Origin of the sequence: Plantactinospora sp. B5E13, from assembly GCF_039871775.1 — a bacterium.
GTDB lineage: Bacteria > Actinomycetota > Actinomycetes > Mycobacteriales > Micromonosporaceae > Plantactinospora.
Genome location: NZ_JBDPLT010000061.1, coordinates 1 through 48,575, shown reverse-complemented (window position 1 = coordinate 48,575; position 48,575 = coordinate 1). Strand labels below are relative to the sequence as shown.

Sequence of the window (48,575 nt, the reverse complement as noted above, 5' to 3'; positions counted from 1 at the left end):
GCTGGCGGACCCTTCGTCACACCACCGCCAGCCCACGGCAGATCGGCGACATCGTCCGCGCCGCTCTCCACCTCACCCACTTCGAATACCGATACCTACCGAATCCATGCTGAGATCACGTCATTGAGATGAACGGCATGACGAAAGCATTCTTGGCGGCTTCTTCCGTCTGGATCGCGTCCCGCTGATTCCGGACCTTCGTGGCGAGCGCGGCGACCCGTTCGCTGAATTCCATCAAGCGGACTCCCTCTTCTGGATTGGCAAAATGCGCCAGATGTTGTTCGTATGCTCTGCTGCTGGCGAGTCGGAAATCCAGGGCAACGACCGGATGCTACCGGGCGGCCGTGTAGCGCGAAGCCGCGAAAAAGATTGATTAATCCCTCCTTTCGCTGGTTCGATACGACGGAAAGGGCAGGTTTGCAGGGTCTCGGCCGTGAGTAAGATGCGCTGCCGACTGGGGGGCGCGGGCGGCTGTACTCCCTGCAGCGTTGATCGACGCATATCGCACTGCTGAGCTGGGCGGCGAGGGCGCCGCCGACCAGCTCGTCATCGACATCATCAGGACCGGCGAGACGCGGGAGCGATTCGTCGCTGGACGCCTCGTCGCGCTCTGCCCATCGAATCCTCGACTGGCCCCAGGAGATTGGGCCGAATCCCGTGGGAAGCGGCATTCCATCATCCATACAGGTTGCCGAAAGACGGCGATCGGCCGATGCTGCGCTCGTACGAGCATCCGAGGAGACGAGGCATCCGACCGCCTGGTCATTACCGGTCGGGGAATCCTCGAACGATCAGAGGTCGGCGAGGACGAGGAGACGTTCCATCTCCGACACCGGCAGGGATGGCGAGGCGGCGGCCGCCCGGGTGACTGATTCGCTCTCATCGGCCAGCAGGGCGATCAGCGTACGTGTCGGCAGGCTCGGGTGCGGGGCGATGGCGCGGCGTACCGAGAGCTCGGGGTCGGCCGCCAGTCGTTCGGCCAGCTCGGCGGGCAGGGCAGGGTCGCGGGGGGCGAGGACCCGCATCCTCGGGTCGGGATCGGTGGCGAATCGGCGGAGCATCTCCGGCGGGAAGGTGAAGACGTCGGCGGGACGCCACCGGTCCTTCTTCTCCGACCGGTGGTCACGTTCTATCCGTTCGGCGGTCGCCAGGTCGACCAGGTGGGAAAAGGTCCGGGCCGCGGTCGCGCGAACGAGACTCTCCTCGTCGTCGAGCAGCCGCAGCACCGCGTCCGGGGGAAGTCGCTGACTGTACGCCGCGGAGTTGCGGAAACAGACATAGGGCGAGGACACGTGTGGCAGGGGATCGGCGGTCACCCAGGGCAGGTGCAGGCACCTCAGTTCGGTGACGGCGAATCTGTTCTGGACCGTGCGGACGAAGGTCGCCTCGTCCAGGTCCTCGGTCTGCAGCGCCGTCAGCAGCTCGGTACCACCCTGCTGCACCTCGGCGTAGATCCGCTGGCGTAGTGGCTCGGGGGTGTCGGGTCGGGCGAAGACGCGGATCCGTACCAACAGGCTGGGATCCTCGGCGAGTCGGTCCCGCAGGTCCGGGGGAAGCTGCGGATGTTCGGCCACCTCCTGGCGTACCCGGTCGTCCGGGTCCTCGGCCAACCGCAGCGCCGTTTCGGCGGTGAGACTCAGATGCCGCACCACACCGGCCCGGGTGACCGGGTCGTCGAGCAGGTCGGGCATCAGGTCGGCGGGCGGGACAGGGTGGGGCAGCCGGCGGTAGTAGGTGGCGCAGGCGGCTGCCCTGACCCGGTCGACCGGATCGGTCAGCAGGATCCGCCGTACCTCCTCCGGAGCCTGCGGCCACCACTCGGCGAGGGTCGCACGTATCTCCGGATCGGGGTCACCCGCGAGCCGGGCACGAAGATCCGGGGGTACGTGATCCTTCTCCGCGAGGCACTCACGCACCCGCTTGTCCGGGTCGTCGATCAGCCGGGCGAACAGCTCCCGGGGCGCGTCCTCGGCGCCCACGACCAGGGCGGCACGGACGCCGGGATCCCGATGCTCGGCGAGCCGGAGTCGGGCGTCGTTCGGAAGGTGACGATTGAGCGCCAGCGAGTGCAGCAGCCAGTGGTAGTCCGTGGCGAGAATCTCGGCGATCAGGTCGGCGGTCAGATCCGCCCGCTTGGCCACGTCGCCGAAGCCCCGGCGGTGGGCGAGCAGACGGCGGATCAGCGTCGCCGGCAACGCCGGATTCTCGGCAAGACCCTCCAGCGCCGCAGCGAGGTGAACCGGCACCGGTGCAGCGTCAGACATACCAGAACACTCTCAGCCGAGCCGGCCGCTACACCAGCCGATGGTGTCCGGCCCGGCCGGCGGTCCGGTTCCGAGTCACGCGTCTCCCAGAACTCTGGGATACCGGGGACGTGTTGATCTACCGAAGAATCCACGCATGCAGACCAAACGATCTTTGTTGGCGGCGTTGCTGTTCGGCGCGACCGTGCTGGTACCGGTGGCGGTGACCCCCTCGCCGGCCCTGGCCTACGAGGTGGACTGCGGGGCCAACGGTGGTCCCGGGCCCCGGCCGGGGCTACCGGGAGATGAGGAGCCCGAGCAGCAGGGACAGCAGATGACGCCGGAGGAGATGCGCGCCTTCGTGGCCAGCCACGAGAGCCCGAACGGCCTCGCCGGTGACCCACACGTCTACATCGACACCATGGGGCACCCGACCGTCGGTGTCGGCTTCAACCTCGACCGGGCCGACGCCCGCGCCCTGCTCACCAAGGTCGGGGCGAACTACGATGCGGTCCGCGCCGGCACCCAGAATCTCACCCCGGCCCAGATCGCGACCCTGTTCGAGGCCGACTTCATCGCCGCGTCGGCGACCGTGGCCCGCTACATCTACAACTTCGACTCGCTGACCACGTCCCGGCAGGCCGTGCTCATCGACATGGCGTTCAACCTCGGACCGGCCGGGTTCAAGGGGTTCCGCAACATGATCAACGCGGTCAACGTCGGCAACTGGGAGGCGGCGGCCCGGGCGATGAGCCAGTCGTTGTGGGCCACCCAGGTCGGCACCCGGGCCGTCCAGGACATCAAGCTCATGCGTCAGGGGGCGCTGTGCCAGCCCGGTGACGCGCCGGCCGCGCCGCCGCCGGGCGGCAACCACGTCAACTACCCCGGCAACGTCTGGGCCATGCCGGACACGAGTGGTGCCACCATCGGCGGCGGCTCGCCCGCGCCCATCGCCTGCCGCCTCGACCACATCGAGGTGTACTACGAGGGCAGCTGGATCGACATCGTTGTCGTCGACTGTTACTGACCGCCACTGACAGCCGGGCGGACGACCGCAGCACTCGCGGCGGCGTCCGCCCGGTTGGCGGTGAGCAGCATCGCCACGAACTCGCGCCGGCTCCGCACGCCGGCTTTGTCGAACACCGCCTTGAGGTGGTCCTGCACCGTGTACGGCGAGACCAGCAGGGCGGCGGCGATCTCGGCGGTGTTCAGGCCCCGGGCAGCGTACAACGCGACCTGCGCCTCGCGCTCGGTGAAGCCGTACGCGGCGAAGGTCACCGGGATCAGTTCGGCCGGGCCGGCCGGGGTGACCACCACGGCGACGGGTGACCGGGGCGACCGGCCGAGCAGCGAGGCGTGCAGCACGTGCCACCGGCCGTCCGTGGTCCGGACCCGCAGCGGCGGCTCCGGAACGGGCCGGCCGGCGGCGACCGCGCGGGCGTGCTCGGCCGCCATCACAAACGGCAGCGGCACACCGAAGAGCGCGGCGGTGTCGGCGGACAGCCGGCCGAGCAGCTCCTCGGCCCGCTCGTCGGCGTGCAGCACCCGGTTGTCCGGCCCGACGACGAGCACCGCCGGTGCGGGGGCGGCCGGTCCGTTCGAGGCGATCCGGCCAGCCGTACCCGACCCGGCGGTGCTGCGCCGGAGCGCGGCACCGATCAGCGGCGCCGCCGCATTCGCCAACGACAACTCCTCAGGCCGGTAGTGGCCCCGGTCCGGCGCCCGCATGAACGCCGCACAGCCCCACCGGCCGCCCCGGCTGTCGAAGACCGCCCGCAACTCGTCGCCGTACCCGGCCGGCCGGATCTGGTCGCGGTACCGCAGACTCTGCTCGGGCCGTCCGCCGGTGGCCCGGCTGAGGGTCTCCGCCGCCCGGCCACTGCGCCGGATCACCGGAAACGTCGCGATGTCGTCGCCCCACACCTCCAGCTCGACCGCCGCGTGGAAGTCCGACAGCCGTAGGTCCGGACTGACCACCGAGGTGACCAGCCCGGTGGCCGGGTCGCTGTCGTGCCAGCAGACGCCGTCGTAGCCGAGCACCGGGCGCAGCAGCGCGTCGGCGCGGCCGTACACCTCGGTCGAGGGCAGCGTGGCGACGCTGAGTTCGGTCAACTCGGCCAGGACCCGTCGATGCGTCCGACGCCACCGCTGTGCTGTCCCGCGAGCCGGCATGGCGGGCAGCCTAGCGCCCGACCCGGGGTTGACTTTGTCGCATGCTATGACTCAAGCTGTTGAGACAGAGCTTGCGACAGTCGGAGGTGGGTGGCATGCGACAGCCAGATCAGACGGATCCGAAGCGGTGGCTGGCCGGGGTGTGGCTGGAGCGGCACGGCCTGGCCGACGTCGAGCCGACCCCGCTGCTCGCGGCCCGGCTGGCGGTGCGGCGGCGGGTCAGGGTCGCCGACAGCCTGCTGCTGGCCGCGTTCATCGTCGGCGCGGCACTCACCCACGTGTCGGTGCTGGGCAGTGACGCCACCACCTCCTGGCTACCGACGCTGGCGCTCGTCGCGCTGGTGGTCGGGCTGCTGGTGGCCCAGTGGCTGCTCGGCTGGTGGGTGCGGCACGTCGACCGACGGGCCGGCGCGCGACTGCCCCGGCGGGTCGCCCACCCGGTCCAACTCGGCTGGTCGGCGGTGCTAGGCCGGCCGTACGCCGTCTTCACCGTCGTCACCTACACCGCCGCCCTGCTGCTCGCGGCGAGCGTGCTGGCGGTGCCGGATCCCGACCTGCGACGTGGGGCGACCGTCGTCCTGATCGGCCTCACCGGCGCCGCCGTCGGCGTCATCCTGCAGCTGCGTAACGTGCTGGCGAGCCCGGCCGTGGCCGAGGACGAGGCGTCGCTCACCGCCGACGTCATCATGCGGGTCGAGGACGTCCGTGCCCTCGTCACACCCAGCCTGGTCTGGACGCTGCCGGCCATCTTCCTGTACGGCGAATCGTTCGGCTGGTGGAACATCGCCTCGATCGGACTCGTGGTGGTGAGTGCCATCGTCTTCTGCCTGATCCACTTCCGGACCACGGGTGTCGGGACGACCGCCCGCCGTGCCATGGTCACCCGATGATCGTCATCGACGCGGCCTCGCCGACGCCGCCGTACGAGCAGCTCCGGGCCCAGCTCGCGAGACAGATCCAGGACCGCACGCTCGCCGTCGGCACGAGACTGCCGACGATCCGTCGACTCGCCGCCGACCTCAGCCTCGCCGTGAACACCGTCGGGCGGGCCTACCGGGAACTGGAGGAGGCCGGGCTGATCGAGACCCGGGGGCGGGCCGGCTCGTTCGTGACGGCCGCCGGCGAACAGGCCCTGGAGCAGGCCCGCCGCGCCGCCCACGACTACGCGGCGGTGATCACCAGCATCGGCATCGACCCCGTCGAGGCGATCCGGATCGTCGAGGCGGCACTCGGCCGGCCGGCGACACCCTGAACCGCCGGACTGACCGTGACGCCGAGCAGTATCCACGTCGTCCGAAGTGGACGGGGTGCCACGGAGACGGCCACCAGGACCATGATTGCGGCCCGCTGTTACGGTCGGGCGGTGACGAGGACTCGGGTTCTGCTCGGGTGCGGGGTCGTCGGCGCCCTGCTGTTCATCGCGGTCCTGCTGGTCAACGGCGTGGTGAAACCCGGGTACGACCCGGCGCGTGACTTCGTCAGCGAGGGCGCCATCGGTCGGGGTGGCTGGCTGCAGATCGCCGGTTTCGTGGCGAGCGGGACCCTGTTGACCGCCTTCTCGTTCGGCCTACGGCGGACCACGCCGAGATGGACGGCCTGGCTGGTTCGGACGATGGCGCTCTGCCTCGTCGGGGCCGGGATCTTCGTCTCCGACCCGGTTCCCGCCGACGCCGCGACCGTACCCGGCATCGTGCACAACGTCGTCTCGGTCGTGGTGTTCGCCGCGTTGGCCGCCGCGACCTTCACCGCGATCCGGTGGCGTCCGACCCGGCTCTGGCGCTGGTACTGCCTGCTCAGCGGGATCGGGATCATCGTGTTCTTCGTGGCGGCCGGCGGGGCCGACCCGGTCGCGGGTACGCCAGGGATCTTCCAACGACTCTCGATCGTCACCGGGTGGACCTGGCTGGCCGTCCTCGGCCTGCGGGCGCCGCGCACCGAGGCCACGACGGGTCGTACCGCGCGGACCTCGACCCAGCCCGTGACCTGAACCGGTGTCGGAGACGACCTCGAACAGTCAGTCGAGCTGTCCGCGATACCAGGCGATTTTGTCCTGCAGATGCGCGTACTGGTGGCGCAGCAGGTTCATCCGCTCCTCGACCGCCCGGGAGTGCTCCTCCAACAGGGCGAGACGTTCCGCCAGGGTGGTCTCGCCATCCCGGGCGAGTTCGGCGTACCGGCGCACCTGGGCGATCGGCATCCCGGTGTCCCGCAGACAGCGCAGCACGTCCAGCCAGCCCAGGTCGTCCTCGGTGAAGACCCGACGGCCGCCTGAGGTGCGGCTGATCTCGCTGAGCAGGCCGATCCGCTCGTAGTAGCGCAGGGTGTCCAGGCTGAACCCGGTGCGCTCGGCCGCCACCGACGGTGGGTAGGTATCCACATCCGGCAGCATAAGTCGCCTTGACCTGGAGCGCGCTCCAGGTTGCAGAGTAGTGCGCATGAAGCGACTTCTTGGCCGTAGCGGCATCGAGATCAGCGCACTGGGTGCGGGCTGCTGGGCGATCGGCGGCGCGTACGGGGACACCGAGAACCAGTACGGGTGGGGCGGCTCGCGCGACGACGACGAGTCGATCCGGGCCCTGCACCGGGCCCGGGACCTCGGCATCACGTTCTTCGACACCGCCAGCAGTTACGGCGCCGGACACAGCGAGACGCTGATCGGCTCCGCCTTCCACGACGTACGCGACCAGGTGGTCATCGCCAGCAAGTGGGGCTACACCTTCGACGAGGAACGCCGGCTCGCCCTCGGCGCCGACGACAGCCTGGCGTACGTCCGCAGCTGCCTGGAGGGTTCGCTGCGCCGGCTGCGCACCGACTACGTCGACCTCTACCAACTGCACCTCGGCGACCTGCCGATCCCACAGGCCCTGGAGATGGTCGGCGTCCTCGACGACCTCGTCACCGAAGGCAAGATCCGGTCCTACGGTTGGAGCACCGACGACGCCGCCCGGGCCGCCGCCTTCGCCGAGGCCGGAGCCGGCTGCACCGCGATCCAGCAGGACCTGTCGGTGCTCAACGGTTCCGCCGAGGTGCTGGCCGTCTGCGAGAAGTTCCAGCTGGCCAGCATCAACCGGGGACCGTTGGCGATGGGCCTGCTCTCCGGCAAGTACCACGACGGGCGGCAGGTGGCCGGCAACGACGTACGCAGCCAGGACCTGCCGTGGATGCGGTACTTCCGGGACGGGGCCGGCGCACCCGAGTGGCTCGCCGCGATCGACGCGATCCGGGAGGTGCTCACCAGCGGCGGCCGTACCCTCGCCCAGGGGGCGCTGGCCTGGCTCTGGGCGCGCAGCCCGGTCACCGTGCCGATCCCCGGGTTCCGCACCGTCGCCCAGATCGAGGAGAACGCCGGCGCGCTCGCTCACGGGCCGCTCAGCCCGGCCGACATCACCCGGATCGACGAGATCCTGGCCCCGCTTTCCCGCGACTGAGGACGCCCGGGCGGCGAACCGAGGGTGGGCTCGTCGTACCCGGGCAGGACCAGGGCGGTTCGGTAGCCTCCGGCAGGTGTCCGCTACTCGCGCGAGCATCGTCGCCGAACTGGCCGACGAACTGCTCGGCCGTACGGTGCCGTACACGTTGCGGGTGGCGGTCGACGGACCGGACGCGGCGGGCAAGACCACGCTCGCCGACGAGCTCGCGGCCCGGATCGGCACCACCCGGCCGGTGATCCGGCTCAGCATCGACCAGTTCCACAGGCCCGCCGCGGTACGGCGCCGACCGGGGGTGTTGTCCCCGGCGGGCTACTACCACGACTCGTTCGACCACGACGCCGTCATCGACAAGGTGTTACGCCCGCTCGGCCCCGGCGGGAACGGCCACTATCTGCCCGGCACGTTCGACCACCGGACCGACAGCGCCACGCGCGCCGCGACCGAGCGGGCCCCGGCCGACGCCCTGTTGCTCTTCGACGGCGTGTTCCTGCTCCGGCCCGAGCTGTCCGCCTTCTGGGACGTCTCGGTGTACCTGCACGTCGATCCCGAGGTGGCGCTGGCCCGGGCCCGGGTGCGCGACCTGGCGGTGTTCGGGTCGGTGGCCGAGGTAGAGCGGCGTTACCGGCTCCGGTATCTGCCGGGCCAGCGGCTGTACCGGTACGACGCCCGCCCGGCGGAACGCGCCGACGTCGTGCTCGACATGAACGACCCCCTCGTGCCGGTCGTCGTCCGCCGGTGACGTGACACCATCGTTCCCGGTCCGACCGGGGACCGCGACCGAACACCGCCGCGCGGCCGGAGACCCGACCACCGGGGGTGGGGCCTGCCCCACCGACAACCTTCCCGCTCACCGGCTGCCATCCGAACAGCCCGCTTCATAGGGTCGCAGGACAGTCATCACCAACGATTCCTGTCCGTACCGGAGGTAGTCACGTGAGCCACTCCATCAAGGACCCGCCGGTCGGAAACCGGGCGTCCTCCGGGACGCAACCGCGGATCGTCGACGTCGACGCGCTGCGCGCCGTGGCGCTGCTGCTCATCCTCATCGTCAACATCACCTTCTTCGCCTCCGGCTACTCCTTCCAGCTGGTGCCGGATCCCGCGTACGACTCGTGGGGCGACCAGGCGGTCCGGTGGCTGGTCGAGGCGCTCCTCGCGATGAAGGCGTACCTGCTCTTCTCGTTTCTGTTCGGCTACAGCTTCACGCTCCAACTCGACTCCGCCGCCCGGCGCGGCGTCGACGTCGTCCCACGGTTCCGGCGGCGGATGGCCGGGCTCTTCGGGCTCGGCATCCTGCACGCGGTGCTGCTGTTCCAGGGCGACATCCTGACCGCCTACGCACTGCTCGGCCTGGTCCTGCTCGCCATGCGCCGAGTCCGGGTCGGGACCGCGCTGCGGGTCGCCGTCCTGCTGACCGGCGGGATCGGCTTTGTCCTCGCCCTCGCCGCCACCGGTGGGATCCAGCTGGTCACCGATCCGGCGGCGGCACTCGCGGCCGGACAGCGGTCCACCGAGGCACTCCAGGGCGGGATCGGCTCCATCGTCGTCGAGCACGTACGTCAGCTGCCGGCGATGGTCGGCACGCTCCTCGTACAGGGGCCGCTCGCCCTCTCGGCCTTCCTCTTCGGCTACGCGGCCGGACGGCGCCGGCTGCTCACCGACGTCGCCGGAAACCGGCAGCTCCTGCGCCGGGTGCAACAGGTGGGCTATCCGGTCGGCCTGGCCGGTGCGGTGGTCTTCGCATCGGGTGGGGGCACCGCCAACCTGACCGGGCTGACGGCGGGCGTACTCACCGCGCCGCTGCTCGCGGCCGCGTACGCCGCCACCCTGCTCCAGTTCTTCCAGACCGACCGGGGGCGGCGGGTCGTCGCCGTCCTCGCGCCGGCCGGCCGGATGTCCCTGTCGAACTACCTGGGTCAGTCGCTGCTCTGCGTGCTGGTCTTCACCGGCGTCGGCCTGGGCCTCGCCGGCGCCGTCGCACCCCCGGTCGTCGTGCTCGTCGCGGTCGGAATCTACGGTGTGCAGCTCGTCGTCAGCGCGGCGTGGATGGCCCGGTTCCGGTACGGACCGCTGGAGTGGCTGTTGCGGGCCTGGACCGAGCAGCGGTGGCCACGGCTGCGGGTTGCGGACCCGGTATGACGGGTTCCGTTGGGGTGGGCATGTCACCCACCTCGCCGAACGCGGGCCGACCGGATCCCGCCGCCCGCCGACGGGTCGGTGGCGGCTGGCAGGATCGCCGCGTGGACGAGTACGGACCACGGTTCTGGGACGCGCACGCGGCCAGCTTCGACGACGAAGCCGACCACGGTCTATCCGATCCTGCCGTGCGCCGGGCCTGGCGGCAGCTGCTCCTGCCGGTGCTGCCCGCCGCACCGGCCACGATCGTCGACTTCGGCTGCGGCACGGGCAGCCTCTCGGTGCTGTTGGCCGAAGCCGGACACGACGTCCACGCGGTCGACAACGCTCCCCGAATGCTCGACCTCGCCCGGCAGAAGGCGACGAACACCGGCGTCGCGGTGACCTTCCTACACGCAGACGCCGCACACCCGCCGTTCGCGCCGTCATCGTTCGACGTCGTACTGGCCCGCCACGTGCTCTGGGCCCTGACCGAACCCGACGTGGTGCTGGCGCGATGGATCAGCCTGCTGCGGCCCCACGGACGTCTCGTATTCGTCGAGGGGCACTGGTCAACCGGTGCCGGACTGACCGCCGAGCACTGCCGGTCACTCGTGTCGCGTCACCGCCAGCAGGTCGACGTCCAGCTGCTCGACGACCCGGAACTGTGGGGCGCAAAGATCATCGATGAGCGGTACCTGCTCGTCAGCCAGCGCTGATCACCACCCCGACACACCCGGCCGATCCGTGCCACGTGCCCGTGTCCCGTTGTCCTCGGGTGTTACCGGGATCTATGGTTCGCGTAGCGTTGCCCATTACGTCGGACGGCGGCTGAACACGGGATGACGGTGCGGATCCAGGTGCTCGGGCCGATGCGGGCCTGGTACGACGACCAACCGGTCGAGTTGGGGCCGCCGGGCCGGCGCGCCGTACTCGGGCTGCTCGTGCTGGCCGGCGGACAACTGGTCACCCTCGCCTCTCTCGTCGACGCCATCTGGGGTGAGACACCCCCGGCCAGCGCGGTGAACATCCTGCAGACCCACGTGAAACACCTGCGCCGGCTGTTGGAGCCGAACCGGCCACCACATTCCCGCAGCGAACTGCTGCCGTACCAGGGGGAGGGCTACCGGCTCTGCGTACCCGCCGACCAGATCGACCTGCTCCGGTTCCGCAGACTGGTCCGGCTCGCCGCCGAACGGGAAACCGTCGACCCGCTCGTCGAGGCACTCGCCCTCTGGCAGGGGCCACCCTTCGCCGACCTGCCGCTGCTCGCCCGGCACCCCCGGACCACCGCCGTCCTGCGGGAACACCGGACCGCGCTGACCCGCTACGCCGGGATGATGCTCGCCGCCGGTGCGGCCGACCGGGCGATCACCGCCCTGGAGGAGGCGGTCGCCGCCGACCCGCTCGACGAGGCCGGACAGGCACTGCTCGTCCGGGCCTACGGGGCGGCCGGGCGGCGGGCCCAGGGCTTCGCCGCGTTCCACACGGCCCGCCGCCGACTCGCCGACGAACTCGGCGTCGACCCCGGACCGGAGCTGGCGGCGGCGTACACCGAACTCCTCGACGACAGCCCGCCGGGGCTGGACACCCCACCCCCGACCGCGGTCGCCGTACCCCGGCCGGTGCCGGCGGAACTGCCGGCCGACGTGGCCGGATTCACCGGACGCGGGTCGGAGCTCGCCGCACTCGACCGGCTGGCCGGCGGCGGAGGCGCCGACACCGCCGACACCGCCGACACCGCCGACACCGCCGACAGCGCCGACAGCACCGGCCACACCGACCCGGCGTCCACCGTCGTGGTCCTGACCATCTCGGGTACGGCCGGCGTCGGCAAGACCGCGCTCGCCACCCGCTGGGCGCACCGGGCCCGGAACCGGTTCCCGGACGGACAGCTCTACCTCGACCTGCGCGGCTACGACCCCGAGCAGCCGGTGACGCCCGGCGACGCCCTCGCCCGGTTCCTGCGCTCCCTCGGCCTGCCCGGCGAGCAGCTGCCGACCGACCTCGGCGAACGGGCCGCCCGATACCGCAGCCTGCTGGACGGCCGCCGGATGCTGATCCTGCTCGACAACGCCGCCTCGGTCGACCAGGTACGGCCGCTGCTGCCCGGCGCCTCGGCCGGCAGCGTGGTGCTGGTGACCAGCCGGGACAGCCTGCCCGGCCTGGTCGTCCGGCACGGCGCCCGACGCCTCGACCTGGACGTGCTCACCCCCGACAACGCCCTGGCCCTGCTCCGGCTCCTGCTCGGCGACACCGTGGTCGGCGGCGCCCCCGACGCCGCCGCCGCGCTCGTCGCGCACTGCGCCGGGCTGCCGCTCGCGCTGCGGATCGCCGCCGAACTGGTGCACCGGCGGGCGCCGACACCACTGGCCACGATCGCCGACGAGCTCGCCGACCATCGCCGCCGGCTCGACCTGCTCTCCGACGCCGGCGACTCGCACTCCGACATCGGGGCGGTCTTCTCCTGGTCGTACCGGGATCTGCCGACCGACGTCGCCCGCACCTTCCGGCTGCTCGGCACCCACCCCGGCCCCGAGTTCGAGGCGTACGCGGTGACCGCGCTGACCGGCGTCGACGCGCCGACCGCCCGGGCCCACCTGGAGCTGCTGGGCCGCAGCCACCTCGTCCAGCGCCGGGGCCCGGACCGGTACGGCATGCACGACCTGCTCCGGGCGTACGCGCGGGACCTGGCCGCCCGCGATCGCGAGGCCGAGCCGCCCCGCCGCCTGCTGGACCTCTACCTGCACACCGTGGCGACCGCGATCGACGTGCTGTACCCGGCGGAACGGCACCGCCGCCCGACCGTTCCGGCGCCGGCCGGACCGCTGCCCGCGCTGCCGGACCTGGCCGCCGCGGTCGCCTGGCTCGACGCGGAACGGGCCAACCTGGTCGCCACCGCCGTGCACGCCACCGCCCACCGGCAGCCCTGGTACGTCGTGCCGCTCACCGTCATCCTGCTGCGTTACCTGGAGAGCGGCGGCCACTACCCGGATGCGGTGATCCTGCACGAGCACGCGCTGCGGGCGGCCCGGGACGCCGGCGACCGGCGCGCCGAGGCGCAGCTGCGGACCAACCTCGGGGTGATGCAGGTCCAGCAGAGCCGCTACCCGGAGGCGGTCACCGAACTGACCCGGGCGATCGAGCTGGCCCACGAGGTCGGGGACACCGTCGTCGAGGCCCGGGCGCTGGGCAACCTCGGGCACGTCTACCAGTGGCAGGGCCGGTATCCGGAGGCGGCGGCGAGCCTGACCGAGGCGGTCGCGCTGTGCCGCCGCAACGGTGACCAGGCCAGCGAGACGCGCGCCCTGGGCAACCTCGGCCAGGTACGACTACGCCAGCAACGGTACGCCGAGGCGGCCCGCCACCTCGAGGCGTCGATCGCCATCTGCCGGCGGATCGGCGACCAGATCGGCGAGGCGTACGCCCTGGTGTCGCTCGGGCACGTCGACTCCGGCCTGGGCCGGCACCAGCAGGCCGGCGACCATCACCAGCGGGCGCTGGCACTGTTCCGCAGCACCACCGAGTCCGCCGGCGAGGCGTACGCCCTGGACGGCCTGGCCCGGGTCGACCTGCTGCGCGGCGAACATCGGCGGGCCCTCGACCGGCTCCGGGAGGCGCTGGCGCTGTTCCAGCGGATCGGGGAGCGGGCCGGTGAGGCGTGCGTCGGCAACAGTCTCGGGGAGGTCGCCGCCGCGACCGGCCGGTTCACCGAGGCGCGGATGCGCCACCTGGCCGCGTTGCGGCTGGCCGAGGAGATCGGCAGCCGCCACGAGCAGGCCCGGGCCCGGACCGGACTGGCCCACTCGGAACCGGATCGGGGCTGCACCGAGCCGGTACCGTATAGACGCGGATGAGACCGGTGGTATGGCGCAGGGGGTTATCGCACGATGACGACGGTGCTGTTCCTTGCCGCCAATCCGCGGTCCACCACGAGGCTCGGCCTCGACGAGGAGATCCGCGAGATCCGCGACAAACTGCGCGGGTCAGTTCACCAGCAGGCGATCGACCTCCGTTCGTTCTGGGCGGCCCGACCGGACGATCTGCTCCAGGCGCTCAACGAACTCCGACCGGACGTGCTCCACTTCAGTGGCCACGGCGACCCGAACGGCGAGCTGACCTTCGTGGACGGGAGAGGACGACCGAAACCCGTCTCGGAACGCGCCCTGACCGCCACACTCCGCGCCGCCGGCGAGCGGATCCGGCTGGTCGTCCTCAACGCCTGCTACTCGTACCCGCAGGCGAAGGCGGTGGTCGAGGTCGTGCCGTGTGCGATCGGCATGAACGCGGCGATCGGGGACCGGGCCGCAATCGTCTTCGCTGCGGAGAAGTCCGCGGCCTTCGACCTGACGTGCCGGTTCTTCTCCCCGAACCGGCTGGTCGCCGAGACGCCTCCGATCCGGCTGCAGATCTGGTGTCCGCGGGAGTGAGATATCCATTACAAGTCGACTAACGTCGAGAGGCTCACAGAGATCGGATTTCCGGTCGACCGCCAGGGCGTTCCCCGGCGTCTGCCCAAGTACGACCTGGGCGCCAGGCGGGCCCGCAGGAGGTGGTGACGGCCAGCCTGGTGTGAGACCAGGGGACCGGGTCAGCCGGCGGTACGGGTCCGGGAGCTGCGGGCCCGGTACGCGGCGACGTTCGCCCGGTTGCCGCCCATCTCGTACGAGTGCCAGCGCTGGGTCCGGCTGCGGGTCGTGTCGTAGAAGACGTGCTGGCACTGCTCGTTGGCGCAGGTCCGGATCCGCGACCAGGTGCCCGCCGCGACGAGTTCGGCGACCGCGAGGGTGATCCCGCCGATCACCGGGTCGCCGGTGACCTGGTGCAGCAGTTCGGCGGCCCGGTCCGGGTCGTCCAGCGCGTCGGGCATCCCCGGGATCGCGTGCGGCCGTGAGTTGAGCAGCTCGACGACGGCCTCTGCGGTGGCCGGGATCCGGGCCCAGTACGAGCTGAACGTCTTCGGCCAGCTCCGGGTCATCCGGGCGGTCGCCCCGGTGCTGCGCGAGCAGGGGACCGGGCAGATCGTCAACATCAGCTCGCTGTTCGCGGTCACCGCCCCGCCCGGCCTCGGCGTCTACGCCTCGACGAAGGCGGCGATGAGCAGCCTCGGCGACGCGCTGCGGGCCGAACTCGCCCCGTTCGGGGTGTCGGTCACCACGGTCGAACTCGGCCTGTTCCGTACCGACTTCGCCGACGAGCGCAGCCTGCGGATCGCCGGCGACCGGCTGACGGCGTACGCCGACGGACCGGTCGGGCAGATGTGGCAGGGGGTCCAGCAGGTCAACGGCAACCAGCCCGGTGACCCGACGCGCGCCGCGAGGGTGCTCGTCGACGTGGTCGAGTCGGGGCGGACGCCGGCCCGGCTGCCGCTGGGTCCGGACACCGTGGCCTTGATCGAGCAGAGCATCGACGGGCTGCGGACCGAGCTCGCACAGTGGCGGGACCTGGCCGCGACGACCGACCACCCGGCGGCACCGGTCGACTGAGCCCCGGACCGCCGGCGGTGGATCAGTTGGACCAGGTGTATCCGGCCAGGTTCAGTACGCCCTGAGCCTGGCTCAGGCCGACGGCCGCGATCACCCCGGCGGCGACCAGGAGAACCGCGACAGACAGAACCACGGTACGCAGACGCATGACGATCTCCCTGCTACATCGAGCGGTGTCGTGCTACGGCGAGCGTAACGACGCGTCGCGGACCTGGGCACCCCGTCGATGAAGGTACCCACGACACGGCGGGCGTGACTGGCGGATCATCGTCGCGCGACTGGCCGAACGGCCCGGTACGGTGCCACCCGCCGGCTCGACATGCCGGAGAGTCATAAACATGACTCTCCGGCATGTCGCCGCATCCGGAGCTGCCGGCACGGCCGAACGGCACACCGGCCCGGACCTCAGGATGCGGCGAGCGACCGCACGTAGTTGACCTGCTGGTGGATCGCCTGCACCTGGGCCGGGCTCACCACCGGCACCCGGGCCACGTACTGCCGGGCCCCGTTGGTCACCGTCACCTGCACCACACCCCGGTGGACGGTCTCCTTCGCCAGCAGGAAGAGCAGGCTGAACACGGTCAGGAAGCAGAAGCCGACCACCGCGCAGACAATCGCCCAGGTCGGGATCTTCTGTTCGCTCTGCCAGTAGTCCGCGACGTGCCACTGCGAGCCGGCCAGCGGGATGTCGCCGCTCGGTGTCCGTACCGTGCTCGGGGTGACCGCGATCTCGCCGATCTGGGCGAGCACCGGCTCGTGTGCCGGCGGCGGCTGCCAGCCACCGGCCGGAACGACGCTGGTCGGCGGTGCGCTCACCGGCGGAATCCCACCCGGGTACGCCTGCATCGGCGGGTACGCCGGCCCCGGCGACCCGATCGACGGCGGCCGTGGTGGCGCCGGCTGGTGCGGCGGTGTGGACGGGTACGTCGGCGGCTCGGGCGGTGGCGGCGTCGACCAGTCCGACGACGAACCGGTCTGCTGCCACGGGTCGCTCGGCGGGGAACCGGAATCCGCCCCCGCACCGGTCGGGTCCACGCTCATGCCGGCTCCTCCCCAACACGGCCAAGTGTGATCCCGCAGACCCTAACCGGAACCGATGTCGTCCCGGGAGTCAGGTATCGTCCCGGAAGTCGGAAGGTGCCCCGTCCTCAGACCTCGGCGGCGCGGTCCAGCGGCTTGCGCGGCTTCGCCGGCTTGGTCGGCTCACCGGGCAACGCCGCCAGATCCGGCGAGCCGCCGTCGACGTTGTTGTCGTCCCCGGTCTCACCCCGGGCCTCGCGGCGGGCCGCCCAGCCGAACCCGACCAGGGTGAGCAGCGCGAACAGCCACCACTGGACGACGTACCCGGCGTTCTGCCAGTCGTTCTCGTGACCGATCGGCACCGCCTGGAAGGCCGGATCGGCGGCCGGGGTCTGCTCGTCCAGCAGCAGGTAACCGTGGTAGACCGGGTACGACAACTCCCTGGCCAGCTCCGGTACGGCAATCCGCCGGGTCTCCAGCCGACCGTCCTGCCGGACGATCGTGTCCGGCTTGCTCTCCGACAGGTGCAGCCGGCCGACCACCGTCACCTCGCCCGACGGCGCCGCCGGCACCGTCGGCCGGGACAGGGCGTTGCTGCTCGGCGGCGGGGCGAGCCAGCCCCGGTCGACCAGGACCGCGCTGCCGTCGGCGAGCACCAGCGGGGTGAGGACTTCAAAACCGACCCGGCTCTCCACGGTCCGGTTCCGGATCAGGATCGGCTTCGTGCTGTCGTACCGGCCGGTGACGGTGATCCGGGTCCAGGCCGCGTCGGCCGGCGGGGCCTGGCCCACCGACCCGGCCGGGCCGGTCGGTGCCGGCACGACCTGGTGCAGCGGCACCGGCGGTATCGTCGCGGTGGAGTCGATCCGGTCGTTGGTCGCCGCCCGCTCCTGGTACCGGTGCAACTGCCAGTTGCCGAGCAGGACCATCACCGCGGCGGCGGCCAGGGTCAGCGCGAGAATGCCCAGCCAGCGGGGCGTGAGCAGGAACCGGTACACGACCCGAGGCTACCCGGCGGCCCCGGACCACCGGCCAGGTGGGCGGCACACCTGTCCCGGGTCGGCTCGCCGCGCCGAGGGCACGTTGCCGGCAGGTCGGCTCGGCGGTCCGGGAGCAGGTTGTCGGCGGGTCGGCTCGGCGGGCCGGCGGGTGGGCGCCCGCCGGGTATCCTCACGCCGGTCGGTCCGATCGACGGGTCCGACCGCGTCGTCCCCGTACCGCCGCCGTCCGCACCACCCCGGAGACCGGGACCGGTGTCCGCGCCCCGAGGAGCCGACCATGATCGCCGTGCCGCGCGTAGTGGTGAGCGCACCGTCGTCCGGCCATGGCAAGACCGCGATCGCGGTCGGCCTGCTCGCCGCGCTCGCCGCCCGAGGCCTGAAGGCCACCGGCTTCAAGGTCGGCCCCGACCACACCGACGCCGCCTACCTCGGGATGGCCGCCGGACGACTCGGCCGCAACCTCGATCCCCGGCTCGTCGGGGCACAGCGGATCGCGCCGCTCTTCGCACACGGCACCGCCGACGCCGACGTCGCGGTCGTCGAGGGCACCATGGGCCTCTTCGACAGTCTCGCCGGCCGGGCCGAAACCGAGTCGACAGCGGCGATCGCCACCTCGCTCCGCGCGCCGGTCGTACTGATCGTCGACGTCGGCGCGATGGGACAGTCGGTCGCCGCGCTGGCGCACGGCTTCCGGGCGTACGACGAGATGCTCTGGCTCGGCGGCGTGATCCTGAACCGGGTCGCCTCCGACCGGCACGAGCAACTGCTTCGCGACGCCCTCGACGACATCGGCGTACCGGTCTTCGGGGCGCTGCGGCGGCGGGACCTGCCCGCCGTACTGCCGTCCCGGCAGCACGGGGTGGTGCCGGTGATGCAGCGCGGCGTCGAGGCGTACCGGGGGATCCGCCGACTCGGCGAGGCGGTCACCGGCGGTGTCGACCTTGACCGGCTGCTCGCACTGGCCCGGTCCGCCCCCCGGGTGCCGGTCGACGTCTGGTCGGCGCCGGAGGCGGTCGGCGACCCGGCCCAGCCCGCGCCGGCCGCCGAGACCCGGGGCCGTCGTCCGTTGATCGCCCTCGCCGGTGGTCCGGCCCTGTCATATTCGTACGCCGAGACGGCGGAACTCCTGGCGGCTGCCGGGGCCGAGGTGGTGACCGTCGACCCGCTCCGGGACGAGGCGCTGCCGAAGGGGACCGACGCGCTCGTGATCGGCGGCGCGCTGCCCGAGACGTACGCCGAGGAGTTGTCGGCGAACCGACGGCTCTGCATCGCGGTCGCGGAACTGGCCCGTACCGGCCGTCCGGTGATCGCCGAGGGAGCCGGCCTGCTCTGGCTGGCCCGCGAGTTCGACGGCCGCCCGATGTGCGGGGTGCTGGACGCGGCCGGTACGAGCCTGGAGCGGGCCGTGGTCGGCTACCGCGAGGCGACTGCCCGGACGGACACGCCGGTCGCCCGGGCCGGTGCCCGGGTGGTCGGCTACAAGCAGCACCGGGGCGTGTTGACGCCGCGGGCCGGGCAGACGCCGGCCTGGAGTTGGGGTGGCGGGCCTCCGGAGGGTTTCGTCTGGCGTCGGGTGCACGCCTCACAGTTGATGGTGCACTGGGCCAGCAGCCCCGGAATCGCCCGGCGTCTGGTGGCGGCGGCGCTGTCGGTGCCGCCGGCCCGTCCCGCCGCCCCGGCCGGCGCTCCCGGCTCTTCGGGCGCTCCTGTCGCTCCGGCGGGTGCTGCGGCTCCGGGTGCTCCCGCTGCTCCGCCCGGCCCCACCCGGCCCGGGCAGGATCGGCCCGGGCAGGATCGTCCCGCGCCGATCTCGCCCGCCGGTCCCGACGGCGTCGTGCCGATCTCCCCGGCCGGGCCGGACCGGACCGTGCCGGTCGCGACCGTCGTGCCGGCGTCGCCGATCGGCGCGGCGCCGGTGTCGCCGGCCACGCCGGGCCGCGCTGACCGTCCGTCGTCCGGTCCGCCGGCCCCGCCGACCCAAGGAGGTCGGCCGTCGTCCGGTCCGCCGGCCGCTCCGAACCGCGCTGACCGGCCGTCGTCCGGCCCGTCAGCGGGTCGGCCCGGCGTCCCGGTGCCCCACCAGTCGGCCGGCCCGGTGCCGCCCGGACCGGCAACGCCCGGGGTGCCGTCCGCGGTACCACCGGCCACCCGACCGGCTGCGGTGTCGCCGGCCGACCAGCCACCGGCGGCGGTGCCACCCGCCGGACAGTCGCCGCAGCCTCCCCGGCGACCGGCCCCACCAGTGGACGGTGAGCCGGCGGAATGAGCGGAGAGGTGGCGGTACGCCGCTTTCCGAGTCTGACCGTGTCGACGCCCCGGATGCACGTACGGCCACTGCACGCCGCCGACGCCAGCGGGGTCGCCGCGATCTTCGCGGACAAGCAGACCCAGCGGTGGCTGCCGTTCCAGCGGGAACTCGGGCAGATCGACGGACTGGCCTGGTGCACCGAGATGGCGCAGGAACGGCGGGACAGCGGCAACGGTGACCACTACGGCGTGATCCGGCGGGAGGACGACCGGCTGGTGGGCTGCCTCTGGACGAAACGGACCGACTGGGGCGGCCGGGTCACCGAGGTGGCGTACGCGATCGCGCCGGAGGCGCGGGGATTCGGCATGGCCGCCGAGGCGGTCGACGCGCTCGCCGTGGCGTTGATCCTGGAACACGGCTTCCAGCGCCTCGAACTCCGGGTCGCACCGGGCAACATCGCGTCCCGCCGGGTCGCCGAGAAGGCCGGCTTCACCTACGAGGGGCTGCTGCGCAACGCCGGGTACGTGCACAGCGGCCGGGTCGACCTGGAGGTCTGGTCCCTGGTCGCGGCCGACCTGCACCACTGATCCGACCTGTCGCGCCAGCCAGCCGGGTGTGCCGTCAACTCACCCGACCATCTCGTCCGACGGTGGGGTGAACTGGCGGACCGGTTGGTCCTTCAGCGCGTCCCGGAGGAAACCACCGACCGCGTCGATCGGTTTGTTCGACTGGCCCTCACCGACGGCGTTCATCGGGCTGTCCGGGTCGGAGAGGAAACTCGCCACCGCCAGCTCCGGGGTGTAGCCGACGAACCAGGCCGCCCGGTCGCTGTCGGTCGTACCGGTCTTGCCGGCGACCGGCCGGCCGACCATGCCGCGTACCCGGTCGGCGGTCGACCAGCCGCCACAGGATCCCCGGGCCGGGGTGTCCCCGGTCGGGCAGCGCGCGGCGTCGGTGGCGGCCCGGGCCGCGTCCGGGTTCACCTCCTGACTGCACCGGGGCTGGGCGATCTCCAGATCCATGCCCGATCCGGACCGGTACGTCGCCGGCGTCCCGTCCGGGGCGGCGATCGACATCACCGGAATCGCCTCGCAGAACCGGCCGTCGGCGGCGATCGCGGCGTACGCGTTCGCCATCTCCAGCGGTGTCACGTCGGAGACGCCGAGGGTGAACGAGCCCCAGCGGTTGGCGTGGTCGGGGGAGGCCTGCCGCCGGTCGATGTCGGTACGCCACTGCAGGCCGAGCCGTTCGGCGAGCCGGACCACGTTCTCCGCGCCGACCGTCTGCTGCAACCAGATGAAGTACGTGTTGACCGACTTGCCGAAGCCGGACCACATGGTCTGCAGGCCGCTCATCGCGCCGCTGGCGTTCGACGGGCAGTAGAAGCCGCCACAGTCGGTCGGGCCGCCGCTGCCGTCCGGGTACTTCGAGACGAACCGGTGCGGGGAGTTGAACGCGGTGGACAGCGGCATCCCGGCATCGAGCGCGGCGAGCATGGTGAACATCTTGAACGTCGAACCCGCCTGGTAGCCGGGGAGATCGCCGCCGCCGAGCAGCGGCACCACCGTGTTCGGGTAGTTGCCCTTGAGCCGGCTGCGCAGGCTGGGGTTGGAGTGCGGGCCGTTCTCGCTCTGGTCGAGCGAGTAGACCCGGTTGACCGCCATCGACTTGACGTGTCCGGTGCCCGGTTCGACCGCGACCAGACCGTGCGCGAACGGGCTGCCGGCGGACTCGTCGGCCACCACCTGCTGCTCGGCCATCTCCTGCAGCTTCGGATCCAACGTGGTGATGATCGTGTAGCCGCCGCGTCGTAGCTTGTCCAGGCGCTGCAGCGAATTGGCGCCGAACGCGGGCTGCGCCGCCCACCAGGCCTTCAGGTAGTCGCAGAAGAAACCCCACCCGTTGTGGTCCTCCGGCACCGACATGCAGTCGTTGGGCGGGCTGCTCAGCCGCAGCCGGATCGGCTCGGCCTGGGCCGCCGCGGTGTCCTGCGGGGAGAGGAAGCCCATCTCGCGCATCCGGTCCAGTACGTAGTTGCGCCGGTCCGTCGCCGCCTTCTGGTCCGAGCTCGCCGGGTCGTACGACGTCGGCGCCTTGACCAGCCCGGCGAGGGTGGCCGCCTCCACCGGGGTGAGGTCGGCGGGCCGCTTCGAGAAGAAGATCTCCGACGCCGAGTAGATCCCGTACGCGCGGTGGCCGAAGTAGGCCGAGTTGAGGTAGCGCTCCAGGATCTGCTCCTTGCTCGTCTCCTTCTCCAGATCGATGGCGAGCCGCATCTCCCGTAGTTTCCGCAGGCTGGTCTGCTCGGTCGCCTGCCGTACCTCGATCGCGTTCTTCGCGCTGTCCCGCAGGGCCATCCGGACGTACTGCATGGTCAGGGTGGAGGCGCCCTGGGAGACGCCGCCGGACTGCTGGTTGGCGACGAAGGCGCGGATGATGCCCTTCGGGTCGACCCCGCCGTGCTCGAAGAACCGGGTGTCCTCCGCCGCCACGATCGCCTGCTGCATGTACGGCGAGATCTCCGAGAGCGGCACGTACCGCCGGTGTTCCTCGTAGAAGGTGGTGAGCAGGGTGGTCCCGTCGGCGGCGTAGACGTAGCTGGTCTGGGCGGGCGCGGAGGCGAGCAGGTCGGCGGGGGTCTTGTCGACCAGTTCGGCGCCGGCCTTGGCGGCCAGCCCGCCGACGGCGGCGAACGGGAACAGGGCGGCGGCCACGACAACGCCGGCGATGAGTCCGGCCCGGAGCAGGGGTACGGCACGACCAGGGGCAGAGCGGGTGGGATTGGTCACGACCTCAAGTTATGATATTGCACGGCAAAACATGATAAAGATTCGCGAATCTGCCGGTCCGGATTCCGGCGGATCCGGGTACCCGCCACCCCCGTCGATACCTCCGTTGGCTGCCGCCGGCGCGACTTCGGCAGGATCACGCCCATGCGCGTACCGGGATCCCACGCCGCCACCCCGCCGCCGCCGGACGGGCCGGTCACCCCGCCCGACCTCGGCCACCACGGTGACGCCGAGGTGGCGCCCGGCCTCGTCGACCTGGCGGTCAACGTCCAACGCCAGCCGATGCCGACCTGGCTGCGGGAGCCGATCATGGCTGCCCTGGACAACCTGGCGGCCTACCCCGACCCCGGACCGGCCCGGGCCGCCGTCGCCGCCCGGCACCACCGGCCCGCGCCGGAGGTGCTGCTGACCGCCGGCGCGGCCGAAGGTTTTGTCCTGCTGGCCCAGGCGCTGCGCGGGGCACACCGCCCGGTGGTCGTGCACCCCCAGTTCACCGAGCCCGAGGCGGCGCTGCGCGCGGCCGGGCACCGGGTCGAGCGGGTCATCCTGTCGCCGGACGACAACTTCCGACTGGACCCGGCGCGGGTACCCGCCGACGCCGACCTCGTCTTCGTCGGCAACCCCACCAACCCGACCTCCGTCCTGCACCCCGCCGACACCCTGGCCGCGCTGGCCCGCCCCGGCCGGACCCTGGTCGTCGACGAGGCGTTCGCCGACACCACGCTCGGCCCCGCTGCCACGTTCGGCCCCGCGCCCGGAGCCGCCGCCACGCCCGCCGCCGGCGGTACCGAACCGGAATCCCTCGCCAGCCGACGCGACCTGCCCGGACTGGTCGTCGTCCGCAGCCTCACCAAAACCTGGGGACTGGCCGGACTCCGGATCGGCTACCTGCTCGGCCCGGCCGAACTGATCGCACGCCTGGCGGCCGTACAGCCGCTCTGGGCCGTCTCCACCCCGGCGCTCGCCGCAGCGGCCGCCTGCGCCACCCCGACCGCCGTCGCGGCCGAGCGCGAGATCGCGGTACGCCTCGCCGCCGACCGCGCCCACCTGCTCCGCCGGCTCGGCGAACTTCCCCGGGTACGCGTCGCCGGCACCCCGGCCAGCGCCTTTGTCCTGCTGCACCTGCCCGGCGCCGACCCGGTACGACTCGCGCTGCGCGAGCGCGGATTCGCGGTACGGCGGGGCGACACCTTCCCCGGCCTGGGCCCCGACTGGCTGCGCGTCGCGGTACGGGACACTGCCACGACCAACCTGTTCGTGACCGCACTCGCCGAGACCCTGGAGGCCTGATGTTGGAGCAGACCGTCGCCGCCATCCGCCCACTCGACGAGGTGGCGATGGCGGCGGCCCGTGCCCTGCACGCCCGGCTGACCAAACCCGCCGGCTCCCTCGGCGCCCTGGAGGAACTCTCCATCCGCCTGGCCGGCCTCGCCGGAGCCTGTCCGCCGCCGGTTCCCGCCCCCGCCGCCGTCGCGATCTTCGCCGCCGACCACGGCGTGCACGCCCAGGGGGTCACCCCGTGGCCGCAGGAGGTGACCGCCCAGATGGTGGCGAACTTCCTGACCGGCGGCGCCGTCGTCAACGCCTTCGCCCGCCAGACCGGCGCCACGGTCACCGTCGTCGACGTGGGGGTACGAAACGGCCCCCTGCTGTCGCACTTCGCGGCGGAAGAGGCCCGTCCCGACACCCCCGCCGCCGGAGCGGCGGCCGGGTCCGCCGGCACGGCGCCGGCATCCGTCGGCGCGCCGAGGCTGGTCCGGGCGAACGTCCGGCCCGGCAGCCGGGACATGACGATCGGGCCGGCGCTGACCCGGCAGGAGGCCCGGGACGCTGTCGAGGTCGGCATCCGGATCGCCGACGAACTGCTCGACGCCGGCGCCGGCATCCTGCTCACCGGGGACATGGGGATCGGCAACACCACCCCGGCCGCCGCGCTGATCGCCGCCTTCACCGGCGCCGACCCGGCCACGGTCACCGGTCGCGGCACCGGGGTCGACGATCCGACGTACGCCCGGAAGATCGAGGTGATCCGCACGGCGCTGGACCGGCACCGGCCGGATCCCGGCGACCCGCTCGGCGTACTGGCCGCCGTCGGTGGCCTGGAGCACGCCGCGCTCGCCGGCCTCGTCCTCGGCGGCGCCGCACGTCGTACCCCGGTCCTGCTCGACGGGGTGAGCGCGGTCGCGGCGGCGCTGGCCGCGGTGGCGTTCGCGCCGGCCGCGGGGCACGCGCTGGTCGCCGGCCACCGGTCGGCCGAGCCCGGGGCGACCACGGGGTTGGAGCGGCTGGGCCTGACGCCGATACTTGATCTGGGCCTACGGCTCGGCGAGGGCACCGGCGCCCTGCTCGCCTTCCCGGTCGTCGCTGGCGCCGTCCGGGTGCTGCACGAGGTGGCGACCTTCGATTCGGCGGGAGTCTCGGAGAAATGACGCTGTATCCGTTGGCACTTCGACTCGCCGACCGGCGGGTGCTCGTGGTCGGGGGCGGCGCGGTGGCGACCCGCCGGGTCCCCGCCCTGCTGGACGCGGGCGCCGAGGTGGTCGTGGTGTCACCGGAACTCACCCCGGCGTTGCGGGACCGGGCCGACGCCGGCCGCCTGTCCTGGATCGCCCGCCGGTTCGAGCCGTCCGACGTCGACGGCGCCTGGCTGGTGCACGTCGCGGTCGACGATCCGGCCGCCGCCGACGCGGTCAGCGCCGCCGCGCTCGAGCGCCGCGTCTTCTGCGTACGCGCCGACGACCGCGACGCCGCGACCGCCTGGACCCCGGCGGTGGCCCGGTACGGTCCGCTCACCGTCGCGGTGCTCGGCGGCGGTGACCCGCGTCGGGCGATGGCGGTCCGGGACGCGATCCGGACCGCCCTGGTCGACGGCACGCTCCCCGGCGGCCCGGCACCGTCGGCGAACGGTGCCACCCCGGCCGACGCGGTGGGGGAGGCGACCGGGGCGAAGCCGGCCGAGGTGGAGGACGCCACGCCGACCCGACCAGTCGGCCGGGTCGCGCTGGTGGGGGCGGGGCCGGGCGACCCGGAGCTGATCACGGTACGCGGCCGGCGGCTGCTCGCCGAGGCGGACGTGGTGGTCGCGGACCGACTGGTACCCGGGCTGCTGCTCGACGAGTTGCGACCCGACGTCGAACTGGTCGACGCCACCAAGATCCCGCACGGGCCGGCCGCCACCCAGGAGGAGATCAACCGGGTGCTGGTCGACCGGGCCCTGGCCGGCGCCGACGTGGTACGCCTCAAGGGCGGCGACCCGTACGTCTTCGGCCGGGGCGGCGAGGAACTGCTGGCCTGTACGGCGGCGGGGATCCCGGTCACCGTGGTGCCGGGGGTGACGAGTTCGATCGCCGCCCCGGCCGCGGCCGGCATCCCGGTCACCCACCGGGGGGTGGCGCACGAGTTCACCGTCGTCTCCGGGCACCTGCCGCCGGACCACCCGAACTCGCTGGTCGACTGGTCGGCGCTGGCCCGGCTGCGCGGCACCCTGGTGGTGCTGATGGGGCTGAACAACCTCGCCGCGATCGCCGCCGCGCTGCGGGCGTACGGCCGGGACCCGCGGACTCCGGCGGCGGTGGTGCAGGAGGGGACGACCGGCGCCCAGCGGGTGCTCCGCTCGACGCTGGACGCGGTCGCGGCGGACGTCGTCGCCGCCGGCGTCCGGCCCCCGGCGGTGGTGGTCTTCGGCCCGGTGGTCGGCATCCTGGCCGGGCAGCCGGTCGGCACCGACTGACCGCCGTCGCCTCCCGCCACGGCTGAGCCGGTCGTACGGCCCGCATACCATCGCCGGATGCCGCACGACGACATCACCCGGGTCGACATCACCCTGGTCGACCCGGAGTCCGACCCCGCGAACCGCAGGTACCGCCGGATACGGGTCGCCGACGGCCGGGTTGTCCGGGAAACCTGGACCGGGCAGCGCAAGCCGCGGGTCACCACCATCGAGGGCGGTGACGAGCGGCAGACCTGGAACGCCTTCCGGAAGGAGAAGGACCGGCGGCTCCGGGAAGGCTTCGTGCTCGTCCGGGATCCGTCCGCCGCCGCCCCCGGTGAGGTGGTCCTGGAGTGGCTGAGCCCGTACCCGTCCACCAGCGACGCCTTCGACCTGCATCCGGACGGCGGCACGCTGGCGGTCGGCACCATGCTGGACCAGGCGTACGGCGCCGAGATCCGGCTCGTCGACCTCGCCACCGGCCGGGCCCGGCTGGTCCACCGCGAGCCGCCCGGCAAACGCCAGACCTTCCTGCACGCGGTGCTCTTCGACGCCGACGGCACAAACCTGGTGTACGCGCGCAACGAGCAGACCTGGCGGCTGGACCTGGCCACCGGGGAGAGGCGGCTGCTCGCGGACTACACCCGCCGGCACCCGGCCGACGAGACCATGAACCCGTTCTGCGTACACCCGGCCTGGGACGCCGCCCGGCGGCGCCTGCTGCTGTTCGACGCCGACCACACGGCCCGGGTGCTGGACGCGGCCGGTGGGACGCTGTTCGAACTCTCCATGGCCTCGCCGACGACCCAGTGCCGGGCCGGCGCGCTCTCGCGATCCGGGCGTCTGCTGGCCCTGTACCGCCCCAGCCGGGGCGTGACCTACCGGCACGCCGACGCGATCCACGACACCAGCAACCTCGTGGAGGTCTGGGACGTCGACCAGCGGAAACTGGTCCGGAGCATCCCGTTCCCGCACGAGATCGTGCCCCGGGCGCTCGGCTTCGACCCGACCGAGGAGCAGGTCGTCGCGGCGGTCCGGTACGCCGAGGGGCCGTGCGCTGTCTCGATCGAGACCGGCGAACTGGTGTGGGCGTTCACGAATCCCGGCGGCCGGACCGACCGCTGGGCCACCTGCTACGGCTGGGCCTACTCCCCGGACGGCAAGACGCTGGCGGTCGGCGGCGACCGGACGCGGGGGCTCGGTCTCTACTCCGCCGCCACCCGCGAACCGGCGGACGTGGCACCGCAGGGTGCGGACCGGCAACGGATCCACCGGCTGGTCCACTCCGCCGACGGCCGACTGCTGGCCGCGGGCGGCGACTGCGGTCGTCTGGTCGTCCGCAGACTCTGACGTCCGGACGGGCCCCCTTCTCACGAAGCGATGAGAAGGGGCCCCGTCCGGGCAGCTCACGCCTTGAGCATGTCGTCCAACAGCAGGGCGCAACGGATCAGCCCGAGGTGCGAGTACGCCTGCGGGTGGTTGCCCAGCCCGCGCTCGGAGATCGGGTCGTACTGCTCGGGGAGCAGGCCGGTCGGGCCGGCGGTGTCCACCATCTGGTTGAACAGCTCCTCGGCGTCGGCCCGTCGACCGGTCCGCAGGTACGCCTCGATCAGCCAAGAGGTGCAGATGTGGAAGCCGCCCTCCCGGCCCGGCAGGCCGTCGTCCCACAGGTAGCGGTAGACGACCGGACCGCTGCGCAGATCGGCCTCGATCTTCAGCACGGTGGCCAGGAACCGGGGGTCGTCGTTGGGCAGCAGCCCGGAGAGGCCGACCCAGAGCGACGAGGCGTCCATCTCCTCGTCCCCGTACGCGACGCTGTACGCGCCGGCGCCGTCGTGCCAGCCGTACTCGAGCACGTTGTGCCCGATCCGGTCCCGCAGTTCGACCCACTCCGGCCGGTCCCCGTCGCCGTGCCGGCGGACCACGTGCAGCGCCCGGTCGACGGTCATCCAGCACATGACCTTGGAGTACACGTGGTGCCGGGGTGGCAGCCGAGCCTCCCAGAGCCCGTGGTCGGGCTCGTGCCAGCGTCGGGCCACCGCCTCGACCATGTTCTCCAGCACCCGCCACTCGGTGTCGCGTACCGAGCCGCGCAGGTCGGCGACGGCCGCCAGCAGGTCCGCGATCGGGCCGAAGACGTCGAGTTGGAGCTGGTGGTTGGCGAGGTTGCCGACCCGGACCGGCCGGGAGCCGGCGTACCCGGGCAGGGTGTCGATGACCGCCTCGGCACCGAGTTCGTAGCCGTCCACGGTGTAGAGCGGGTGCAGCCGCTCCGGGTGCCCACCGGTGCGTTCGACGCAGCCGTCGACCCAGCGCAGGAAGCCCTCGGCCTCGGTCAGCGAGCCGAGGTCGACAAGCGCTCGCGCGGTCAGCGCGGCGTCACGCAGCCAGCAGTACCGGTAGTCCCAGTTGCGGACCCCGCCGAGTTCCTCCGGCAGCGAGGTGGTCGCGGCGGCGAGGATGGAACCGCTCGCCTCGTGGACCAGCCCGCGCAGCGTGAGTGCGCTGCGTGCGACGAGGTCGCGGGCGGTGTGCGGCAGCCGCAGCCCGGTCAGCCAGTCCCGCCACGGCTGCTCGGCCCGGGTCTGCCGCTCGTGCACCGGCACCCGGTGGTGGGCCAGGCTGTGCGAGCCGAACCGCAGCTCACAGGTGACCGAGCCGCCGGCGGCGGTCAGGTCGACGACCGCCTTGGCGGTCTCGTAGCCGCCGTCGTCGACGATCTCCCATTCGATGCCGGGGGAGTAGAGCGCGATCGGCTCGTTGGAGCCGAGCACCAGCAGCCCGTCGCCGAGCGGTTGCAGCTGCACCGCGACCTGGCCGAACTCGGGCCGGGGGGCGAAGGTCAGCCGGGCCCGGCCGGCGCCGCTGATCACCCGGATCAGCGTCGAGTCGCCGCTGATCACGGCGGGGCCGCTGGGTACGCCGACACTGGACGGCCGGTCCAGCCAGTCGGTGACGGTGAGCCCGGACCAGCGGGTCTCCACGGTCATCGTGCCGGTGCGGTAGCGCTGGCCGAGCGGCAGGCCGCCCCGTTCGGGGGAGATGCTGAAGTGCCCGGCCGGGTTGCCGCCGACCAGGTCGGCGAAGATCGCCGGCGAGTCGGGCTTGGGGTGGCAGAGCCAGGTGATGCTGGCCTCCGGGGTGACCAGGGCGACGGTACGCCCGTTCGCCAGCATCGAGTGCCGTTCGATCGGCACCGCGCGCTCGCCGAAGAGCCAGGTACGGCGTACCTCGAGCAGCAGCCCGAGGACCCGGGCGGCGTCGACCGGCTCGGCGATCCGGAAGTTCGCCCGGGTCTCACCGCGGCCGATCTTGATGCCGACGTCCGGCCCGTGCAGCTTGGCGAAGGCGTTCTCGTCGGTGACGTCGTCGCCGATGAAGAGCGCGGCACTCGCCGACAGTTGGGTACGCAGCTGCTCCAGCGCGGTGCCCTTGTTGGTGGGGATCACCGAGATCTCGATGACCTCCTTGCCCCGGGTCACCGTCACGTCGGCCCAGCTCGCCGGGCCGGCCTCGACCGCTGCCACGATCTCGGCGGCCACCTCGGGGTCCGCGCCCCGGGTGTGTACGGCGACGCTCGCCGGCTTGCTCTCCAGCCGTACCCGGTCCTTGCCGGCGACGATCCGGCGCAGCTCGTTGCGGAGCCGGGTGCGGACCTCGATCAGTTCGGGGGAGAGCCGTTCGACGAAGCCGACGTCGAACTCGGAACCGTGGCTGCCGACCAGGTGCACCTCGCTGGGCAGCCGGGACAGCGTGGCCAGGTCCCGCAGGGCGCGGCCGGAGACGACCGCGACCGTGGTCTGCGGCAGCGCGGCCAGCGCCCGGACCGCGGCGACCGACTCGGGCAGCGGGACCGCCCGGGTCGGGTCCTCCACGATCGGTGCCAGGGTGCCGTCGTAGTCGCAGGCGACCAGCAGTTGCGGGACCCGGGCGATCCGCCCGATCGCGGCCCGGAGCTGCGGGTCGATCGCGTCGAGGGTGCGCGGACCCCCGTCGGCCAGGGGAGCGGATGTCTTCACTCGTCCTCCGCTTCCGGGACACCCAACTCGTTGAGGAAGGAGCGGGCCCAGTGGCCCACGTCGTGGGTGCGCAGGTGGCGCTGCATGATGCGCATGCGGCGCCGGGCCTCGCCCTTGTCGACGTGGACCGCGCGCAGCAGCGCGTCCTTGACACCGTCCGGGTCGTGCGGGTTACAGAGGAATGCCTGGCGCAGCTCTGTGGCCGCACCGGCAAACTCACTGAGCACGAGGGCGCCGCCCGTGTCGGCGCGCGTTGCTACGTACTCCTTGGCCACCAAGTTCATTCCGTCTCGCAGCGGGGTCACCATCATGACGTCGGCCGCGCAGTAGAGCGCGGCAAGTTCACTGCGACTGTACGACTGATGGAGGTAATGGACGGCCGGCACACCGACTCGGCCGAATTCCCCGTTAATCCGACCAACTTCGCGTTCGACCTTGACCCGGAGTGCCTGGTAGTGCTCTACGCGTTCCCGACTTGGCGTGGCAACCTGCACCATAACCGCCTCGGGAACTGTCAACTTTCCGTCAGCCAGCAACTCGCGGAACGCCTTGAGCCGAAGTTCGATGCCCTTGGTGTAGTCGAGCCGGTCGACGCCGAGGATCACGGTCTTCGGGTCGCCCAGCTCGGTGCGGATCTGCTTGGCCCGGGCCTGCACGTTCGGGTCGAGCGCCATCCGTTCCATCTCGGCGACGTCGATCGAGATCGGGAAGGCGCCGGCCTTCACCTGCCGGCCGTCGACCTGGATCATCTGGCCCTCGTAGCGCAGCCCGAGCAGGTGCCGGGCCAGCCGGACGAAGTTCTGCGCCGCCAGCCGCTGCTGGAAGCCGACCAGGTCGGCGCCGAGCAGCCCGCGCAGCACCTCGGCGCGCAGCGGCATCTGCATGAACAGTTCGATCGGCGGGAACGGGATGTGCAGGAAGAAGCCGATCCGCAGGTCGGGTCGGAGCTCCCGGAGCATCGCCGGCACCAGCTGCAGCTGGTAGTCCTGCACCCAGACCGTGGCGCCCTCGGCCGCGACCTCCGCCGCGGCCTCCGCGAACCGGGCGTTGACCAGCCGGTACGCCTCGCGCCAGCGACGCTTGTAAGCGGGGGTCTCCACCGCGTCGTGGTAGAGCGGCCAGATCGTCGCGTTGGACTGGCCCTCGTAGTAGCGTTCGAGTTCCTCGGCGCTCAGCGGCACCGGGTGCAGCCGGATCCCCTCCAGGTCGAACGGTTCCGGAGCGGCGCCCACCCCGCCGGCCCAGCCGACCCAGGTGCCCTGGTGCTGGGCGAGTACCGGGTGCAGGGCGGTGACCAGGCCGCCCGGGCTCCGGCGCCACTGTTTCCCCTCGGGCGTGGTCACCTCATCCACCGGTAGACGATTGGCGACGACCACGAACGAGCTGCGTACGGTCACAATCAGTGCACCTCCGGTGATGACGGGTCCCACCGCTGAGCGTACTGAGCGTAGCTGCGGCGCCATGGTCCCCGGGTCACTACTACTGCCCTGCGGGACGACCCGGGGAAACCCCCGGGTGATCTTGAACACGACGGGCGCCCCGGGCCGACCCGCGCGCGGCACGGGCGGCGCGGTACCCGGGGTGATGTGGGCGCAGCCCGGCGGACCTGTCAGGATTGACGGTGGCGTTTCGCCCAGCCTCGTCCCGCGGTAGGCGGAAGCCGGCAGCGGGGTCGGCGGTGGGGCCGGCACCGTGGTCGGCGGAACCGGCACCGTGGTCGGCGGGGAATCCCGACGCTGTGGTCGGGTCGAAACACGTCATCAGGGATCCAACATCCGTGGGAGGTAGGCCGCACCGTGGCCCAGTACATCTACGTCCTGGAGAAGGCGCGCAAGGCGCACGGCGACAAGGTCGTGCTGGACAACGTGACGCTGAGCTTCCTGCCCGGTGCCAAGATCGGTGTGGTCGGGCCGAACGGCGCCGGTAAGTCCAGCCTGCTCAAGATCATGGCGGGGCTGGACCGGCCGAGCAACGGCGAGGCCCGGCTGATGCCCGGCTACACCGTCGGGCTGCTCGCCCAGGAACCGCCGCTGAACGACGCCAAGACCGTGCTCGGCAACATCGAGGAGGCGGTCGCCGAGACGAAGGCGAAGCTGGAGCGGTTCAACAAGATCGCCGAGCAGATGGCGACCGACTACTCCGACGAGCTGATGGAGGAGATGGGCCGGCTCCAGGAGGAACTCGACCACGCCGACGCCTGGGACATCGACTCCAAGCTCGAACTCGCGATGGACGCGCTGCGTTGCCCGCCGCCGGACGCCGACGTCACGCAGCTCTCCGGTGGTGAGCGGCGCCGGGTGGCGCTGTGCAAGCTGTTGCTGGAGGCCCCCGACCTGCTGCTGCTCGACGAGCCCACCAACCACCTGGACGCGGAGAGCGTGCAGTGGTTGGAGCAGCACCTCGCCAAGTACGCCGGCACGGTCATGGCGATCACCCACGACCGGTACTTCCTGGACAACGTGGCCGGCTGGATCCTCGAACTCGACCGTGGCCGGGCCGTCGGCTACGAGGGCAACTACTCCACCTACCTCGAGAAGAAGGCCGCCCGGCTGGCCATCGAGGGACGCCGCGACGCCAAGCTGAAGAAGCGGCTCAGCGAGGAACTGGAGTGGGTCCGGTCCAACGCCAAGGCGCGGCAGACCAAGTCCAAGGCCCGGCTCGACCGCTACGACGAGATGGCCAACGAGGCGGAGAAGACCCGCAAGTTGGACTTCGAGGAGATCCAGATCCCGCCGGGCCCGCGACTGGGCAACACCGTCATCGAGGTGAACGGCCTGCGCAAGGCGTTCGGCGACCGGGTGCTGATCGACAACCTCAGCTTCTCGCTGCCCCGCAACGGCATCGTCGGCATCATCGGACCGAACGGCGTCGGCAAGACCACCCTGTTCAAGACCATCGTCGGGCTGGAGCAGCCGACCGCCGGCACCGTCAAGATCGGTGAGACGGTTTCCCTGTCGTACGTCGACCAGAACCGTTCCGGCCTGGCCACGGACAAGACGCTCTGGGAGACCGTCTCGGACGGACTCGACCACCTGATGGTCGGCAAGGTCGAGATGCCGTCCCGGGCGTACGTCGCCGCCTTCGGCTTCAAGGGCCCCGACCAGCAGAAGCCGACCAAGGTCCTCTCCGGCGGCGAGCGGAACCGGCTCAACCTGGCGCTGACCCTGAAGATCGGCGGGAACGTCATCCTGCTCGACGAGCCGACCAACGACCTGGACGTCGAAACCCTCGGCTCGCTGGAGAACGCGCTGCTGGAGTTCCCCGGCTGCGCCGTGGTCATCTCGCACGACCGGATGTTCCTGGACCGGGTCGCCACCCACATCCTGGCCTGGGAGGGCGACGACGAGAACCCGGCGAAGTGGTTCTGGTTCGAGGGCAACTTCGAGGCGTACGAGAAGAACAAGGTCGACCGGCTCGGCGCGGACGCGGCCCGGCCACACCGGGTCACCTACCGCAAGCTCACCCGTGACTAGTCAGGTCGAGGCCGAACGCCCGTCGGTGGCCCGGTACGCCTACGAGTGCACGCTGCGCTGGTCCGATCTGGACGCGTACGGGCACATCAACAACGCGCGCTTCCTCACCCTCTACGAGGAGGCGCGGGTGGCACTGGTCTTCGCCGGCGGGCAGGCGGCCGGGGTGGGGTCGTTCTCCGAGGGTGTGGTGATCGCCCGACACGAGATCGACTACCTGCGTCCGGTCGGGTACGCCCTGCGACGGGCCGGTGTGGACCGGGCACCGACGGTACGGATCGAGATGTGGGTCGAGGACCTGCGGCAGTCCCGGTTCACCATCGGCTACGAGCTGTACGACGGCGACGTGCTGGCCAGCCGGGCGAAGTCCGTGCTCGTACCGTTCGACCTGCGGGAGCAGCGACCCCGACGGTTGACCGAGGCGGAGCAGGAGTTCCTGCGGCCGTACCTGGTCGAGCCGGAGGGAAGCGGTGGTGAGCGGGCCCGGGCGGCGCGGTGAGTGACCGTGACGAGCGGGTCGGGGCGGTGAGCGACCGGCACCGGCTCTCCGGACGTGCCGACGCCGGGGCGTTCCTGGCCCGGGTGGCCCGGTTCGATCCGGCCGCCCTGGTCCGGCTGCGCTCGACCGGTGCCGGTGCCGGTGCGGCCGGCCCCGCCGAACGTACCCAGCTCTGGGCGTGGCTGCCCTGGGGTGTGCTGGTCGGCCGGGTGGTGGCCGGGCCGGGACCGGGTGACGCCACGGTCTCGGCGGCCGAACTGCTCGCCGTACTGGGCCGCGACGACGCCACGCTGCCGCGCCGTCGGGACACCGACTGGCGCTGGCCGCTGCCCCCGAGCCCGGGTGTGGTGGTGGAACGGATCGCCGGAACCGAGTTGCGGCGGATCGCCGAGGCGGCGGCCGGGACCCTGCGGACGGCGGCGACCGAGGGGGTCGCCGGCCGGGCGGTGGGTCAGCGGGCGCTGCGGGACGCGCTGCTCGACCACGTCGCGGTGGTGGTGACCGGGCCGGCCTCGGCCGGGTCTGCGGCGGCCGGATCGGCCTCGGCCGGGTCTGCGCCGATCGGTTCGGCCGGTTCCGCCGGGTCGGCGCCGACCGCCGACACCGGGCGGATCGAGGTGTCGCAACGACTCGTCCAGGGAATCGTCCGGATGGGTTTTCTCGGTTCCCCCGGTTCGTCCGATTTGGACGCCGTACAGGTGCGAACCGTGGGCCGATGGGTGGGACTGGCGGCACCATTCGGAGTCGCTTGGTCACGGAACGCCAGCCAGTTCGCGATCCGGCCAGCGTAAGGTCCTCCGAACAGCCGAGGGGCGATGGTCCATTCAGCCTGGGCGTGTCGTTGGGGGGATGCTTCAAGCCGGCTGTCCGGGTACCGTCGGGCCTCGGATCCCACGCAACGTAGGCGCGTGGATCCGCTGGGGAGCGAGGTGCGCAAGCGATGCCGTGGTGGTCATGGCGTCCCGGCCACGCCGGTGGCGCTGAGCCGGAAACGCGAAGCAGGATTCCGTCGGAGGGTGCCGTCCGGGTCGGCCCGCCGGCCCCACGGGAGCCGGAGCATGATTCCCGGCCCAGGGACCGGGCCACGTTGACGGAGGGGCCCGCGGTCATCGCACCGGTAACGCTGCGCCGGGTGGCGGAGGCACTCGACCTGCTCGACATCCGTTATCTCGCGGACGGCGACGGCAGCCTGTTGGCGATGTGGGAGCGGCACGCGGTGCTCTTCGCCATCGAGGGGCCGGACGACGAGATCCTGGTGATGCGGGCCCGTCCACACTCGACGGTTCCGCCGGACTGGGCCGACCGGGCCTTCCGGGTGGTCAACGAGTGGAACCACACCCGGCGGTTCTGCAAGGCGTACGTCGGCGACCCCACCGAGCGGGGACAGTTGCCGATCTACGCGGAGCTGCAGGTGCCGCTCAGCGCCGGCGCCCACGACGCGTTACTGGTGGAGATGCTGGACTGCGGTGCCGCGGTGGCGACGACCTTCGTCGACTGGCTGCACGACGAGGGTGCCCTGCTGTAGGTCAGCCCACCGGTCCCGGGGTTTCGTCCATCGTGTTGACCATGAAGTAGGCGGCCCGCTCCAGGTACTGCCACAGGGTCTCGGCCTGCTCGGCCGGGAGGTCGAGACTGTCCACGGCCCGACGCATGTGGTGCAGCCAGGCGTCCCGCTCCACCGGTCCGACCCGGAACGGGGCATGACGCATCCGCAGCCGGGGGTGGCCGCGCTGGGCCGAGTAGGTGTTGGGGCCACCCCAGTACTGGGCCAGGAAGAGGGTCAGCCGCTCCGCGGCCGGACCCAGGTCGGCCTCCGGGTACATCGGCCGGAGCACCGGATCGGTCGCCACGCCGGCGTAGAACTCGTCGACCAGACGGCGGAAGGTCGGCTCGCCGCCGACCGCCTCGTAGAAGCTGGGGGCCGGGTCGACCTGTTCACGCTCGCCTGCGGGGTTCACGGGTCCATCCTGCCACCCGAGCCGACGATCCCGTGGTGTCGGAACCCCGCGCCGGGTGCGGGCTGCCTCACACCGGGCTGCCTTGCCGTGGCCGTGCGACGGCCCGACGGACCTTACCCCGGCCGTGCGACGGCCCGGCTGGTCAGACCGCTCCGATCCCGGCCTCGGAGGAGGGCGGCCGGGGTCCGGGGGGGCCGGTCAACGGGTGTTTCCCGGTCGGCGTCGCCGACGTCTCCGTACCGGTGGGTCGTGCCTCCCGGGCCCGCGCGATCGCGGCGGTGAACCGGTCCGGTTGTGGCCACCGGGCGGCCAGCAGCAGCATGAGCAGCACCCCGGCGACACTCCAGAGACCGACCACCCGGTGGAGCGGGAACCGCTCCGCGAGCACACCGGTGATCAGGACAGCGGTCCCCTGGATGGCCTGCATGCCGGTGTTCATCACGCCGAATGCCCGGGCCCGGTAACCGTCCGGGAGAGCCTGGACGAAGAGGGCGTTGGTCACCGGGATCAGGCCGGTCACCGCGAACCCGGCGACCGCCGCCAGCAGTGCCACGATCACCGGCGAAGGGCTCAACAGGGCCGGGACCAGAGCCAGCGGGGCGAGGACCGCGAACGGACGGATCAGTGCCTGACGCCGGGCCGGTCGGATGACCCGGCCGACCAGCAGGGCGCCCATGACGGAACCGGTCGGCACGGAGGCCATGATCAGCGCCTGGATGAGCTCCGGATGGTCGCCCTGCTTTTCGGCCAGATCGCTGGCCCAGGCGGCGGCGAGACCCTCGGGAACGATGGCGAACAGCATCGAGGAGAAGATCAGGATCGCGATCGCCCGGAGTGTCGGGGTCCCGAACACCAGGCGGAACCCGGCCGCGGTGTCCCGGAGCAGGTGGTTCGGAGTCTCCCGGGGAGCCGGCGGCCGGTGTCGTACCCCGGTCCAGATGATCAACGCGGAGAGCCCGAACATGACGGCGTTGATCAGCAGGGCGAGCCTCGGGCTGTACAACGCGATGGACGAGCCGGCGACGTACCCGCCGATCTGGGACGCCTGGCTGCTGCTGCTGAACAGCGACAGCCCGACCACCAGCCGGTCGCCCCGGAGGATCAGGGGCACCATCGCCGACCGGGAGGCCTGGCTCGGCGCGGCCGCCAGGGTGGACACGAAGAGCAGTCCGAGCAGTACGCCGACCGGCAGGTCGACGAGCGCGAGGACGAGGAAGAGCGGCATCCGGGCGAGGTCACAGACCACCATGACCGTCCGGTACGGGTACCGGTCGGCGAGCGTGGTGAGCAGTGGGCCACCGAGCAGCCAGGGGAGGTAACTCGTCGCGAACGCGGCGGCGGAGAGGGCGACCGAGTTGGTCTGCTGGAAGACCAGCATGGTGATCGCCGCCTTGGCGATGTAGTCACCGGCCCAGGTCAGCACCACGGCCAGGTAGACCGAGCGGAACTCACCCTCGGTGAACACCTCGCGGAAGGTAGCTGGCCGCTCAGGAACCTGTGTCTCCTCGGACACCGATGGGCCTCCATCGTTCTCGACCGCTGACCAATGTGATGGGGCTGCCGGGAACGTCAAACGTTCGGATCAGCGAGGTCTTCGTTACACTCCGACTGGGAGCTTGTCCTGGATTCTGCCCGATCGTATGACAACTGGCTAGGGCGAACGGGTAGATCGTCGCATCTCCGACTGGTCGAACGGACGATACCCGACCATCGACAAGGTACGCGACCCCTGTGCGACCGGCGGATGCCCGGCGCCGTTCGGTGCCGGAACCTCGTTGCCACGGGCGCGCCGGTTCCGGCGACGCACGGAGGGTGCGCCGGGAGGCGGCGGTGCGGGCAGGGTCCGGCCAGGTGTGCCGCCCTGCTGCGTGCGGAGCTTCCGCTCAGGTCGCGCCGCCCTGTCCGGTGCCGCCGTCCTCCGGGGGCGTGGCGGGACGCGGGAACATCCGGGTGGCCGCGATGCCGGCGGTGATGCCGGAGTTCTCCAGCGCCTCGGCAAGCCGGCGGCGCAGTTCCCGGGAGACCGGAAGCTGACCCTCGGCCGTGGTCTTGGCGACCGTACGGATCACCGCTCCGTCCACGGTGATCTGTTCGACTCCGACCACCTCGGGCGGCTCGACGAGTTCGGGCGCGAGTTCCGGGTCCACCGCGACCGACGCGGCGGCGGTCTTCAGCACCGCGGTCGCCTCCTCGGTCCGGGCGAAGCCGATCGGCATGTCGACGATGACCATCGCCCAGCCCTGGCTCTTGTTGCCGACCCGGATGATCTCCCCGTTGCGGATGTACCAGACCACACCCCGCGCGTCCCGGACCGTGGTGATCCGCAGACCCACCGACTCGACCACCCCGGTCGCCTCCCCGAGGTCGACGACGTCACCGACGCCGTACTGGTCCTCGAGCAGCATGAACAGGCCGGCGATCAGATCCTTGACCAGCGTCTGGGCGCCGAAGCCGAGGGCCACGCCGGCGATGCCGGCACTGGCCAGCAGCGGTGCGAGGTTGAAGCTGAGTTCGCTGAGGACCTGCAGGACGGCGATGGCGAAGACCACCGCGGTGGTCATGCTGCGCAGCACCGAACCGATCGCCTCGGCCCGCTGCCGGCGTCGTTCCGGATAGATCGCCTCCGGGTCGGGCGCGGCGGTGGGGATGCGCTCCCGCAGCGGCTTGAGCACCGCCGGGATCTTGCTCTCGGAGGTGCTCCGTACCAGCCGGTTGATGGTGCGGTGCAGCAGGTACCGGAGCAGGAACGCGAGCAGCAGGATGAGCAGGATGGTGAGCGGCTTGACGATCAGATAGTTGCTGCCCTCGGCGAACCACTCGGACTTCGTCCAGTTCCAGATCTGCTTGCACGCGAAGTCGTCCAGGCAGCTCGGCTCGGGATCGGGCGTCGTCTCGGCAGCCGGCATGCCGAGGACGGCGGCGGTCATCGTCGCGGGGTTCACGAATGCCTTAGTACCGTACGGCCGCCGGGTGCTGTCGCCCGACCCGCCAACCGGTGGCGGAGGTCCCGCTCATCCCGGGGGCCGGCCGGGTGGCGAAGGGGTCGGGCTCCCACCCGCGCCGGCCGGATCCGGGCCCGGCTGATCGGACGGAACCGGTCATCCTGCCACGCGACGTGAGAGCTTTCCGCAGGGACCCCCGATTAGTACGTGCATTCGCGGCACCTATCGGGGACTATTGGCGCACGGACGCCGGTGATCGGCCGGCGTCGGCCGCGATTCCGGTGGCCTGTCGGTCGATGCTGGCCGGAAACGGGCACCCGGAGCGCGGCCGGCATCGCCGGGCGACAGGGAGCGGACGAGACCACAGCCGAGAGGGTGAGCACGATGCCTGACATACGACCCACGGTGGGCTCTGGAGCTTTGGTGCTCAATGCCACTTACGAGCCGCTGTGTGTCGTTTCGGTGCGTCGAGCCGCGATCCTGGTCCTCTCCGCGAAAGCGGTCTGTGTGGCCGACGGGGAGGGCGTGCTGCACAGTGCCCGCAACGCGCTCCCGGTGCCGTCGGTGGTACGACTGACCCGCTTCGTCCGGGTACCCTACCGGACCCACGTCGGGCTCTCCCGGCGGGCCGTCTTCGCCCGCGACAACTGGCGCTGCGTCTACTGCCGCGGGCCGGCCGAGACCATCGACCACGTCTTCCCGCGCAGCCGGGGCGGCCGGCATGCCTGGGAGAACGTCGTCGCGGCCTGCGCCAGGTGCAACCACACCAAGGGCGACAAGACCCCCGCCGAACTGGGTTGGCGGCTGCACACCCTGCCGACCGCCCCGAAGGGGATGGCCTGGCGGGTGCTCGGGCACCGTGCCCCGGACCCGCGCTGGGCCGACTGGCTGGACCTGCGCGAGGCCGAGGCCGCCTGAGAGCCGTGGGAGACCGGCGGACGGTTCGACGGGCGGAGACCAGTTCACGGTCGGCGGGCGGAGACCAGGGAGGCGAAGACGACAACGTTGTCGGCGTACCCGGTGGACCCGCCCACCCACCGCCCACCGCAGGTGATCAGACGCAGCGCCGGTCGACTGAAGTCGCCGTAGACCCGGTCCACCGGCAGTTGCGACTTGTTGAACCGCTTGACCGAGTTGACCGCGAAGATCGCGACGGACCCGTCCTCCCGGGCGACCTCGATCTTCGTACCCGGGCGTAGTCCGCTGAGGCCGTGGAAGACGGCCGGTCCGGTCGTCGTGTCGACGTGGCCGACGATCACCGAGGGCCCGTACTGGCCCGGGGTCGGGCTCTGGTCGTACCAGCCGGCCTCGTCGCGGCGGTCCGACGCGGGCACCTCGATGGTGCCGTCGGCCGCCACTCCGACCGGGTGGACCGGTGCGGCCAGGCCCAGCGCCCGGATGTCGATCTCCACCGGTGGACTCGACTCGAGTACCGGGAACTTCCGGGGCGGCGCCTGGGCGCCGAAGATCAAGCCGCTCGGCAACAGGGTGATGCCGGTGACGTGCTGGACGCCGAAGGCGGTGACGAGCAGGCCGATCAACAGCGTGACGATCGGCACCGGGCCGGGCCGGCGCGTCCGCCGCCGCACCGATCCGCCCCGGTCGGGCCGGACCGCCGGTACGACGTCCAGCGTGCCGGGCGGGGTACGGTCCTGCGGATCCGGGCTGGTGACGCTCGCCGCGGTGGCCTGGCGGGCGGTACGGGCCACGACCCGGCCGGCGCGCCGCCGCCACCGGTCGGCCCGGCTCCGCCAGCGTGCGGCCCGGCCCCGCCACGTGCCGTCGGCCGTGGAAGAGCGGGTCATCTTCGCTCCGAGTCAGTCAGCTGCTCCGGGTCGACACCGGGTCACCGGACCGCGATCGTCCGGCTCCCGGTCGACCCGGATTCCAGGGGCGGATCGCCGGGCGCCGGTCAGCCGCCCAGTTCGCTACGCCGACGCTGCCGGCCGAACAGCCCGAAGCCGACCCCGAGCGCGACGATGCCGAGCCCGCCGACCACGATCAGCGGACCGGCCATACCGCCGGCCGTGCCGCCGCCACCGGTGGCCGGACCCTGACTGCCCTGGCTCATGTTGACCACGGTGAGCGTGGTGGTGGCCCGGTCGTTGTTCGGGCAGTGCAGGTTCACCGCGTACGGGCCGGGAGCCTTGTTGCCCGGAATCGTCACCGAACCGGTGAGGAAGCCGTTGTCGGGCCGGACGACGACCCGGCCGAACGCGTCCGACTGGACGTTCGCCTGCTGGTTGTTGGCGTTGTCGCAACTCGCCCGGAGGTTGACCCGGGTGCCCACCTGGGCGGTGTTCGGGGTGACCTCCACGAAGGTGTTCGGTCCGGCCCAGGCCGGTGCGGCGTGACCGCCGAACGGCCCCGGCAGCGCGGCGGCGACGAACACGCCGGCGGCGATCGTGCGGCCGACGATCCTGGCAGCGTTCATGGCTCCTCCCCTTCCGGCCCTCCCGGCGGGCGTGCCGCCGGTGCCCGCCGCACGCCGTCTGCGGCAGGTCGGCGGCGGCCGTCCGTCCTGACCGGTGTTCCCACCGGTGCGGCGGACACACGCCGCCGGGCCCGCCGAGGAGCGGCAACCGGCGGCGCAGCGCGGCACGGCGGGTCCGGAGCGGTAGCCGGTCGGTTCAGCGCGGCACGGCGGGTCCGGAGCGTGGGGCGGGGCGGTGGCCGGCGGCTCAGCCGGGCGAGGTGTCGGCGCCGGCCGGGGCGTCGGTGGTGACCGCTGTGCCCGGCGGGGCCGGTGGGTCGGGGCGGATCGGCTCCACCGGATCCCAGGCGAGCGGGCTGGAGAGCACCATCGTGCTGGACGGCTGCCCGTACGGGGCGAGTCGGTCGATCACCCGCTCGAACGCCTCGATCGAGCCGGTCGCGACCTTCAGCAGACTGCACGCGTCACCGGTGATCCGGTGCACCTCCAGGATCTCCGGCCAGCCGGGCACGGCGGGGTCGCGGAGGATGCAGCGCGGTCCGTAACAGGACATCCTGATCATCGCCACCACGTTCCGCCCGGCCCGGGCCAGGTCCACGTGCGCGTGGTATCCGGTGATCACCCCGGACTCCTCGAGTCGGCGTACCCGCTCGGCGACCGCGGGCGGGGAGAGGTGGACCCGACGGGAGAGCTCGCTGTAGGAGAGCCGGGCATCGGCCTGCAACTCCCTGAGCAGGGACCAGTCCATCTCGTCCACGATCCGACCACCCTCCGTACCGTGGGCCAACAATCCGTTGACCACCTTACGAACGTTAAGCGATCAGCCCGAATCACCGAACGACCCGTAACCCTGGCGCGTCAATCGCCGTTGGTCCGGCATTCCGTTCCGTGGCCCGACGGAGAGATCATCACCTTGTCCGGGCCGGGTCACCCCAGCTCCCGGGGTACGAGAGAGGCGAGGCGATGAGAACAACCCCGCGACAGCGGCTTGCCGAGCGGCCACGGGTCCGGCCGGCGAGTGCCGAACAACGGCTCGCCCGGGCGGTGGCCAACCACGGCGAGCCGACCCTCGAGTTCACCGAACCGCTGCCGTACGACGCGTACGTGCACGCCACCACGCTGCACAGCCTGCAGCAGACGCTGAGCCGGGACCCCGGCGAGATGTCGTTCCTGATGATCAGTCAGATCATGGAGCTGTACTTCGGGCTGACCTGCTTCGAGCTGCGGGAGGCGCGGGAGCGGCTACGTGCCGACGACGTCTGGGGCGCCCTGGCGCCGCTGCGCCGGGCCGGGCTGCACCTGGAGGGGCTGAACGCGGCCTGGCGGGGACTGCGCTGGATGACCCCGGCCGACTTCAACCGGTTCCGGAACCTGCTCGGCGAGGGCTCGGGGTTCCAGTCCGCGATGTACCGCCACCTGGAGTTCCTGCTCGGCCTCAAGACCGAGTCGCTGGTCCGGCCGTTCCGCCGGCAGCCGAAGGTCCACGCCGAGCTGGTCGAGGCGCTGCGCACGCCCAGCGTCTGGGACGAGGTGACCGCGCTGCTGGCCCGGCAGGGTCGGGACATCCCGGCCGACCTGCTGGACCGGGACTTCGCCGCCGAGGTGGCGCCGAGCCCCGAGGTGGTCGCGGCCTGGGTGGAGATCTACGCCGACACCGGGCCGGAGAACCACCTCCGCCTGCTGGGCGAGGCGTTGACCGAGATCGCCGACCAGTTCGACGACTGGCGTCACCACCACCTCAGGGCGGTACGCCGGACAATGGGCGCCAAGGTCGGCACGGGCGGCTCGGCCGGTGCCGCCTGGCTGCGGCGCAGCATGGACCGGGAGGTCTTCCCGGAGCTGTGGGCGGCGCGCACCGAGATGTGACCGGTCGACCGCCGGCGGCAGGGTGGGCGGCCGGGCGAGGCGCCGGCGGTGACCGGCGGGTGGCAGGGTGAGGCGACCGGCGGTGACCGGGCGAGGACAGAACGGGAGCGAGACAGCATGACCATTCCGGGTGAGGAGACCGCGCGTCGGCTCGACGAGGACGACCGCGGCCACCGGGACCTGTTCCACGTACCGCCGGCCGAGGGGGGCCGGTACGCCGAGGCGGCGTACCTGGTCGGCAACTCCCTCGGGTTGCAGCCCAAGGGAGCCCGGGCCGACCTGCTGGCCGAGCTGGACGCCTGGGCCACCCGGGCGGTGACCGGCCACTTCACCGGCCCCCGGCCGTGGGTGCCGTACTACAGGCTGCTCACCGCGCCGAGCGCGAAGCTGGTCGGGGCACGGCCCGCCGAGACCGTGGTGATGAACTCGCTCACCGTCAACCTGCACCTGCTGATGGTGTCGTTCTACCGCCCGACCCCGGGCCGGGACCGGATCCTGATCGAGGACGGCGCCTTCCCGTCGGACAGCTACGCCGTACGCAGCCAGGCCCGGCACCACGGCCTCGACCCGGACGAGGTGGTGGTACGGCTGCGTCCCCGCCCGGGCGAGGAGACGCTGCGGACCGAGGACGTGGTCGGGTACCTCGACCGGGAGGGGCACCGGGTGGCGTTGGTCCTGCTCGGCGGGGTCAACTACCTCACCGGAGAGGTGCTGGACATCCCGGTGATCACCGACGCCGGCCACCGGGCCGGTGCGCTGATCGGCTGGGATCTCGCACACGCGGTCGGGAACGTGCCGCTCGCCCTGCACGACTGGGACGTCGACTTCGCCGCCTGGTGCACGTACAAGTACCTCAACTCGGGGCCGGGTTCGCTGGCCGGGGCGTTCGTCCACGAACGACACCTCGGCGACCCGGCGGTCAACCGGTTCGAGGGCTGGTGGGGCACGGACGAGGCGACCCGGTTCGAGATGGCTCCGGTCTCCCGCCCGCCGGCCACCGCCGACGCCTGGGTGATCTCCAACCCTCCGGTGCTGGCGATGGCCCCGATGCGTACCTCGTTGGCGATCTTCGACGAGGTCGGGATGACCACGCTGCGGGCCCGCAGCCTCCGGCTGACCGGCTATCTCGAAGACCTGCTCGACCGGATCACCCCGACCCGGCCGATCGAGGTGATCACCCCCCGGAACCCGGAGCGGCGCGGCTGCCAGCTCTCCGTCCGGGTCGGCCGGGGTGGCGCGGCCGAGCTGACCAAGCGGCTCTCCCACGAGTACGGCGTACTCGTCGACGACCGGGAGCCGGACATCATCCGGTTGGCGCCGGTGCCGCTGTACTCGACGTACCACGACTGCTGGCGTGCGGCCGACGCGCTGGCGCACCTCGTCGAGGAGGGGTAACCCGTCCCAAGGTGAGCCGATCTCGGCTCTGGTCTGGGAAGTGACGCGCCGAAGGAATCGACGTACATCCGACGCAACCTTCCCTGGCTACAGACTGTCCTCTATATGTTCCGGAAAACGTCACAACCCGGCACAGGAGGACAGATGACAGCAAGATCGACAAGGTGGGGCGGCGGTCTGCTGACCGCCGCCCTTGTCGTATCGATCGGCGGGCTGGCCGGCCCGGCCGGCGCCGCACCCGGCGCAGACGAGCCGACCCGGGGCACACCGACTCACCAGGCGGTCCAGCCGGCCCGCACGGTCACCCTGCTCACCGGCGACCGGATCACCGTGAACCGGCACGGCAACCCGTCGGTCCGGCCCGGCCCCGGTCGGACCGGCATCCCGATCCAGGCGTACCGGCGCGACGGGCGGCTGCACGTGGTGCCGGCGGACGCCGTACCCCTGGTCCGGGCCGGCCAGGTCGACGCCCGGCTCTTCGACGTCACCACCCTGCTGGAGTTCGGCTACGACGACCGCCGTACCGACCTGCCGCTGATCCTCACCTCCGGAGCCTCTGGAGCCTCCGGAGCCTCTGGAGTCGCCAGCGCAGGCGGTGCGGCGCGGAGTGCGGCGGTGGCCCGGCGGCACGGCGCCGAGGTGGTACGGGAACTGTCGGCGGTCGACGGCGCCGCGGTCCGGGCGGCCAAGCCACGGCTGGCCGACCTCTGGCGGGACATCGCCGGCGGGGCGGGGGACGCCGGTGCGCGCCGTGGACTCTCCACCGTCTGGCTCGACGGGCTGCGCAAACCCACCCTGGAACACAGCGTGCCGCAGATCGGCGCACCCGCCGCCTGGCAGGCCGGACTGGACGGCGCCGGCGTCACCGTCGCGGTACTCGACAGCGGAATCGACGCCGACCACCCGGACCTCGCCGGGCAGGTGGTCGGGCAGGCGAACTTCACCGAGGGCGAGGAGGACGACCTCGACCGGTACGGACACGGCACCCACGTCGCCTCGACCATCGCCGGCACCGGCGCCGCCTCCGAGGGACGGAACCGGGGCGTCGCGCCCGGCGCGAAGCTGCTCGACGGCAAGGTCTGCGCCGAGTTCGGCTGCGCCGAGTCGTGGATCCTCGCCGGCATGCAGTGGGCCGCCGAGCAGGGCGCCACGGTGGTCAACCTCAGCCTGGGCGGCATGGACGGCCCCGAGGTCGACCCGGTCGAGGAGGCCGTCAACACCCTCACCGCCGAACACGGCACGCTCTTCGTGATCAGCGCCGGCAACGCCGGAGCCGAGGGCACCGTCGGCTCGCCGGCCAGCGCGGACGCGGCGCTCGCGGTCGGCGCGGTCGACCGCGACGACAACCTCGCCGACTTCTCCAGCCGGGGACCCCGGGTCGGCGACGGCGGCCTCAAACCAGAGATCACCGCCCCGGGTGTGGAGATCGTCGCCGCCCGCAGCTCCGACGCCTTCCCCGGCGAGACCCCGGAGCCGTACGTCGCCGCCTCCGGCACCTCGATGTCCGCGCCGCACGTCGCGGGCGCGGCGGCGATCGTCGCGCAGCGGTACCCGCAGCTGCGGGGCCCGGCGTTGAAGGCGACCCTGATGGCCGCCGCGGTGCCCCACCCCGACCTGAGCGTCTACGCGCAGGGCGCCGGACGGGTGGACGTGGCCCGGGCGGTCAACCAGACCCTGGTCACCGACCCGCCGAGCATCGGCTTCGACCGGCAACTCTGGCCGCACGACGACGACAGCCCGGCAACCGAGACCGTCACCTACACCAACAGCGGGACCAGCCCGACGACGCTCGACCTCGCGGTCACGGCGACCGGACCGCAGGGCGCACCGGCCCCGGCCGGAATGTTCACCCTGAGCACGTCGACGGTGACCGTGCCGGCCGGTGGGACCGTCGAGGTGACCGTCACCGCCGACACCCGGATCACCGGTCCGGACGGCCACTACACCGGACGGCTGGTGGCCAGCGCCGGCGGGACCCCGGCCGTGCAGACCCCGTTGGCGATCGACCGTGAGGTGGAGAGCTACGACGTCACGGTGACACACCGCAACCGGGCCGGCGCCGAGACCACCAACTACCGGACCGCGCTCTTCGCCGACGACGGCGTCGGCCTCCGGGCGTACGACGCCTTCTCCGACACCGGTACGGCGACCGTGCGGCTGCCGAAGGGTCGTTACACGCTGCTCAGTTTCGTCGGCGAGGACGAGCCGGCGGAGCAGGACCCGGAGCATCCCGTCCACCAGACCAGTCTGCTGGCCCAGCCCACCCTGGAGGTGGCCGGGGCGACGACGGTGACGGTGGACGCGGCCAAGGCCGGCGAGATCGCGGTGACCGTGCCCCGGGCCGACGCCGAGCGGTACTTCGCCGAGGTCAGCGCCGAGCTGCAACGACCTGAGGCGATCGCCGGCTTCAGCCTGCTCGGCTTCGTCGGCGACACCCTGTACGCCGGCCAACTCGGCGACAGCGCCCCGGTGGACGGGTTCGCCAGCCGGGTCTCCGGCGTCTGGGCCGAGGTCGACGAGGAGGGTTCGCCCGCCGGCAGCCCGTACCTCTACCAACTGGGCTGGTTCCGCGACGGCGGACTGTTCACCGGCCTGACCCGGACGATCCGTCCTGCGGACCTCGCCACCGTCAGGTCGCGGTACGCCCGGCACGTCACCGCACCCGACAGCGGCGCCTGGACCGGCGACACGGCGATCCTGCCGGGTGTCATCGAGAGCGGCTGGACGGCACTGATGCCGTTCACCACCCCGTTCGAACGGACCGACTACTTCAACACCGACGGCGGCGTCCAGTGGGATCGGATGTTCGAGGAGTGGGTCCGCGGCGAGGACGGCTGGGAGGAGACCTTCTCCTTCTACGAGGAGAGCGGGCTGCGCTACCGGCCCGGCACGGTCACCCGCGCCCAGTGGAACCAGGGCGTCTTCGGGCCGTCCCTGGCCCAGCCACGGTGGCCGGAAGCCTGGGTCAGCCGGCTCGGGGACGAGATCCTGGTGGCACCGCCGATGTTCGGTGACGGCGCCGGCCGTCCCGGCGGTTCCCGTATCGACTCGGCGTCGGTGACGGTGTACCGCGACGACGTGAAGATCGGCGAGTCCCCCGAGACCGGTGGCATCTTCGAGGTCCCGGCCGCCGAGGCCGGCTACCGGGTCGAGGTGAAGGCGGAGCGGGGCGCCCCGTTCACCCACTCCACTCGGGTCGAGGGGACGTGGACCTTCCGGTCCGGGCACGTCACCGGAGAGGAACCGGCCCGACTGCCGCTGTCCAGTGTGCGGTTCAGCCCACCGCTGAACCAGGCGAACGCCGCCCCGACCGGCCGGTGGTTCGGCATCCCGGTCTCCGTCGAGCGGCAGCCGGACTCCGGAGCCGCCGGTGTCCGGTCTCTCAAGGTGGACGTCTCGTACGACGATGGTCGTACCTGGCGCAAGGCCACCGTGCTGGCGTTCGGCGGCAGCGGGGTGGTTCTGGTCCAACACCCGGACCGGGCCGGTTTTGTCTCGCTCCGGGCGGACGCCACCGACCGGGCGGGCAACACCGTGCGGCAGACGGTGATCCGGGCGTACGCGATCACCCGCTGACGGGCAGCCCATCCGTGGGACCGGTGGGGCCGGCGCGTGTCGGTCCCACCGGGGGCTGCTCCGGGGCGACGTCTCCGGCCGGCCGGTCCGCTGGGTCGGCCGGTCAGGGTGGTGGTCGGGGGGCGTGTTTGTGGTGCGGCTCGGGGGCCGTGTTGTGCTGGGGCCGGGGGCCGTGTTGCGGTGGGGGTCGGGGGGGGGGGGG

41 protein-coding genes are annotated in these 48,575 nt (G+C 72.2%); 25 read left to right on the top strand and 16 right to left on the bottom strand.

The window, feature by feature from the left end:
• Positions 1 to 791: 791 nt before the first annotated feature.
• Entirely contained in the window at positions 792 to 2,246 is a 1,455-nt protein-coding gene (locus tag ABGB05_RS33345; protein ID WP_347657942.1) for a hypothetical protein, read from the bottom strand.
• Positions 2,247 to 2,400: 154 nt separating this feature from the next.
• Here ABGB05_RS33345 and ABGB05_RS33340 point away from each other — a divergent pair, with 154 nt between their 5' ends.
• Positions 2,401 to 3,270 (top strand): glycoside hydrolase family protein, encoded by an 870-nt coding sequence (locus ABGB05_RS33340; protein ID WP_347657941.1) that lies wholly within the window; start codon positions 2,401 to 2,403, stop codon positions 3,268 to 3,270.
• Here the strand turns inward: ABGB05_RS33340 and ABGB05_RS33335 are convergent.
• A complete protein-coding gene (locus ABGB05_RS33335; RefSeq protein WP_347657940.1) occupies positions 3,264 to 4,415 on the bottom strand; it encodes a helix-turn-helix transcriptional regulator in 1,152 nt (383 codons plus the stop codon). The two genes, ABGB05_RS33340 and ABGB05_RS33335, sit on opposite strands and share 7 nt — an antisense overlap.
• Before the next feature lie 95 nt (positions 4,416 to 4,510).
• Here ABGB05_RS33335 and ABGB05_RS33330 point away from each other — a divergent pair, with 95 nt between their 5' ends.
• The 3 genes from ABGB05_RS33330 (at position 4,511) to ABGB05_RS33320 (ending at position 6,402) form a co-directional block, all read left to right on the top strand.
• Complete coding sequence (locus ABGB05_RS33330; RefSeq protein ID WP_347657939.1) at positions 4,511 to 5,305, top strand: hypothetical protein; 795 nt, start codon at positions 4,511 to 4,513, stop codon at positions 5,303 to 5,305.
• The gene (locus tag ABGB05_RS33325) at positions 5,302 to 5,667 is read left to right on the top strand and encodes a GntR family transcriptional regulator (RefSeq protein ID WP_347657938.1); all 366 of its coding nucleotides are present in this window, start codon (positions 5,302 to 5,304) and stop codon (positions 5,665 to 5,667) included. The genes ABGB05_RS33330 and ABGB05_RS33325 overlap by 4 nt, the downstream gene beginning before the upstream one ends.
• A 111-nt stretch (positions 5,668 to 5,778) precedes the next feature.
• Complete coding sequence (locus ABGB05_RS33320; RefSeq protein ID WP_347657937.1) at positions 5,779 to 6,402, top strand: DUF998 domain-containing protein; 624 nt, start codon at positions 5,779 to 5,781, stop codon at positions 6,400 to 6,402.
• 27 nt (positions 6,403 to 6,429) lie between these two features.
• On the opposite strand, the gene ABGB05_RS33315 is transcribed toward ABGB05_RS33320, so the two are convergent.
• Positions 6,430 to 6,792 carry a MerR family transcriptional regulator gene (locus tag ABGB05_RS33315; protein WP_347657936.1) on the bottom strand — a complete coding sequence of 121 codons (363 nt, stop codon included), beginning with the start codon at positions 6,790 to 6,792 and terminating at the stop codon, positions 6,430 to 6,432.
• Between the two features lie 58 nt (positions 6,793 to 6,850).
• Here ABGB05_RS33315 and ABGB05_RS33310 point away from each other — a divergent pair, with 58 nt between their 5' ends.
• The 6 genes from ABGB05_RS33310 to ABGB05_RS33285 all read left to right on the top strand — a co-directional run bounded on the left by ABGB05_RS33310 (position 6,851) and on the right by ABGB05_RS33285 (position 14,391).
• Complete coding sequence (locus tag ABGB05_RS33310; RefSeq protein WP_347657935.1) at positions 6,851 to 7,843, top strand: aldo/keto reductase; 993 nt, start codon at positions 6,851 to 6,853, stop codon at positions 7,841 to 7,843.
• 76 nt (positions 7,844 to 7,919) lie between these two features.
• Positions 7,920 to 8,585 carry a uridylate kinase gene (locus ABGB05_RS33305; protein WP_347657934.1) on the top strand — a complete coding sequence of 222 codons (666 nt, stop codon included), beginning with the start codon at positions 7,920 to 7,922 and terminating at the stop codon, positions 8,583 to 8,585.
• Positions 8,586 to 8,779: 194 nt separating this feature from the next.
• Positions 8,780 to 9,985, top strand: coding sequence for a DUF418 domain-containing protein (locus ABGB05_RS33300; protein WP_347657933.1), 1,206 nt, complete (start codon positions 8,780 to 8,782; stop codon positions 9,983 to 9,985).
• 101 nt (positions 9,986 to 10,086) lie between these two features.
• Complete coding sequence (locus tag ABGB05_RS33295; protein ID WP_347657932.1) at positions 10,087 to 10,680, top strand: class I SAM-dependent methyltransferase; 594 nt, start codon at positions 10,087 to 10,089, stop codon at positions 10,678 to 10,680.
• Between the two features lie 123 nt (positions 10,681 to 10,803).
• Positions 10,804 to 13,818 (top strand): tetratricopeptide repeat protein, encoded by a 3,015-nt coding sequence (locus tag ABGB05_RS33290; RefSeq protein WP_347657931.1) that lies wholly within the window; start codon positions 10,804 to 10,806, stop codon positions 13,816 to 13,818.
• A 33-nt stretch (positions 13,819 to 13,851) separates the two neighbouring features.
• A complete protein-coding gene (locus ABGB05_RS33285; RefSeq protein WP_347657930.1) occupies positions 13,852 to 14,391 on the top strand; it encodes a CHAT domain-containing protein in 540 nt (179 codons plus the stop codon).
• Between the two features lie 161 nt (positions 14,392 to 14,552).
• Here ABGB05_RS33285 and ABGB05_RS33280 read toward each other — a convergent pair whose 3' ends face one another.
• Positions 14,553 to 14,831, bottom strand: a complete 279-nt coding sequence (locus tag ABGB05_RS33280) for a CGNR zinc finger domain-containing protein (RefSeq protein WP_347657929.1) — start codon at positions 14,829 to 14,831, stop codon at positions 14,553 to 14,555.
• Between ABGB05_RS33280 and ABGB05_RS33275 the strand changes: the two genes are divergently transcribed.
• Positions 14,716 to 15,447 carry an SDR family NAD(P)-dependent oxidoreductase gene (locus tag ABGB05_RS33275; RefSeq protein WP_347657928.1) on the top strand — a complete coding sequence of 244 codons (732 nt, stop codon included), beginning with the start codon at positions 14,716 to 14,718 and terminating at the stop codon, positions 15,445 to 15,447. The genes ABGB05_RS33280 and ABGB05_RS33275 overlap by 116 nt on opposite strands.
• Before the next feature lie 22 nt (positions 15,448 to 15,469).
• Here ABGB05_RS33275 and ABGB05_RS33270 read toward each other — a convergent pair whose 3' ends face one another.
• The 3 genes from ABGB05_RS33270 to ABGB05_RS33260 form a co-directional block, all read right to left on the bottom strand.
• Positions 15,470 to 15,595, bottom strand: a complete 126-nt coding sequence (locus ABGB05_RS33270; protein WP_347657927.1) for a hypothetical protein — start codon at positions 15,593 to 15,595, stop codon at positions 15,470 to 15,472.
• 257 nt (positions 15,596 to 15,852) lie between these two features.
• Positions 15,853 to 16,488, bottom strand: a complete 636-nt coding sequence (locus tag ABGB05_RS33265) for a hypothetical protein (RefSeq protein ID WP_347657926.1) — start codon at positions 16,486 to 16,488, stop codon at positions 15,853 to 15,855.
• A gap of 107 nt (positions 16,489 to 16,595) precedes the next feature.
• The gene (locus ABGB05_RS33260; RefSeq protein ID WP_347657925.1) at positions 16,596 to 17,465 is read right to left on the bottom strand and encodes an SURF1 family protein; all 870 of its coding nucleotides are present in this window, start codon (positions 17,463 to 17,465) and stop codon (positions 16,596 to 16,598) included.
• A 289-nt stretch (positions 17,466 to 17,754) separates the two neighbouring features.
• Between ABGB05_RS33260 and ABGB05_RS33255 the strand changes: the two genes are divergently transcribed.
• Positions 17,755 to 19,734, top strand: coding sequence for a cobyrinate a,c-diamide synthase (locus ABGB05_RS33255; protein ID WP_347657924.1), 1,980 nt, complete (start codon positions 17,755 to 17,757; stop codon positions 19,732 to 19,734).
• Positions 19,731 to 20,303 (top strand): GNAT family protein, encoded by a 573-nt coding sequence (locus ABGB05_RS33250; RefSeq protein ID WP_347657923.1) that lies wholly within the window; start codon positions 19,731 to 19,733, stop codon positions 20,301 to 20,303. Before ABGB05_RS33255 ends, ABGB05_RS33250 begins: the two co-directional genes overlap by 4 nt.
• Before the next feature lie 39 nt (positions 20,304 to 20,342).
• Here ABGB05_RS33250 and ABGB05_RS33245 read toward each other — a convergent pair whose 3' ends face one another.
• Positions 20,343 to 22,505 carry a transglycosylase domain-containing protein gene (locus ABGB05_RS33245; RefSeq protein ID WP_347657922.1) on the bottom strand — a complete coding sequence of 721 codons (2,163 nt, stop codon included), beginning with the start codon at positions 22,503 to 22,505 and terminating at the stop codon, positions 20,343 to 20,345.
• A gap of 144 nt (positions 22,506 to 22,649) precedes the next feature.
• On the opposite strand from ABGB05_RS33245, the gene cobC reads away from it, so the two are divergent.
• The 4 genes from cobC to ABGB05_RS33225 are packed head-to-tail and all read left to right on the top strand — an operon-like array spanning position 22,650 to position 27,564.
• Positions 22,650 to 23,795, top strand: coding sequence for an Rv2231c family pyridoxal phosphate-dependent protein CobC (cobC, locus tag ABGB05_RS33240; protein WP_347657921.1), 1,146 nt, complete (start codon positions 22,650 to 22,652; stop codon positions 23,793 to 23,795).
• On the top strand, positions 23,795 to 24,934 hold the full coding sequence (locus ABGB05_RS33235) for a nicotinate-nucleotide--dimethylbenzimidazole phosphoribosyltransferase (protein WP_347657920.1): 1,140 nt from the start codon (positions 23,795 to 23,797) through the stop codon (positions 24,932 to 24,934). The genes cobC and ABGB05_RS33235 overlap by 1 nt, the downstream gene beginning before the upstream one ends.
• Complete coding sequence (cobA, locus tag ABGB05_RS33230; protein WP_347657919.1) at positions 24,931 to 26,235, top strand: uroporphyrinogen-III C-methyltransferase; 1,305 nt, start codon at positions 24,931 to 24,933, stop codon at positions 26,233 to 26,235. The genes ABGB05_RS33235 and cobA overlap by 4 nt, the downstream gene beginning before the upstream one ends.
• Before the next feature lie 57 nt (positions 26,236 to 26,292).
• The gene (locus ABGB05_RS33225; protein WP_347657918.1) at positions 26,293 to 27,564 is read left to right on the top strand and encodes a hypothetical protein; all 1,272 of its coding nucleotides are present in this window, start codon (positions 26,293 to 26,295) and stop codon (positions 27,562 to 27,564) included.
• Positions 27,565 to 27,620: 56 nt separating this feature from the next.
• Here ABGB05_RS33225 and otsB read toward each other — a convergent pair whose 3' ends face one another.
• Together otsB and ABGB05_RS33215 are read right to left on the bottom strand one after the other, a co-directional pair.
• On the bottom strand, positions 27,621 to 30,215 hold the full coding sequence (otsB, locus tag ABGB05_RS33220; RefSeq protein ID WP_347657945.1) for a trehalose-phosphatase: 2,595 nt from the start codon (positions 30,213 to 30,215) through the stop codon (positions 27,621 to 27,623).
• 14 nt (positions 30,216 to 30,229) lie between these two features.
• Positions 30,230 to 31,630, bottom strand: coding sequence for a trehalose-6-phosphate synthase (locus ABGB05_RS33215; protein WP_347657917.1), 1,401 nt, complete (start codon positions 31,628 to 31,630; stop codon positions 30,230 to 30,232).
• Positions 31,631 to 32,029: 399 nt separating this feature from the next.
• On the opposite strand from ABGB05_RS33215, the gene ettA reads away from it, so the two are divergent.
• The 4 genes from ettA to ABGB05_RS33195 all read left to right on the top strand — a co-directional run bounded on the left by ettA (position 32,030) and on the right by ABGB05_RS33195 (position 35,727).
• Positions 32,030 to 33,706, top strand: coding sequence for an energy-dependent translational throttle protein EttA (ettA, locus tag ABGB05_RS33210; RefSeq protein WP_347657916.1), 1,677 nt, complete (start codon positions 32,030 to 32,032; stop codon positions 33,704 to 33,706).
• Complete coding sequence (locus ABGB05_RS33205) at positions 33,699 to 34,202, top strand: thioesterase family protein (protein WP_347657915.1); 504 nt, start codon at positions 33,699 to 33,701, stop codon at positions 34,200 to 34,202. Before ettA ends, ABGB05_RS33205 begins: the two co-directional genes overlap by 8 nt.
• Entirely contained in the window at positions 34,199 to 34,993 is a 795-nt protein-coding gene (locus tag ABGB05_RS33200; protein ID WP_347657914.1) for a hypothetical protein, read from the top strand. The genes ABGB05_RS33205 and ABGB05_RS33200 overlap by 4 nt, the downstream gene beginning before the upstream one ends.
• Positions 34,994 to 35,142: 149 nt before the next feature.
• Positions 35,143 to 35,727 (top strand): YbjN domain-containing protein, encoded by a 585-nt coding sequence (locus tag ABGB05_RS33195; protein WP_347657913.1) that lies wholly within the window; start codon positions 35,143 to 35,145, stop codon positions 35,725 to 35,727.
• Position 35,728: 1 nt separating this feature from the next.
• On the opposite strand, the gene ABGB05_RS33190 is transcribed toward ABGB05_RS33195, so the two are convergent.
• The 3 genes from ABGB05_RS33190 to ABGB05_RS33180 form a co-directional block, all read right to left on the bottom strand.
• On the bottom strand, positions 35,729 to 36,160 hold the full coding sequence (locus ABGB05_RS33190; RefSeq protein ID WP_347657912.1) for a globin: 432 nt from the start codon (positions 36,158 to 36,160) through the stop codon (positions 35,729 to 35,731).
• A 142-nt stretch (positions 36,161 to 36,302) separates the two neighbouring features.
• Positions 36,303 to 37,673 (bottom strand): MFS transporter, encoded by a 1,371-nt coding sequence (locus tag ABGB05_RS33185; RefSeq protein WP_347657911.1) that lies wholly within the window; start codon positions 37,671 to 37,673, stop codon positions 36,303 to 36,305.
• Between the two features lie 370 nt (positions 37,674 to 38,043).
• Complete coding sequence (locus ABGB05_RS33180; RefSeq protein ID WP_347657944.1) at positions 38,044 to 39,087, bottom strand: mechanosensitive ion channel domain-containing protein; 1,044 nt, start codon at positions 39,085 to 39,087, stop codon at positions 38,044 to 38,046.
• A 399-nt stretch (positions 39,088 to 39,486) separates the two neighbouring features.
• Here ABGB05_RS33180 and ABGB05_RS33175 point away from each other — a divergent pair, with 399 nt between their 5' ends.
• Positions 39,487 to 40,020 carry an HNH endonuclease gene (locus ABGB05_RS33175; protein WP_347657910.1) on the top strand — a complete coding sequence of 178 codons (534 nt, stop codon included), beginning with the start codon at positions 39,487 to 39,489 and terminating at the stop codon, positions 40,018 to 40,020.
• A gap of 44 nt (positions 40,021 to 40,064) precedes the next feature.
• On the opposite strand, the gene ABGB05_RS33170 is transcribed toward ABGB05_RS33175, so the two are convergent.
• The 3 genes from ABGB05_RS33170 to ABGB05_RS33160 all read right to left on the bottom strand — a co-directional run bounded on the left by ABGB05_RS33170 (position 40,065) and on the right by ABGB05_RS33160 (position 42,293).
• A complete protein-coding gene (locus ABGB05_RS33170; protein WP_347657909.1) occupies positions 40,065 to 40,907 on the bottom strand; it encodes a class F sortase in 843 nt (280 codons plus the stop codon).
• A 107-nt stretch (positions 40,908 to 41,014) separates the two neighbouring features.
• Positions 41,015 to 41,536 (bottom strand): hypothetical protein, encoded by a 522-nt coding sequence (locus ABGB05_RS33165; RefSeq protein WP_347657908.1) that lies wholly within the window; start codon positions 41,534 to 41,536, stop codon positions 41,015 to 41,017.
• Positions 41,537 to 41,783: 247 nt separating this feature from the next.
• Positions 41,784 to 42,293, bottom strand: a complete 510-nt coding sequence (locus tag ABGB05_RS33160) for an Lrp/AsnC family transcriptional regulator (protein ID WP_347657943.1) — start codon at positions 42,291 to 42,293, stop codon at positions 41,784 to 41,786.
• A 206-nt stretch (positions 42,294 to 42,499) separates the two neighbouring features.
• Here ABGB05_RS33160 and ABGB05_RS33155 point away from each other — a divergent pair, with 206 nt between their 5' ends.
• The 3 genes from ABGB05_RS33155 to ABGB05_RS33145 all read left to right on the top strand — a co-directional run bounded on the left by ABGB05_RS33155 (position 42,500) and on the right by ABGB05_RS33145 (position 48,373).
• Complete coding sequence (locus tag ABGB05_RS33155) at positions 42,500 to 43,402, top strand: tryptophan 2,3-dioxygenase family protein (RefSeq protein WP_347657907.1); 903 nt, start codon at positions 42,500 to 42,502, stop codon at positions 43,400 to 43,402.
• A gap of 117 nt (positions 43,403 to 43,519) precedes the next feature.
• Positions 43,520 to 44,797 carry a kynureninase gene (gene kynU, locus ABGB05_RS33150; RefSeq protein ID WP_347657906.1) on the top strand — a complete coding sequence of 426 codons (1,278 nt, stop codon included), beginning with the start codon at positions 43,520 to 43,522 and terminating at the stop codon, positions 44,795 to 44,797.
• Between the two features lie 144 nt (positions 44,798 to 44,941).
• The gene (locus tag ABGB05_RS33145) at positions 44,942 to 48,373 is read left to right on the top strand and encodes a S8 family serine peptidase (RefSeq protein ID WP_347657905.1); all 3,432 of its coding nucleotides are present in this window, start codon (positions 44,942 to 44,944) and stop codon (positions 48,371 to 48,373) included.
• Positions 48,374 to 48,575: the final 202 nt, after the last annotated feature.

What these genes read in the sequence shown, in the direction of transcription:
- ABGB05_RS33340 (WP_347657941.1), top strand. Translation starts at nt 2,401, where the DNA reads ATGCAGACCAAACGATCTTTGTTGGCGGCGTTGCTGTTCGGCGCGACC.
- ABGB05_RS33335 (WP_347657940.1), bottom strand. Translation starts at nt 4,415, where the DNA reads ATGCCGGCTCGCGGGACAGCACAGCGGTGGCGTCGGACGCATCGACGG.
- ABGB05_RS33330 (WP_347657939.1), top strand. Translation starts at nt 4,511, where the DNA reads ATGCGACAGCCAGATCAGACGGATCCGAAGCGGTGGCTGGCCGGGGTG.
- ABGB05_RS33325 (WP_347657938.1), top strand. Translation starts at nt 5,302, where the DNA reads ATGATCGTCATCGACGCGGCCTCGCCGACGCCGCCGTACGAGCAGCTC.
- ABGB05_RS33310 (WP_347657935.1), top strand. Translation starts at nt 6,851, where the DNA reads ATGAAGCGACTTCTTGGCCGTAGCGGCATCGAGATCAGCGCACTGGGT.
- ABGB05_RS33290 (WP_347657931.1), top strand. Translation starts at nt 10,804, where the DNA reads ATGACGGTGCGGATCCAGGTGCTCGGGCCGATGCGGGCCTGGTACGAC.
- ABGB05_RS33285 (WP_347657930.1), top strand. Translation starts at nt 13,852, where the DNA reads ATGACGACGGTGCTGTTCCTTGCCGCCAATCCGCGGTCCACCACGAGG.
- ABGB05_RS33280 (WP_347657929.1), bottom strand. Translation starts at nt 14,831, where the DNA reads ATGCCCGACGCGCTGGACGACCCGGACCGGGCCGCCGAACTGCTGCAC.
- ABGB05_RS33270 (WP_347657927.1), bottom strand. Translation starts at nt 15,595, where the DNA reads ATGCGTCTGCGTACCGTGGTTCTGTCTGTCGCGGTTCTCCTGGTCGCC.
- ABGB05_RS33265 (WP_347657926.1), bottom strand. Translation starts at nt 16,488, where the DNA reads ATGAGCGTGGACCCGACCGGTGCGGGGGCGGATTCCGGTTCCCCGCCG.
- ABGB05_RS33250 (WP_347657923.1), top strand. Translation starts at nt 19,731, where the DNA reads ATGAGCGGAGAGGTGGCGGTACGCCGCTTTCCGAGTCTGACCGTGTCG.
- cobC (WP_347657921.1), top strand. Translation starts at nt 22,650, where the DNA reads ATGCGCGTACCGGGATCCCACGCCGCCACCCCGCCGCCGCCGGACGGG.
- ABGB05_RS33235 (WP_347657920.1), top strand. Translation starts at nt 23,795, where the DNA reads ATGTTGGAGCAGACCGTCGCCGCCATCCGCCCACTCGACGAGGTGGCG.
- cobA (WP_347657919.1), top strand. Translation starts at nt 24,931, where the DNA reads ATGACGCTGTATCCGTTGGCACTTCGACTCGCCGACCGGCGGGTGCTC.
- ABGB05_RS33225 (WP_347657918.1), top strand. Translation starts at nt 26,293, where the DNA reads ATGCCGCACGACGACATCACCCGGGTCGACATCACCCTGGTCGACCCG.
- ABGB05_RS33195 (WP_347657913.1), top strand. Translation starts at nt 35,143, where the DNA reads ATGCCGTGGTGGTCATGGCGTCCCGGCCACGCCGGTGGCGCTGAGCCG.
- ABGB05_RS33180 (WP_347657944.1), bottom strand. Translation starts at nt 39,087, where the DNA reads ATGACCGCCGCCGTCCTCGGCATGCCGGCTGCCGAGACGACGCCCGAT.
- ABGB05_RS33175 (WP_347657910.1), top strand. Translation starts at nt 39,487, where the DNA reads ATGCCTGACATACGACCCACGGTGGGCTCTGGAGCTTTGGTGCTCAAT.
- ABGB05_RS33170 (WP_347657909.1), bottom strand. Translation starts at nt 40,907, where the DNA reads ATGACCCGCTCTTCCACGGCCGACGGCACGTGGCGGGGCCGGGCCGCA.
- ABGB05_RS33165 (WP_347657908.1), bottom strand. Translation starts at nt 41,536, where the DNA reads ATGAACGCTGCCAGGATCGTCGGCCGCACGATCGCCGCCGGCGTGTTC.
- ABGB05_RS33155 (WP_347657907.1), top strand. Translation starts at nt 42,500, where the DNA reads ATGAGAACAACCCCGCGACAGCGGCTTGCCGAGCGGCCACGGGTCCGG.
- kynU (WP_347657906.1), top strand. Translation starts at nt 43,520, where the DNA reads ATGACCATTCCGGGTGAGGAGACCGCGCGTCGGCTCGACGAGGACGAC.
- ABGB05_RS33145 (WP_347657905.1), top strand. Translation starts at nt 44,942, where the DNA reads ATGACAGCAAGATCGACAAGGTGGGGCGGCGGTCTGCTGACCGCCGCC.